This window comes from Actinomadura oligospora ATCC 43269 (assembly GCF_000518265.1).
Lineage (GTDB): Bacteria > Actinomycetota > Actinomycetes > Streptosporangiales > Streptosporangiaceae > Spirillospora > Spirillospora oligospora.
Window position 1 is genome coordinate 1 of the sequence record NZ_JADG01000017.1, and the last position, 57,671, is coordinate 57,671.

50 protein-coding genes and 1 pseudogene (1 of these 51 running past the window's edge) are annotated in these 57,671 nt (G+C 70.7%); 19 read left to right on the plus strand and 32 right to left on the minus strand.

The features are described 5' to 3' along the window. Window positions 1-634: 634 nt before the first annotated feature. The 10 genes and pseudogenes from P696_RS0125135 to P696_RS59400 all read right to left on the minus strand — a co-directional run bounded on the left by P696_RS0125135 (window position 635) and on the right by P696_RS59400 (window position 8,487). Entirely contained in the window at window positions 635-1,378 is a 744-nt protein-coding gene (locus P696_RS0125135) for an SDR family NAD(P)-dependent oxidoreductase (protein WP_026414491.1), read from the minus strand. A gap of 57 nt (window positions 1,379-1,435) precedes the next feature. Beyond that, complete coding sequence (locus P696_RS47970; protein ID WP_051468149.1) at window positions 1,436-2,947, minus strand: DHA2 family efflux MFS transporter permease subunit; 1,512 nt, start codon at window positions 2,945-2,947, stop codon at window positions 1,436-1,438. A 149-nt stretch (window positions 2,948-3,096) separates the two neighbouring features. Then, complete coding sequence (locus tag P696_RS0125145) at window positions 3,097-3,900, minus strand: Ada metal-binding domain-containing protein (protein ID WP_211245848.1); 804 nt, start codon at window positions 3,898-3,900, stop codon at window positions 3,097-3,099. Further along, window positions 3,897-4,481 carry an RNA polymerase sigma factor gene (locus tag P696_RS0125150; protein WP_026414493.1) on the minus strand — a complete coding sequence of 195 codons (585 nt, stop codon included), beginning with the start codon at window positions 4,479-4,481 and terminating at the stop codon, window positions 3,897-3,899. Before P696_RS0125150 ends, P696_RS0125145 begins: the two co-directional genes overlap by 4 nt. Before the next feature lie 94 nt (window positions 4,482-4,575). Then, window positions 4,576-5,250, minus strand: a complete 675-nt coding sequence (locus P696_RS0125155) for an alpha-ketoglutarate-dependent dioxygenase AlkB family protein (RefSeq protein WP_026414494.1) — start codon at window positions 5,248-5,250, stop codon at window positions 4,576-4,578. Then, window positions 5,247-5,753: a hypothetical protein gene (locus P696_RS0125160; RefSeq protein ID WP_026414495.1), complete on the minus strand. Its 507-nt coding sequence runs from the start codon at window positions 5,751-5,753 to the stop codon at window positions 5,247-5,249. Before P696_RS0125160 ends, P696_RS0125155 begins: the two co-directional genes overlap by 4 nt. Further along, window positions 5,750-6,043: an Ada metal-binding domain-containing protein gene (locus tag P696_RS0125165; protein WP_026414496.1), complete on the minus strand. Its 294-nt coding sequence runs from the start codon at window positions 6,041-6,043 to the stop codon at window positions 5,750-5,752. Before P696_RS0125165 ends, P696_RS0125160 begins: the two co-directional genes overlap by 4 nt. Further along, on the minus strand, window positions 6,040-6,771 hold the full coding sequence (locus P696_RS0125170; RefSeq protein ID WP_026414497.1) for a 2OG-Fe(II) oxygenase: 732 nt from the start codon (window positions 6,769-6,771) through the stop codon (window positions 6,040-6,042). The genes P696_RS0125165 and P696_RS0125170 overlap by 4 nt, the downstream gene beginning before the upstream one ends. A 59-nt stretch (window positions 6,772-6,830) precedes the next feature. Beyond that, window positions 6,831-7,337, minus strand: a complete 507-nt coding sequence (locus P696_RS0125175) for a methylated-DNA--[protein]-cysteine S-methyltransferase (protein ID WP_026414498.1) — start codon at window positions 7,335-7,337, stop codon at window positions 6,831-6,833. Between the two features lie 137 nt (window positions 7,338-7,474). Next, window positions 7,475-8,487, minus strand: a pseudogene (locus P696_RS59400) (2OG-Fe(II) oxygenase). 77 nt (window positions 8,488-8,564) lie between these two features. Here P696_RS59400 and P696_RS0125190 point away from each other — a divergent pair. Beyond that, window positions 8,565-10,637: an alpha-galactosidase gene (locus P696_RS0125190; RefSeq protein WP_026414499.1), complete on the plus strand. Its 2,073-nt coding sequence runs from the start codon at window positions 8,565-8,567 to the stop codon at window positions 10,635-10,637. Beyond that, window positions 10,634-11,896, plus strand: coding sequence for an MFS transporter (locus P696_RS0125195; RefSeq protein WP_026414500.1), 1,263 nt, complete (start codon window positions 10,634-10,636; stop codon window positions 11,894-11,896). Before P696_RS0125190 ends, P696_RS0125195 begins: the two co-directional genes overlap by 4 nt. Before the next feature lie 26 nt (window positions 11,897-11,922). Here the strand turns inward: P696_RS0125195 and P696_RS0125200 are convergent, their stop codons facing one another. Further along, on the minus strand, window positions 11,923-12,561 hold the full coding sequence (locus P696_RS0125200) for a TetR/AcrR family transcriptional regulator (protein WP_026414501.1): 639 nt from the start codon (window positions 12,559-12,561) through the stop codon (window positions 11,923-11,925). 62 nt (window positions 12,562-12,623) lie between these two features. Between P696_RS0125200 and P696_RS0125205 the strand changes: the two genes are divergently transcribed. Further along, on the plus strand, window positions 12,624-13,973 hold the full coding sequence (locus tag P696_RS0125205; RefSeq protein ID WP_026414502.1) for a GH1 family beta-glucosidase: 1,350 nt from the start codon (window positions 12,624-12,626) through the stop codon (window positions 13,971-13,973). A gap of 8 nt (window positions 13,974-13,981) precedes the next feature. Here the strand turns inward: P696_RS0125205 and P696_RS0125210 are convergent, their stop codons facing one another. The 4 genes from P696_RS0125210 to P696_RS54860 all read right to left on the minus strand — a co-directional run bounded on the left by P696_RS0125210 (window position 13,982) and on the right by P696_RS54860 (window position 19,482). Beyond that, window positions 13,982-15,157, minus strand: a complete 1,176-nt coding sequence (locus P696_RS0125210; RefSeq protein WP_026414503.1) for a cytochrome P450 — start codon at window positions 15,155-15,157, stop codon at window positions 13,982-13,984. Then, the gene (locus P696_RS0125215; RefSeq protein WP_026414504.1) at window positions 15,154-16,872 is read right to left on the minus strand and encodes an N-acyl-D-amino-acid deacylase family protein; all 1,719 of its coding nucleotides are present in this window, start codon (window positions 16,870-16,872) and stop codon (window positions 15,154-15,156) included. Before P696_RS0125215 ends, P696_RS0125210 begins: the two co-directional genes overlap by 4 nt. Then, window positions 16,869-17,663 carry an SDR family oxidoreductase gene (locus tag P696_RS0125220; RefSeq protein ID WP_245627807.1) on the minus strand — a complete coding sequence of 265 codons (795 nt, stop codon included), beginning with the start codon at window positions 17,661-17,663 and terminating at the stop codon, window positions 16,869-16,871. The genes P696_RS0125215 and P696_RS0125220 overlap by 4 nt, the downstream gene beginning before the upstream one ends. 157 nt (window positions 17,664-17,820) lie before the next feature. Beyond that, a complete protein-coding gene (locus P696_RS54860; protein ID WP_342669041.1) occupies window positions 17,821-19,482 on the minus strand; it encodes a carboxylesterase/lipase family protein in 1,662 nt (553 codons plus the stop codon). Between the two features lie 114 nt (window positions 19,483-19,596). Here P696_RS54860 and P696_RS0125225 point away from each other — a divergent pair, with 114 nt between their 5' ends. The 4 genes from P696_RS0125225 (at window position 19,597) to P696_RS0125240 (ending at window position 24,532) form a co-directional block, all read left to right on the plus strand. After that, entirely contained in the window at window positions 19,597-20,361 is a 765-nt protein-coding gene (locus P696_RS0125225) for a TetR/AcrR family transcriptional regulator (protein ID WP_026414506.1), read from the plus strand. 107 nt (window positions 20,362-20,468) lie between these two features. After that, window positions 20,469-21,314: an SDR family NAD(P)-dependent oxidoreductase gene (locus P696_RS47980; protein ID WP_051468151.1), complete on the plus strand. Its 846-nt coding sequence runs from the start codon at window positions 20,469-20,471 to the stop codon at window positions 21,312-21,314. Window positions 21,315-21,733: 419 nt separating this feature from the next. Next, on the plus strand, window positions 21,734-24,172 hold the full coding sequence (locus P696_RS52940; RefSeq protein WP_051468152.1) for a pentapeptide repeat-containing protein: 2,439 nt from the start codon (window positions 21,734-21,736) through the stop codon (window positions 24,170-24,172). Between the two features lie 84 nt (window positions 24,173-24,256). Further along, window positions 24,257-24,532, plus strand: coding sequence for a DUF6406 domain-containing protein (locus P696_RS0125240; protein WP_026414507.1), 276 nt, complete (start codon window positions 24,257-24,259; stop codon window positions 24,530-24,532). Between the two features lie 130 nt (window positions 24,533-24,662). On the opposite strand, the gene P696_RS47990 is transcribed toward P696_RS0125240, so the two are convergent. From P696_RS47990 to P696_RS52945, 4 genes are all read right to left on the minus strand, one after another. Beyond that, window positions 24,663-24,929, minus strand: coding sequence for a RibD family protein (locus tag P696_RS47990; RefSeq protein WP_051468153.1), 267 nt, complete (start codon window positions 24,927-24,929; stop codon window positions 24,663-24,665). Between the two features lie 386 nt (window positions 24,930-25,315). Further along, window positions 25,316-26,500 (minus strand): PucR family transcriptional regulator, encoded by a 1,185-nt coding sequence (locus P696_RS0125250; RefSeq protein ID WP_026414508.1) that lies wholly within the window; start codon window positions 26,498-26,500, stop codon window positions 25,316-25,318. A gap of 187 nt (window positions 26,501-26,687) precedes the next feature. Then, on the minus strand, window positions 26,688-27,437 hold the full coding sequence (locus P696_RS0125255; RefSeq protein ID WP_034486819.1) for a hypothetical protein: 750 nt from the start codon (window positions 27,435-27,437) through the stop codon (window positions 26,688-26,690). A 180-nt stretch (window positions 27,438-27,617) separates the two neighbouring features. Beyond that, complete coding sequence (locus P696_RS52945) at window positions 27,618-28,406, minus strand: M14 family zinc carboxypeptidase (RefSeq protein WP_084338120.1); 789 nt, start codon at window positions 28,404-28,406, stop codon at window positions 27,618-27,620. Between the two features lie 194 nt (window positions 28,407-28,600). On the opposite strand from P696_RS52945, the gene P696_RS0125265 reads away from it, so the two are divergent. The 11 genes from P696_RS0125265 (at window position 28,601) to P696_RS56210 (ending at window position 44,079) form a co-directional block, all read left to right on the plus strand. After that, window positions 28,601-29,605 (plus strand): hypothetical protein, encoded by a 1,005-nt coding sequence (locus tag P696_RS0125265; RefSeq protein ID WP_026414510.1) that lies wholly within the window; start codon window positions 28,601-28,603, stop codon window positions 29,603-29,605. Window positions 29,606-29,985: 380 nt separating this feature from the next. Next, window positions 29,986-32,223, plus strand: coding sequence for a sensor histidine kinase (locus P696_RS0125270; protein WP_157429904.1), 2,238 nt, complete (start codon window positions 29,986-29,988; stop codon window positions 32,221-32,223). Between the two features lie 49 nt (window positions 32,224-32,272). Next, a complete protein-coding gene (locus P696_RS0125275; RefSeq protein WP_026414512.1) occupies window positions 32,273-32,926 on the plus strand; it encodes a response regulator in 654 nt (217 codons plus the stop codon). Window positions 32,927-33,063: 137 nt separating this feature from the next. Then, window positions 33,064-34,341 carry an alpha/beta hydrolase gene (locus tag P696_RS52950; protein WP_157429905.1) on the plus strand — a complete coding sequence of 426 codons (1,278 nt, stop codon included), beginning with the start codon at window positions 33,064-33,066 and terminating at the stop codon, window positions 34,339-34,341. 254 nt (window positions 34,342-34,595) lie between these two features. Continuing rightward, window positions 34,596-35,513 (plus strand): ATP-binding cassette domain-containing protein, encoded by a 918-nt coding sequence (locus P696_RS0125285; protein WP_026414513.1) that lies wholly within the window; start codon window positions 34,596-34,598, stop codon window positions 35,511-35,513. Further along, window positions 35,510-36,340, plus strand: a complete 831-nt coding sequence (locus tag P696_RS0125290) for an ABC transporter permease (RefSeq protein WP_051468156.1) — start codon at window positions 35,510-35,512, stop codon at window positions 36,338-36,340. Before P696_RS0125285 ends, P696_RS0125290 begins: the two co-directional genes overlap by 4 nt. A gap of 205 nt (window positions 36,341-36,545) precedes the next feature. After that, a complete protein-coding gene (locus tag P696_RS0125295) occupies window positions 36,546-37,295 on the plus strand; it encodes a response regulator transcription factor (RefSeq protein WP_051468157.1) in 750 nt (249 codons plus the stop codon). Further along, a complete protein-coding gene (locus P696_RS0125300) occupies window positions 37,292-38,821 on the plus strand; it encodes a sensor histidine kinase (protein ID WP_051468158.1) in 1,530 nt (509 codons plus the stop codon). The genes P696_RS0125295 and P696_RS0125300 overlap by 4 nt, the downstream gene beginning before the upstream one ends. Before the next feature lie 385 nt (window positions 38,822-39,206). Then, the gene (locus P696_RS52955; RefSeq protein ID WP_051468159.1) at window positions 39,207-41,426 is read left to right on the plus strand and encodes a protein kinase domain-containing protein; all 2,220 of its coding nucleotides are present in this window, start codon (window positions 39,207-39,209) and stop codon (window positions 41,424-41,426) included. Between the two features lie 13 nt (window positions 41,427-41,439). Next, window positions 41,440-43,491, plus strand: coding sequence for a serine/threonine-protein kinase (locus P696_RS52960; RefSeq protein WP_051468160.1), 2,052 nt, complete (start codon window positions 41,440-41,442; stop codon window positions 43,489-43,491). A 168-nt stretch (window positions 43,492-43,659) separates the two neighbouring features. After that, window positions 43,660-44,079: a hypothetical protein gene (locus P696_RS56210; protein WP_157429907.1), complete on the plus strand. Its 420-nt coding sequence runs from the start codon at window positions 43,660-43,662 to the stop codon at window positions 44,077-44,079. Between the two features lie 243 nt (window positions 44,080-44,322). On the opposite strand, the gene P696_RS48020 is transcribed toward P696_RS56210, so the two are convergent. From P696_RS48020 to P696_RS0125350, 8 genes are all read right to left on the minus strand, one after another. Continuing rightward, complete coding sequence (locus P696_RS48020) at window positions 44,323-44,889, minus strand: pyridoxamine 5'-phosphate oxidase family protein (protein ID WP_051468161.1); 567 nt, start codon at window positions 44,887-44,889, stop codon at window positions 44,323-44,325. 2 nt (window positions 44,890-44,891) lie between these two features. Then, on the minus strand, window positions 44,892-45,248 hold the full coding sequence (locus P696_RS0125320; RefSeq protein ID WP_051468162.1) for a hypothetical protein: 357 nt from the start codon (window positions 45,246-45,248) through the stop codon (window positions 44,892-44,894). 14 nt (window positions 45,249-45,262) lie between these two features. Then, window positions 45,263-46,414 (minus strand): peptidogalycan biosysnthesis protein, encoded by a 1,152-nt coding sequence (locus tag P696_RS0125325; protein WP_026414518.1) that lies wholly within the window; start codon window positions 46,412-46,414, stop codon window positions 45,263-45,265. A 106-nt stretch (window positions 46,415-46,520) separates the two neighbouring features. After that, window positions 46,521-47,276, minus strand: coding sequence for a class I SAM-dependent methyltransferase (locus P696_RS0125330; protein ID WP_026414519.1), 756 nt, complete (start codon window positions 47,274-47,276; stop codon window positions 46,521-46,523). A gap of 254 nt (window positions 47,277-47,530) precedes the next feature. Beyond that, window positions 47,531-48,073: an EF-hand domain-containing protein gene (locus P696_RS0125335; protein ID WP_211245853.1), complete on the minus strand. Its 543-nt coding sequence runs from the start codon at window positions 48,071-48,073 to the stop codon at window positions 47,531-47,533. A 251-nt stretch (window positions 48,074-48,324) separates the two neighbouring features. Then, a complete protein-coding gene (locus P696_RS57010) occupies window positions 48,325-48,474 on the minus strand; it encodes a hypothetical protein (RefSeq protein WP_170026574.1) in 150 nt (49 codons plus the stop codon). 119 nt (window positions 48,475-48,593) lie between these two features. Next, window positions 48,594-49,211, minus strand: coding sequence for a TetR/AcrR family transcriptional regulator (locus P696_RS0125345; RefSeq protein WP_026414521.1), 618 nt, complete (start codon window positions 49,209-49,211; stop codon window positions 48,594-48,596). Continuing rightward, window positions 49,201-50,040 carry an oxidoreductase gene (locus P696_RS0125350; RefSeq protein ID WP_026414522.1) on the minus strand — a complete coding sequence of 280 codons (840 nt, stop codon included), beginning with the start codon at window positions 50,038-50,040 and terminating at the stop codon, window positions 49,201-49,203. The genes P696_RS0125345 and P696_RS0125350 overlap by 11 nt, the downstream gene beginning before the upstream one ends. 287 nt (window positions 50,041-50,327) lie before the next feature. On the opposite strand from P696_RS0125350, the gene P696_RS0125355 reads away from it, so the two are divergent. Then, a complete protein-coding gene (locus P696_RS0125355; RefSeq protein ID WP_026414523.1) occupies window positions 50,328-51,257 on the plus strand; it encodes an aldo/keto reductase in 930 nt (309 codons plus the stop codon). Window positions 51,258-51,267: 10 nt separating this feature from the next. Here P696_RS0125355 and P696_RS48025 read toward each other — a convergent pair whose 3' ends face one another. The 5 genes from P696_RS48025 to P696_RS52965 all read right to left on the minus strand — a co-directional run. Next, window positions 51,268-52,875, minus strand: a complete 1,608-nt coding sequence (locus P696_RS48025; protein ID WP_034486826.1) for an AMP-binding protein — start codon at window positions 52,873-52,875, stop codon at window positions 51,268-51,270. A 79-nt stretch (window positions 52,876-52,954) separates the two neighbouring features. Then, window positions 52,955-54,244: an argininosuccinate synthase-related protein gene (locus P696_RS0125365; protein WP_157429909.1), complete on the minus strand. Its 1,290-nt coding sequence runs from the start codon at window positions 54,242-54,244 to the stop codon at window positions 52,955-52,957. Between the two features lie 109 nt (window positions 54,245-54,353). After that, on the minus strand, window positions 54,354-55,898 hold the full coding sequence (locus P696_RS0125370; RefSeq protein ID WP_026414525.1) for an AMP-binding protein: 1,545 nt from the start codon (window positions 55,896-55,898) through the stop codon (window positions 54,354-54,356). Between the two features lie 32 nt (window positions 55,899-55,930). Beyond that, complete coding sequence (locus P696_RS48030) at window positions 55,931-57,322, minus strand: MFS transporter (RefSeq protein ID WP_084338125.1); 1,392 nt, start codon at window positions 57,320-57,322, stop codon at window positions 55,931-55,933. 139 nt (window positions 57,323-57,461) lie between these two features. Continuing rightward, window positions 57,462-57,671 carry the 3' portion of a serine/threonine protein kinase gene (locus tag P696_RS52965; protein ID WP_170026580.1) on the minus strand. 1,575 nt of this gene lie beyond the right edge of the window, so only the last 210 of its 1,785 coding nucleotides appear in the window; the start codon falls outside the window, past its right edge; its stop codon occupies window positions 57,462-57,464.

Sequence of the window (57,671 nt, forward strand, 5' to 3'; positions counted from 1 at the left end):
CGCGCCGCCCGTTCCCGAGGAGCCGTCCGGCCCCGCCGCGGACACGCCCGTGACGCTCGACCTGCCCGGCCTGCTCGCCGACCACCTGCGGGCCGTCGGCGACGACACCATCCGCCAGGCGCTCATCCGGGGGCGGATCATCCGCCGCGGCAAGGGCTACTCCATCCGTCTCACCGTGCCGCTCGAACTCCACCACGCCGCGCGGTCAGATCCCCCAGCCCTTCCAGGACGAGGTCGACGGACTCCGCCTCGTCCTGCGACAAAGCGTCGGGGGTCGCCGTCGATGTCACCTGCCGAGAGTTGGAACCGGCCGCGATGACAGGCGTGCTTCGACGAATCAAGCCGAGGCGTGACCACTTCGACCACATTCACCGCCACCACCGACGGAGCGGACTTGCGTTCGAACGCTTTTCGATGACCGCCGCTGATCGAACTCAGGGCATGAAGATCGCCGCACGGCGGTCGCCCGTTCCGAACGTAGCGCAGCACCACGCGCGATCCGTCGACGCACCGATCGTGTCGAGCGGTACCGCCCGGTCCGGGAGGCTCTTGCATGAGGACGCTCGGTGCGAGCCGGGCGTTGGACGGCGGCGGGCGCGGGTTGGGCGGGCCGCCGTCCAACGCGAGTAGGGGGTTAGGCGGCGCTGTAGCCGCCGTCCAGGGGGATGACGATGCCGGTGGTGAAGGCGGCGAGGGGGTCGGCGAGGGTGACGATCCAGAAGGCGATCTCTTCGGCGGTGCCTGCTCTGGCGAGCGGGAGCTGCTCTCGGAGCTTGTGCATGGCCGCCACCGAGTCCGGGTCGAAGTCGTTGTTCTCCAGGATCGGGGTGTCCACGGGTCCCGGGGCCACGGCCGCGACGCGGATGCCGCGTGGTGCGAGCTCGACCGCCCAGGTGCGCGTGAGGAAGTCGAGGCCGGTCTTCGTCGATCCGTACAGCGACATGTACGGCCAGCCGCGCTGGCCGACCGCGGCGCTGACGTTGACCACCGTGCCGGAGGACGCTTCCAGGTGGGGAAGCGCCGCCTGCGTCAGGAGCAGCGGTGCCCTCAGGTTGACGGCCATGAACCGGTCGAACTCCGTGGCCTCGATCTGCCCGAGCGGCGAGGGGCGGACGATCCCGGCGTTGTTGACGAGGACGTCGAGGCGCCCGAACCGCTCCATCGTGCCGGCCACGACGGCCGCGGGGCCGCCTTCGGCCGCGATGTCCGCCACCAGCGGGACGATGCGCGCCCGACCGGCGGCCGTCTCCCGCAGCGTCTCCAGCGTCCGGCCCACGGCGACGACGTTCGCGCCCCGGTCGGCGAACGCGTGGGCGGTGGCGCGGCCGATCCCGCTGCCTGCGCCGGTGATGACGACGGTTCTGTTCGTGGATTCCATTTCGTTCCTTTCGGTCGGTGGACAGCGTCGTCCGCATACGTGGGGGCGGCGCTGCGGTCAGGCCGTCGCGGATTCCTCGTCCCTGGCGGGGCCCGGGAGGAAGAAGGCGACCACGGCGCCGAGCAGGCACAGGCCTATGGCCACCCAGAACGCGGCGCCGAAGGCGTCGACGAGCGGGCCGGTGAGGTGCGGGGACGTCGCGGCCGAGGCCGTGGCACCCGACGCGCCGAGGCGCGTCCGCAACTGCTGTTGCAGGACGATCGCCAGCAGCGCCGTGCCGACCGAGCCGCCCAGCTGGATCGAGGCGATGAGCGCGCTGCTGGCCCGGCCCGTCTCCTCAGGCGTGATGCTGCCGAAGCCGGTGGACAGCGCCGGTGCGAGCGTGGTGCCCAGGCCGATGCCCCGGACAAGCAGGCACACCACCAGCAGAGCGGTGTCGTCGCGCGGGTCGAGCATCGTGTAGCCGACAGTGGCGACCGCGGACAGCAGCATGCCGCCGAGGACGACCGTCCGGGGGCCGAAGCGTGCCACGAGCCTGCCGACCAGCGGCAGGATCAGCACCGTGCCGACACCCTGTGGGGCCAGCAGGAGCCCCGAGGTCCAGTCGCCGAACCCGCCGGCCTGCTGGAAGAACAGCGGCAGCAGGAACATCGCGCCGTACACCGAGCCGCCGAACAGGAAGGCGCCCAGCGCCGCCGCCGCGAACCGGCCCCGGCGGAAGAGCCGCACGTCGATGAGCGGCACCCCGCTCGTGCGCAGCGCATGCCAGACGTAGAGGGCCGTCAGCACCGCGCCCGCGGCGAACGAGACGACGGCGACCGTGCCGTCGCCGCCACCCGACAACTGGGACAGGCCGAGCAGGAGCCCGGCGAGCGCGGCCGGCAGCAGCGCGACGCCGGTCAGGTCCAGGCGGGAGGACGGCCGTTGCGAGCGGGGCGGGTCGGCGGGCATGACGCGCTGCGCCAGGACCATGCACAGCAGGCCCAGGGGCACGTTGAACCAGAACAGCCAGCGCCAGTCGAGGTTGTCGAGCAGGACGCCGCCGACCATCGGGCCGAAGACCGGGGCCAGGGTGATCGGGATCTGGATGAGGCTCAGCACGGTCGTCGCCCGCTTCGGGCCCGCGGCCCGCGCCAGGACCGTGAGCATGATCGGCTCGAACATGGCCGCGCCGATCCCCTGGACGACCCGGGAGCCGATCAGCAGGCCCGGGGTGGTGGCGACCGCCGCCAGGACGCAGCCGAGGAGGTAGACCACCAGGGCGATCTGCCAGAGCGTCCGCTCCCCGAACCGGTCCATCGCCCAGCCGGCGACCGGGATGGCGACGGCGAGCGCCAGGAGGTAGGCGGTGCCGACCCACTGGACGGTGGACAGCGGCACGGAGAAGACGCTGGCGAGCGTCCCCATGCCGACCGACACGATCGTCGTGCTCAGCAGCGCCAGGACCGCTCCCAGCGCCAGCGTCGATCCGAGGGCGAACAGGCCCGGTCCCGGCGGGGTCCCTGGGGAGGGCGAGTCGGTGCGCGCGGAGCCGTCTCCCTGCGCGACCTTCGCCGCGGTGTCTTCCATCGCTTCCTTCCGTCCGTGGGTTCGCGCCGCGCGGCGGACTGTGCCGCGCGGGTCCGAAAGGAGAACACCGCCGGGGACAGACGGGTTGCGACCGGCCCCCCGGGTCACGGGGTCCTTCGCTCACCAGTGGACGGGCCGGGACCGGCTTCTCAGGCCGCGATGGGACGGCAGCTCTTGCAGGGGCGGTACCCCGCCGTGCGCGCCGCGTCCGCTGACACGAACGGCACGCGATGCGGCGGCGTGATCCGGCGCGCGTGCGCGCAGGTCGGATGGCAGTAGACACGCGTGGTGTCGCTGCCGAGGAAGACCAGGCCCGACCGTGGCAGCCAGGTCATCTCCTCGGTGATGCCCTCGGCCGTCCTCAACCGCGCGCCGGTCTCCGGACCGCAGGCCAGGTCGCACGCGCCGCCCTCGTCGTGGGTGACGCGATGGCACGGGATCAGCAGGGGCGCCGGGTTGAGCGCGAGGGCGGTCCGCACGGCGTCGGTGTCCGGGAGCGAAGCCTCCCTGACCACCCACGTCAGCGGTCGCAACTGGCCGCGCGGGATGCCGCGCACCGCGTCGAGGATCGCGCGCTCGACCGGGGTGAACTCGCGCCAGTCGATCGGCAGTCGCGCGGTGCGACCGGTGCGCAGGGCGGACGTCAGCCCGGGGAGCGCCCGGTTCGTGGGGATCGCCGTGCGTCCGGTGCGGGCGTGGTGCCGTTCCTCGAACATCCGCGGGCCGGACAGCGTCGATCCCGGCGCGGCGCCCGTCACCCCTTCCGGGCTCCAGGCGACGAACAGGCCGCCGGCGGGGGCCTCGAGCCACAGGTAGGTGTCGTAGCGGTCGGAGGGCACGCCCACCCGCCGCAGGACCCGCGCCGCGAAATCCTCCGGCGCCCGCGCGGCCAGTCCGGCCAGTTCCTCTTCCACCCGGGTCCGGCCTCCGAGCGTGTCGTCCTCGTGACTCACGTGCTCACCTCCCCCGCCGAAGCGTTGTCCGTCTCCAGTACGCCGCGAAGCGCGGCGATGCCCCGCGACGCCTGCGCCTTGACCGTCCCGACCGGGCAGTTCTGCACCTCGGCCACCTCCGCGTAACTCATGCCGATCACATGGCGGAGCACCACCGCCGCGCGCGTGCGCTCGGGTAACCGTCCCAGCGCCGCGACGAGCATGTCGCGGTCCGAGGCGTTGGCGGCCCGCTCATGCGGTCCCGGCCCGTCGTCGGCGTGGTCGCAGGAGCGCTCCGGGTCCGTGAGGACGACCGGATGGCGGACGGCCGACCGCACGTGGTTGCGCCAGACGTTCGCGGCGATCGTCAGGAGCCACGCGCGCGTCCGCAGCTCCAGCCGACGCTGCGTGGAGTACCCCTGAAGCGCCGTGTAGGCGCGCAGGAACGTCTCCTGGCCCAGGTCGTCCGCCTCGACCGCCGATCCCGTCACCCGCTGGAGGAACACGTGGACGTCCGTGGCGTGGACCCGGACGAGTTCGGTGAACCCGTCGTCGAGGTCCTTCGCCAGGCGTTCGCGGAGTCGCGCGGCCGTCGCGTCCATCACCAAGAAGAACACCGCCCGGCCGGATTCGGCTGCGTCACCACCGGCAGGAGGTCCTCGTCTGCGGCCCTGCGACAGCAGGCGGTCGCGGCGGTCATGGGGTGGGGTGGGTGTCGGTGAGGCCGGTTACTCGCATGGTGATGTTCAGGCGGCCTGAGGTGAGGCCGGTGGCGGGGTCGGCGGTGCCTTCCAGGATTCTGGGGACGCCGTGGTAGAGGAAGCGGGACGGGCCGCCGAAGACGAACAGGTCGCCGGAGGCCAGTTCGATGTCGGTGTAGGGGCGGTTGCGGGTCTCGGTGTTGCCGACGCGGAAGACGCAGGTGTCGCCGATGGACAGGGAGACGACCGGGGCGGACGACTTCTCGTCCTTGTCCTGGTGCATGCCGAGCTTGGCCTGGCCGTCGTAGTGGTTGATCAGCGCGGTGTCCGGGGCGTAGGCGGCCGCGGCGGCCTCGTCGCCGTAGGCGTCCAGCACGGCGCGGCGGCCGAGGCGGACCATCCAGTCGGGGAACGCGGCGACGCGTTGTCCGTTCACGTCCCCGGCGGTGCGGGTGTAGCGGTAGGGCTGCCAGTGCCAGCCGATGCACACGGTCCGGACGGACATCACGCCGCCGTTCGGCAGCCGGGTGTGGCGGATGGGCACGGGGCCGACGGCCCAGGCGCGGCAGGCGGCCACGAGTTCGCGCTGCTGGTCGAGTGTGAGCCAGCCCGGCACGTGCACCGCGCCCGGAGGCAGCGGTGCGGTGGGCAGTGGGAGGAGCGCGTTCATCGCGGCACTCCGGCGTCGATCTCCCAGGTGCCGCCGTTGGCCGTGGCGCCGCGCAGGCCGTCCAGGGTTCCCGGTCCGGCGAGTGCGGGGAGGCGTGGGTCCTGGAGGGAGGCGAACGCGAAGGTGCGGGACGGGTCCCAGTCGGTGGAGTGGTGCAGGCGGCGGGCGAGTTGCGCGAAGCCGAGCGGGGACGCGGCGATCACCCACGCGTCGGGCCGTGGCGTGGTCAGCCGTGTGGCGGGACGCAGCCAGGAGGCGGCCTGCTCCGGCCAGCTGACGACGGTGAGCACCCGGCAGCCCCGGGCCGTCCAGGCGTCGGCGACGGCGTGGGCGGCCTCGCGTGAGGGCTCGTCCCGGCTGTGTCCGATGGCGAGGATCTCGAACCGCGTCAGGAGGGAGAGGAGGGCGGCGAGTTCGGCGTCGGTGTGCGGTGCGGGCGGGGACAGGTCGGGGTGGACGGCCCTGAGCAGGGGTGATCCTCTCCGGCGGACGGGGGTGGTCATGGTGTGACGTCGTTTCCTCGGGTCGCTTTCCAGCGGGTGTAGCGGGCGGGCAGGCAGACGGCGCAGGGACGGTATCCGGCGGCGATCGCGGTGGCCTCGTCGGCGAAGAACACCCGGTGCTTCGCATAATGGCCGCGGGCGAGGGCGCGGAGCGCGGACGGGCAGTCGAGCCGTCCGTAGAGACGGGTGCGGCGGTGCCCGCCCAGCATTCCGGGGGCCGGGCTGCGGTAGGGCCGGGCGTCCGGGCCGAGCAGGAGGTAGGTGCGCCCCGTGGTCGGCGTCCCGGTCATGCCGCGTCGTGGAAGACGAGTCCGAGCGTGCGCCGCCGTCCGGTGCGGACGGTGCTCACCCCGTGCCGCATCGGCCCGTTCGACCAGCCCCGCTTCGAGGCCACCGGACGGTCCCGCGTGGTGAAGATCAGCCCGTGGCCCTGGGGAAGGGTGGTGGACGATCCCCTCGACTGCGCGCGGGGACGCTGCTCGGTCATGATGAACTCGCCGCCGGTGAAGTCCGTGCCGGGGACGTCGAGGCCGACGACGACCTGCAGCGGGAAGAGCATCTCGCCGAACACGTCGCGGTGCAGCGCGTTCCAGTCGCCGGGGCCGTAGCGCAGCAGGATCTGCGCGGACCTGGCCTGCCCCGCCTCGTGGCACATCTCGACCCAGGTCGCGAGGTCGTCGGGCCAGGGCGCCGGGCGGCCGAGCTTGGCGGCCCAGTCGCGGGCCACGGGCAGCAGCTTCGGGTAGAACGCCGCGCGCAGCTCGGCGATCACCTCGGGCAGGTCGTGGGTGAAGTAGCGGTACTGGCCGGAGCCGAAGCGGTGCCGGGCCATGTCGACGGTGGTGCGGAAGTGCTCCTCGAGGTCGTACAGGTCCGCGATCGCCCGGCACTCGCCGGGGGTGAGCAGCGGGCCGGTGAGCGCGTTGCCGTACTCGCCGAGTTCGTCGGCCAGGGCCGTCCAGTCCTGGCGTTCGACCTGCTCGGCCGGGCGGCCGGTCGGGGTGAGGGTGTCGTTCATGGCGGGATCCTCGACGCTGTCGTGGTCCCGTCCCGGCTCCGCGGAGGCCGGGACGGGGTTCAGGCGGGCTGGTGGACGGTCTCCAGGTCCAGGAGCTGCTGCTTGCGTTCGGGGCCTCCGGCGTAGCCGCTCAGCGAGCCGTCCGACCGGATGACGCGGTGGCAGGGCCGGACGACCAGGAGGGGGTTGGCGCCGATCGCCGAGGCGACGGCCCGCACCGCCGAGGCCGAGGCCCCGCACCGGACGGCGACCGCGCCGTAGCTGACGGTCGCGCCGAAGGGGATGTCGTCCAGCGCCGCCCACACGCGCCGCTGGAAGTCCGATCCGCCGGTGGTGTACTCGATGTCGAAGCGGGTCAGCTCACCCGCGAAGTAGGCGTCCAGCTGGGCGGCGATGTGGGTGAACGCCTCCGGCTTCCTGATCCATCCGTTCTGGATCACCGCGCCGTTCCGCTGCCCGGGCACCGACAGGGAGGTCAGCGCGGTGCCGTCCACGGCGGTGGGCGACTCCTCCCCCACCAGCAGCAGTTCGCCCAGCGGGCTGTCGATCGTCGTGTAGACCGTCATCGCTCCGTTCCTTTCCGAGACTTCACGTGGTGACCTCCGCCGGAGGGCTCCGCCGGTCGTCACGGTTTCGACTATGCGCTCTTCAGACCTGGGACGCTGGCAGAAATCGGACACGGCGTTCGTGGCCCGGGGCGAGGTCAGCGGGCGTTGTGGAAGATCAGGCCGAGGGTGTTGCGGCGGCCGGTCTCGACCGCGTTCGTGCCGTGGCGCATGGCGTGTCGGCGGAAGCCGTGCGCGCCGCGAACGGGACGGTGCCGCACGGGGAAGATCATTCCCTGGCCGAGCCGCGGCCTCACCACGACGGCCCGGGACTGGGAGCGGGGGCGTGTTCGACGAAGACGTTCTCGCCGCCGGTGAAGTCCTCGCCGGGCTGGTTGAGCATGACGGCGATCTGCAGGGGGAAGACGATGTCGCCGTAGACGTCCTGGTGCAGGCAGGCGTGGTCGCCCGGCCCGTAGCGCAGGATCAGCGGGGTGGGCCGGACCTGCCCGTTGCCGGCGCATTCGGCGGCCAGTTCGGAGAGCGTGCCGGGGAAGGTGCGTTCGCCCAGCTGCGCGGCCCACTGGTTCGCCATCCACGCCAGCGGCGGGTAGAGCCGCTCGCGCAGGGTCCCGATCAGGGGGATGGCGGCGGGGTCGGCGTAGTACTTGTAGGTGCCGCGTCCGAAGTCGTAGCGCTGCATCACCACGGTCGAGCGGAAGAGGCCGGGGTCGTCGAAGGTCGCGGTGACCTCCTCGCACTGCGCGCGGGACAGCAGCGGAGGGGTCAGCGCCACCCCTTGGTCGTTCAGCCGCTCGAACAGCCCGTCCCAGTCCAGCGTGCCGAGCTCCGGCAGCAGGTCGTCGTGCGGGACGCGGGGTGCCGCGCCGCCCGCCGTGGGAAGGCCGAAGAGCGGCTCGGCCGCGGGGACGGGCTGATTCATGGCGGATCCCTCAGGACGGCGGTCAAGGCGGAGGGCGCTGTGGCGGCGGCACGGCACGGCCTGCACAGGGGTCGCCCCCGGCCGATGATCGCTCAAGCGGCGCGCGAACGCTGGCGGTAATCCGACATCGCGGTCCCGGGTCCCCAGATCCCCGAGATGGCCCGGCCAAGGGGGTTGGCGTCGCGGGTCCGCTCGCCTACCATGAGCCCAAACATGAGCACTGCTCATATTTAGTCCGGTCCGGACACCGTCCTGTTCGCTCGCGCCCCCCCGCCCGCCGACCTCCCCGTCTGGATGGAGCCCGCGTGATCTTCCACCTCCCCGAAGCCCGGCTGTGGCTGCTGAGCACGCCGGGCACGTCCTATGCGTTCCGGCTGAACGCCGCCGACGTGCCGCAGCACGTCCACTGGGGGCGACGCCTGACGGTCGGGCAGGCCGCCGCGATCGCCGCCGACCTGCCCGAATCGGGACCGGCGTCGGAGGACCCGTCCGGCGAGACGGTCGGCGAGGAGTACGTCGTGGAGGGCGGGCTCCGGTTCGGCGCGCCGTCGCTGACCGTCCGGTTCGAGGACGGCGTCCGGGGGTTCGACTGGTCGTTCGTCTCCCAGGAGGTCCAGGGCGAGCACCTCACCCTGACCTTCACCGACAAGGTCCGCCTGCTCGACCTCGAACTGCACTACCGGGTCAGGGACGGCCACGACCAGATCGAGCGCTGGGCCGTCCTCGCCGCGGGCGAGCCGGTCCAGGTGCTGCGCCTGGACTCCGCCGCCTGGACGCTGCCCGCGCGCGGCGACTACCGGGTCAGCCACGTCGTCGGCGAGTGGGGCAGGGAGTTCCAGCTCCGCCGCGAACCGGTCCCGGTCGGCGAGACCGTCCTCACCAGCCGCCTCGGCATCACCGGGCCGAACGAGGGCCCCTGGCTGATGGTCGACGCGGGCGACGCCGCCGAGGAGCACGGCGAGGTCTGGAGCACCGCGCTGGCCTGGAGCGGCAGCCGCCGCATCACCCTGCGCCGCGACCAGCTCGACCGGACGTCCTGGACGGGCGGCTTCGGCCACGAGGGCCTGGTCTGGAGGCTCGCGCCCGGCGAGTCCCTGCGGACGCCCGTCTTCAGCGGCCTGTACGCCCCGGACGGCTTCGGCGGCACCAGCCGCCGCTGGCACTCCTACGTCGAGCGCGAGGTCCTCCCCGAGCGCGCCGCCGAACGGCCGTTGATCTACAACTCGTGGGAGGCGACCGAGTTCGACCTCTCCGAGGAGCAGCAGACCGAGCTGGCCGAGCGCGCGGCGGGCCTCGGCGTCGAGGTGTTCGTGGTGGACGACGCCTGGTTCAGCACCCGCACCGGCGACCACTCCGGTCTCGGGGACTGGTGGCCCAGCCCCGAGCGGTTCCCCAAGGGCCTGCGGCCGTTCGCCGACCGGGTCCGCGCGCTCGGCATGGGCTTCGGGCTCTGGGTCGAACCCGAGGCGGTCAACCCCGACAGCGACCTGTACCGCGCCCACCCGGACTGGATCCTTCACCAGGACGGACGTCCGCGCACCGAGATCCGCAACCAGTGCGTGCTCGACTTCGCCCTCCGGGACGTGCGCGAGTGGGCCGTGGAATGGCTGGTCCGCACGGTCACCGAACTGGACGTCGCCTTCCTCAAGTGGGACATGAACCGGCCGTTCACCGAGGCCGGGCAGCCCGGATCCGCCGACCCCGACCGGGTCTGGATCGAGCACACCCGCGGCGTGTACGAGGTGATCGACCAACTGCGCGCCGCCCGCCCGGACCTGTACGTGGAAGCCTGCGCGGGAGGCGGCGGACGGGCCGACCTCGGCATCCTCAGCCGCGCCGACCAGGTGTGGACCTCCGACAACACCGACGCCGCCGAGCGGGTCGCGATCCAGCACGGCTTCTCGCAGCTCCTGCCGGCCCGGACGATGGGCGCCTGGGTCACCGACAACCCCAACGCCATGACGGCCCGGCCGATCCCGCTGCGCTACCGCTTCCACGTCTCGATGACGGGCGCGATGGGCCTCGGCGGCGACCTGCGGGCCTGGAGCGAGGACGATCTGGCCTGGTCCCGGATGCTGGTCGAGCAGTACAAGCGGATCCGCCCGGTCGTGCACGGCGGCGCCCTGTACCGGCTCGGCGACAACGCCGTGCAGTACCTCACCGACGACGAGGTCGTCGTGTTCCAGTTCCGGCCGTCCGGGCTCGTCCGCTCCACCGCCCGCACCCGCCTGGCGGCCCTGGCCCCGCAGGCCCGGTACCGGAACGAGGCCACCGGGACCGTCCACGACGGCGCCGTCCTGATGACCCACGGCCTCCCGCCGCTGCCCGCCTTCGACTGGACGAGCGAACTCGTCCACCTCACGCGAGTGTCCCGGTGACCGTCGCTCCCCCGCACTCCGACGCGCTCGAGGAGCCGACCCGCGACGTCGGCCGCCGCTGGGTGGCCATGTTCGTCCTGGCCAACTTCGGGATCAACATCCCGATGCAGGCGCCGTCGACGTTCCTGATGCCGCAGCAGATCGCCGAGATCGACTCGGCCGGGAAGGTCGGCGCGTACGCCTGGGTCAGCGCGATGGGCGCCGTCTCCGGCATCGTCCTGGCGCCGCTGGCCGGCGCGCTCTGCGACCGGACCACCGGCCGGTTCGGCCGCCGCCGTCCCTGGATGGTCGGGGGCGCGTTCCTCTGTGTCGGCGCGCTGCTGTTCAGCGGCGCGCAGACCACGGTCGCCGGGGTCGCGTTCGGCTCGTTCCTGCTGTCGGCGAGCATGATGGTGATGGGCGCGGGCCTGAACGCGGTCGTGCCCGACCAGGTCCCCGCCCCGCAGCGCGGCGTCGTGCTGGGCTGGGCGACGGTCCCCATGGCGAGCGCGCTGATCCTCGGCGGGGCGCTGATCGGACTGGCCGGCGGTTTCAGGGCCGGATACCTGGTGGTGGCCGCGTTCCCGCTCGCCGTCGTGGTCTTCGGGTTCTGGCTCAGGGACACGCCGCTGCCCCGGACCGGCCGCGAGCCGTTCTCCCTGCGGGTCTTCCTGCGGGGCTACCGCGTCAGCCCGAAGGACCACCCCGACTTCGTCTGGGCGCTGGCGTCCCGCTTCGTCATGGCGCTCGGCTACGCGCTCGGCACCCTCTACCTGCCCTACTTCCTGGACGACGTCCTGCACTACGAACGGCTGTTCCCCGGTCAGTCGACCGAGGACGGGCTGCTCATCGTGATCGGCGTCAACTCGGTCTCGACCGTCGCCATGGTCGTCCTCAGCGGATGGCTGTCGGACAGGCTCGGCAGGCGTCGCCTGCCGGTGTTCCTCGGCGGGGCGACGATGGCCGTCGCGGCGATCCCGCTGGCCCTGTCCCCGACCTGGACGATGACGCTGGTGGCGGCCGTCGTCCTCGGCCTGGGCTACGGGGTGTACCTGTCGGTCGACACCGCGCTGGTCACCGAGGTGCTCCCCGCGTCGGAGAACCGGAGCAAGGACATGGCGCTGGGCAACCTGATGGGCTCGCTGCCCTACGTCGTGGCACCCCCGATCGCCTCGTTCGTGATCGGCGATGTGGGGGGCTACCCGGCGCTGTTCCTCACCTCGGCCGCGATGTCGGTGGGCGGCGCCGCGCTGGTGTGGAAGGTCAGGAGCGTCCGTTGACCAGGCCCGCTGAGCGCGGCGGGTCGTCAGCCTGCCCGCAGGGACCGGACGCGGTCGTTGAGATAGCTGGTGAGGACGCGTTTGCACTCGGCGATCAGCTGGGGGTCGCCCTGCAGGTCGGCACGGAAGGCCAGGTTCAGCACGCCGTCGGCGCATTCGAGCGCGACCCGGAGCGCGATCTCCAGTTCGGCGTCGTCCCGGACGCCGAACAGGGCCGTGGCCAGCTCCCGGAGCCGTCCGGCGACGGCGGTGTTGTTGTCCAGGGCCGGATCGAGGACGTGGTCCTGGCCCGCGGCGCCGAAGTCGACCACGCCGAAGCCGGTGATCGTCCGGCGCATGGTGACGAACTCGTCGACGGCCGCGTCCACGGCGTCCGGGATGTCCCCGGGCCGCTCGCGCTCCAGGCGGGCCGCGACCCGCGCGACGAAGAGCTCCAGGTTGCGGGCGGCCAGCGCGCCGATCAGCCCCTCCTTGTCGGAGAAGAACTGGTACAGGGTGCCGATGGGCACCTCGGCCCGGCGGGCGACCTCCTTGGTGGTCAGCGCGACCAGGCCGGCCTCCTCCAGCACTTCGGCGCAGGCGTCCAGCAGCCGCTCGAAGCGCTCGACGCTGCGTTTCTGGACGGGCCGGCGGCGCTGGGCCCCTGCGGTGCGCTCCTGGTTCACGCTTCTCATCATTCCATCGATCCACACAGCATGAGTAAGGCTCATGTTTTGGGAGGTCAGGCATGCCCCTGAACCATCTGCCCGCGGACTTCGTCTGGGGCGCCTCGACGGCGTCGTACCAGATCGAGGGCGCCACCAAGGAGGACGGCCGCGGCCCGTCGGTGTGGGACACCTTCACCGCCCGCCCCGGCGTGATCCGCGACGGGCACACCGGCGACGTCGCCTGCGACCATTACCACCGGTACGAGGAGGACCTCGCGCTGATGGCCGAGGCCGGGCTCACCGGCTACCGCTTCTCCATCGCCTGGCCCCGCGTCCAGGCGACCGGCAAGGGCGAGGTCAACCCCAAGGGCCTGGACTTCTACGACCGCCTGGTGGACGGCCTGCTCGCACGCGGCGTCGAGCCCTTCCCCACCCTGTTCCACTGGGACCTCCCCCAGGGCCTGGAGGACGACGGCGGCTGGCTGAACCGCGACACCGCGCACCGCTTCGCCGAGTACGCCGCGCTCATGGCCGCCCGGCTGGGCGACCGCGTCAAGCACTGGATCACGCTCAACGAGCCGTTCATCCACATGGTCTGGGGCTACGGCCTCGGCACCCACGCCCCGGGCCGCGCCCTGATGACCGACTGCCTGCCGGTCGCCCACCACCAGCTGCTGGGCCACGGGCTCGCGCTGCGGGAGCTGCGCGAACACGGCCTCCAGGTGATGATCGCCAACAACTGCACCCCGGTCTGGCCCGCCTCGCAGTCCCCCGCCGACCTAGCCGCCGCCGAGGCCTACGACAACCTGCACAACCGCCTGTTCACCGACCCCCTCTTCACCGGCGCCTACCCTGACCTCTCCGCCTACGGCGTCGACGCCACCCTCGGCGGCTCCGTCCGGGACGGCGACCTCGACCTGATCTCAGCGCCCCTGGACGCCCTCGGCGTCAACTACTACAACCCGACCCGCATCCAGGCCCCCACCGCCGAGGGCCTCCCCTTCGAAGAGGCCCCCATCGAGGGGTACCGGCGCACCGCCTTCGACTGGCCCGTCGTCCCCGACGGCCTTCGCGAGCTGCTCGTCCTACTGAAGGACCGCTACCCCGCGCTGCCCCCGGTCTACATCACCGAGAACGGCTGCTCGGTGAACGACGTCGTCACCGAGGACGGCACCGTCCCCGACCACGACCGCATCGACTACCTGGACACCCACCTGCGGGCCGTCGACGCCGCCGTGGCCCAGGGCGTGGACGTGCGCGGCTACTTCACCTGGACGCTGATGGACAACTTCGAATGGGCCGAGGGCTTCCACCAGCGCTTCGGCCTCGTCCACGTCGACCACGACACCCAGGTCCGCACGCCGAAGGACTCCTTCGCCTGGTACCGCGACCTCATCAAGGCCCACCGGGCCAAGGCGCAACGCACCTGAGGCCCGGGTCAGGTCCTCCGGAGCGTGATCGGGAACGCGGTGACACCGCGTACGAACGCGTTCCGGAGGATGCGCGGCCCCTCGGAGTCGGCCCACTCGGCCGCTCCCACCCGTGCGACGAACTCCTCGAAGAAGATCCGCAGCTCGAGCCGGGCCAGGGACGCGCCGAGGCAGAAGTGCGGGCCGAGCCCGAACGCGATGTGGTCGCCGGGCGCGCGCGTCACGTCCAGCACGTCCGGACGGTCGAACACCTCCTCGTCCCGGTTCGCCGACCCGTACATGAGCAGCACCTGCTCCCCCGCCGGGACGGTCACCCCCGCGATCTCGGCGTCCCGGTCGGCCGTCCGGCACATGTTGAGGAGCGGCGTCGTCCACCGGATGAACTCCCCGACCGCGCCCGGGATCAGGCCGGGATCGTCGCGCAGCAGCCGCCACTGGTCCGGGTGCCGGATCAGCGCGTCGATGGCCGTGGCGATGACCGTCCGGGTCGTCTCCGCGCCTCCGACGAGCAACAGCAGCGCCTCGTGCGCGAGGTGCTCGTCGTCATAGCGCGGCTCGCCGTCCGCGTTCGCCCAGATCGTGAGCAGGTCCGAGGTCGGGCGTTCGCGCCGGTCCCCGGCCATCTCCAGGACGGCCGTGGCGAACTCCCCGACGGCCACCGCCGCCTCGTGCGTGACGTACCGGCGTCCGCCGCCCGCGTACACGGCGGTCGCCGACCAGTGCGCGAGCTTCGGCCACGCCTCCTCCGGGAACCCCAGGAGCCATCCGATCACGCGCGCGGGGAGCGGCGCGGCCAGCGTCTCCACGGCGTCCGCCGTGCCCTGGTCGAGCGCGTTCTCGACGCAGTCCACGGCCGTCGCCCGGATCCGCTCCGCGTACCGCGTCACGCCGCGCGGCGTGAACCGGTCGTAGACCATCCGGCGGCGGTGCGCGTGCTCCGGGTCGTCCTGCCCGATCATGGACGGGTCGGACGGCAGCTGCGGCCGGTACCCGCCCGAGCTCCGCCACAGCTTCGGGTTCCGCTCGATGGCGAAGATGTCGGCGTGCCGGGACACGCCCCACAGCCCGTTCGCCTCGTCGTGGAAGACCGGGGCCTCGGCGCGCAGCCACCGGTAGACCGACCAGGGGTCGGTCGCGTACATCTCGCCGTCGAGCAGGTCGATCGGTGGGGCGACCCGGTTCACGACCGGCCCCCTCGTACGAGCCGTCCGGGCAGCTCCCCGGTGTGCTCACCGTCAGCGAAGGTCTGGACGCCGCGCACGAACGTGGCGAGGTAGCCGTCGGCGCGCTGGACGAAGCGCCTGCCCCCGGCGGGCAGGTCGTGCCGCATCTCCGGACGCCGCAACGCGACGTTCTCCAGGTCGACGAGGTTGAGGTCGGCGCGCATGCCGGGCGCGATGACGCCCCGGTCGGACAGTCCGTACAGCCGGGCGGTGTCACGGGTCATCATCTTCACGACATGCTCGACGGGCAGCTTCGCGCCGCGTTCGCGGTCCCGTGCCCAGTGGCCGAGCATCGTCGTGGGCAGGGACGCGTCGCAGATGAATCCGCAGTGCGCGCCTCCGTCGCCCAGGCCGAGCACCGCACGCGGATGCGTGAGCATCTCGCGCTGCGCGTCCAGGTTGTAGTTGGAGTAGTTGAGCAGCGGCATCAGCAGGACGTTGCGTCCGCCGTCCGCCAGCAGCTCGTCGTACAGCAGCTCCATCGGGTCGCGCCCGGACGCCGCCGCCCGCGCCGCCACCGACGTGTCGGGATGCGGCTCGTAGTCGGGGTTGCGTTCGGCCAGAGGGAACAACCGCTCGGGGAAGCCCCGGACCATCGCCGCCAGGACGTCCTCGGGGTCGGGCCGCTCGGCGAGGATCCGGGCCTTGACCTCGGGATCCCTCATCCGCGCGACGCGCTCGGCGCGCGGCAGCAGCGCCATCTCGACGTAGGTCGGATGGTCGCCGAACGCGTGCAGCGAGTCCAGGCTGATCAGCATCCCGAACGGACGTGACGCCACCTGCGGGAACAGGGGCGCGCCCGCGTCGGACGCCGACAGCTCCAGCAGCTCGCGCCACAGGTCGGGCACCGCGTCGATCTGGAGCAGCGCGAACGACACGGGCCGTCCGATCGCCTTCGCCAGCCGCAGCATCCAGGCGATCTCCTGCGCGGGCGCGTTCACGTCCTCGCCCGCCGCGCCCGCCGGGGCCAGCTCGTACACGCCGCGTCCCAGCTCGCGCAGCGCCTCGCCGATGCCGAACAGCTCGTCCTCGGCGGCGAACGTGCCCGGCACGTACTCGCCGTCGATCGCCTTGTGGGTCAGCGTCCGCGAGGTCGAGAAGCCGAGCGCGCCCGCCGCGAGCCCCTCCTTGACGATCGCCTTCATCGCGGCGATGTCGTCGGCGTCCGCGGGCTCGTTGCGCGCCCCGCGCTCGCCCATCACGTACGCGCGGACGGCCCCGTGCGGCACCTGCGTGCCGAGGTCCATCGTGAACGCGCGGCGGTCGAGCGCGTCGAGGAATCCGGGGAAGGACTCCCACTCCCAGGCGATGCCCTCGGCGAGCGCGCTGCCCGGGATGTCCTCCACGCCCTCCATCAGGCCGATCAGCCAGGCGTGCCGATCCGTCCGTGCGGGCGCGAACCCGACGCCGCAGTTGCCCATCACGGCCGTCGTCACGCCGTGCGGCGAGGACGGCGCGAGCACCGGATCCCAGGTCGCCTGCCCGTCGTAGTGCGTGTGGACGTCCACGAACCCGGGCGTCAGCGCCGCGCCGTCCGCGTCGACCGTCCGCCGGGCCGGGCCGACGTCGCGGCCGACCTCGGTGATCGTTCCGTTCCGGACCGCGACGTCCGCCGTCCGGGGCTCGGCGCCCGTCCCGTCGACGACGAGCGCGTCCCTGATGACCAGGTCGTTCATGGGGTCTCCCCTCGCAGCGCCTCGGCGCCGAAGACGGGCTCGAGGATCGTGCTGTAGTCGGGACCGCGCCGCAGATGGTGACCGCCGTCCACGTCGATGACCTGGCCGGTGATCCAGGACGACTCGGGCCCGGCCAGGAACCGCGCGGCCTCGGCGACGTCCTCCGGCTCGCCGACCCGGGAGATCGGCATGCAGGCGAGGTAGTCGTCCAGGACCGGTCCCTGGTCGGCGATGCCCGCGACCAGTTCGGTGCGGACGATCCCGGGCCGGATGCCGTTGACCCTGATGCGCACGCCGCCCAACTCGTCCGCCGCGAGCTGGACGAGGTGGTCGACGGCCGCCTTGGACGGCCCGTACGCCCCGAACCACCGGTGCGTGGTGGACGCCGCGATGGACGAGATCGCGACGAACGCGCCGCCGCCGCTGCGCGCCATGCTGCGGGCGGCGTGCTTGAGCGCCAGCATCGTCCCGGTCGCGTTGAGCTCGAACGTCTGCCGCCAGGCGTCCACGTCGAGACCCTGGATCGGGCCGATCGACGTCGAGCCGCCCGCGCTGTGCACCACGGCCCTCAGCGGCGCGCGCTCACCGGCCTTCTCGACCGCGTGCGCGATCTCGTCCTCGTCGGTGACATCCGCGACGACGTAGGCGAGCCCGGTCTCCTTCAGCTTCGCCTCGGTGCGTCCGCACACCGTGACGAGCGCGCCGTCCGCGGCCAGCCGCCGCGCGCAGGCCAGCCCGATCCCGCTGCCGCCCCCGGTGACCAGCGCGGACGTTCCCTCCAACGAACCCACCACGGCCTCCCGATATGAGACTGTGATCTAAACTAACGTCTCAAGCAAGCAGTTGCTAGGTCCGTTCCGCCCAGCGGAACGGAGCCGGGTGGGCGACGGGGACGATGACCCGGCGGGTGGGCCGCCGCCGGTCACCCGCACGGTTCGCATCACGTGATCAGTTGCCGATCGAGGCCCAGAAGGTGCACTGGTGTTCCTGGGCGAGATCCGCTGACCCGATTGCGCTCGGCGCCAGCGATTGGACGTATTCGCCTCCCTGGAATGGCGACCATTTCGGCACATCGTGACCATTCGGGTTTCCCGTATGTGCGAACTGGCTCCAATAACGCATCATCTGGTTCGAGAGCCTGCGTTGCGCGCTTGTTGCCGGGCCGGGAAGCTGCGCGTCGTCGAAGAGGTACTGAAGTTCGCCACCATGAAATGCGCCGGTGGGAAAATTCGGCTTCGGCAGGGTGGTGAACCATGGGGCGTTCTCATCGCTGAATTCATAAGCGTAGACGGGTACGTGTGCGGACAGTGCGCGGTTTCGATCAAGAACGGGGCAGGCCCATGCCCAGTCCGTCACGACGGCGGACAGCGCCTCACCAGCGGAGTGAAAACGATCGCTGGGGTATCGAGCCAGGATCCGCGCGGCGTCGGTCGCCCCGAAGAGTGTGTGGATTTCATCCTGGTAGCCGGCATCGGTCGTCTGCTTGCCCGTCGCGGCCTCGATGGCGGCGGTGAAGAGGCGGTGTTCATCGCGCGTGGTTCCTTCGATGAGCGGCACGCGATTGAAACGGCCTGTGGCGAATGCCTTTTGCGGGCTGAGGGGAAGCACGCAGCCACCCGTTGTAGGCCCGGATCCGAGGCCGTCGTCGGACCACCTGGCGAGTTCCTCCACTGGTTTGGCGCGCAGGCAGGCCGCGGCTGTACGGACATTGGGACAGCCGAGCTCGGAGGCGACGTCGAGTCCGTGCCGCTCACGCTCGGTGCGCGGTAGCGGGAACCAGGTCGGTGGACCCGGAGACCATTTTTCCCCGGTGCATTCCGCGCTCTGTATGATCGCCTTCTGGAAGAGCTCTGCCGAGCCTGGGGCCGCCGGATGGGAGCAGACGCTCGTACCTCCGGCTGACTCGCCAAAAATGGTGACATTTGCCCGATCGCCACCGAATGCCGAGGCGTTACGCTGAACCCATCGCAGCGCAGCCTGCTGGTCCTCGAGCCCGAAGTTGCCCGAAAGATGCCGGGCCGCACCGTGATCGAGGGCGGGATGTGCAAGGAATCCGAAGATGCCCAGGCGGTAATTGGGCGACACCACGATCACGTCGCCCGCGCTCGCCAGGCGCTGTGCGTCATAGAGGCTGCCGGCTCCGTTGATGAAGCCGTTGCCGTGGATCCACACCATCACCGGTAGTTTGCGAGCACTGCTGTGGCGGGGCGTTGTGACGTTGAGGTAGAGGCAGTCCTCAGTGTCACTGGCCTTGTCGATCAATCCCTCCGCTTGCGCGCACCGGTTGCCGGGCCTGGTCGCGTCCCTGATTCCCGACCATGATGCGGCACGCCGGGGGGAGGCCCAGCGCAGCGGCCCGGTCGGTGGGGCCGCGTACGGGATTCCCTGGAACAGCCGCGTGCTCGCGGTGAGCGCGCCACGTACGACGCCGGCATCGGTTGAGATCACCGTGGACTGATCGTGGCTTGTCCCGGCCTGGTTCGTGGACGTGGCACCGGCCGCTCCGGCGCATGCCGAGGCGCCGAAGAGCACCGCCGTGGCGAGGAGTGTCCGCAGGTGACCTGGCATGGTGGGCTGCGAGCGGTCGCGTCCTGTCGTTGAGCCCTGCATGAGCTGTCTCAAGTGTTCACACCCCGACCCTCTTCGTGTAAGGTATACACGAATAAAAGTGTAAGGGACTCACAAAGTCAAGCGTTCGGCGAGATTCGTAAGGGCGATCCACTGATGTCGACTGGCGTTGATCCGCAGGAGCTGCCACCGGGGTTGGCCCTCGCCTGGGGCCTGCCCACCAAGACGAGCAAGCTCGGGCGGCCGCCGTCTCAAACCGTCGAGCAGGTCGTCGAGGCGGCCATCGACCTGGCCGACACGGAAGGCTTCGCGGCGCTGTCGATGCCGAAGCTCGCCAAGAAACTCGGGCTCACGGCCAACGCGATCTACCGATATGTCAGATCCAGGGATGAGCTGCTGGTGCTGGTCGCCGAGACCGGGTGGGGCCCCGCACCGGATCTGGTGTCGGGCGCCGACCGCTGGCGAACCGCGGCGACAACCTGGACCCAGGCGGTGATCGACCGGTGCGATGTCCATCCCTGGCTGGTGGACCTGCCCGTCCGGGGTGCGCCGATGACGCCGAACCTGCTGCGCTGGACCGAGGTCATTCTGGAATCCTTCACCGGCGCCGGGCTCAGCCCCAAGGAGGCGATTCAGTGCGCGTTGCTGCTCGATATATATGCGCGCCGGATCGCCGCCATGCGCCGCGACCTCAAGCGGAGCGGCGCGGACTCCATGAAATCGACCGCCGTGCAGGATTTCCTGCTGCCCTTGCTGCACGAGCACGGATATCCCATTGTGGCGGCCCTGATGGTGGGAAATGATTATTCAGACGATATCGACGACACTGATGTGACTTTCGGTCTAACCCGGATTCTGGATGGCATCGACGGCCTCCTGCCGGGGAACAGAGGTCACCACACCGCCGACCCTGCCAGCTGATTTCACGAACGCCTCTCGCCATGAGACTGTGATCTAAACTAACGTCTCAAGCAAGCAGTTGCTAGGTAACCGTTCCGCCCAGCGGAACGACACCGGACGGGAGGGCCATGGAACGCCTCAGCGGACGCGTCGCCGTCGTCACCGGAGCGGGCAGCGGCATCGGCCGCGCCCTGGCCGAACGCTTCGCCGCCGAAGGCATGGGCGTCGCGATCGCCGACATCGAGGAGGAACCACTGGAGGACGTCCGGCGCGACCTCGCCGGACGCGGCGCCCCAGTCGTCGCCCAAGTCCTGGACGTCGGCGACGAGCGGGCCGTGCACACCTTCGCCGACCGCGTCTTCGACCACTTCGGAGCCGTCCACCTGCTGTGCAACAACGCCGGGGTCTTCAGTGGCGGCCAGATCTGGTCACGCCCCGCCCGCGACTTCGCCTGGACGCTCCAGGTCAACCTCTGGGGCGTGCTGCACGGAATCCAGGCGTTCGTCCCACGCATGATCGAAGGCGGCGACGAGGGCCACGTCGTGAACACCGCGTCCGTCGCGGGCCTGTTCGCCTCACCGTTCTCCGGCCCGTACTCGATCTCGAAGTTCGCCGCCTACGCCGCGACCGAATGCCTGGCCCACGAACTCGTCATCACCGGCTCGAAACTGCGCGCCTCAGCCCTGTGCCCCGGCGGCGTCGCCACCCGCATCCACCAGTCAGACCGCAACCGCCCCGCGACCACACCCACCGCACCGTCCGACGACCAGGCCTTCGTCGACCAGGTCATCGCCGACACCGTCGCAGGCGGCATCCCACCAGAGCAGGTCGCCGACCAGGTCGTGGACGCCGTCCGAACCCAGCGCTTCCTCATCCTCACCCACGACACCTACCGCCCAGGCCTCACCGCCCGCGCCACCGCCCTCACAGCCGACGCCCTCCCCGACCTCCCCACCTACGAACCCCACAACTAGGACCTCGGTTCGTTCTCGCCGAATCCCGGTAGTGATCGCTGTTTCATGGGCCATCGAGGAACGACGGGTATAAGATCGATCTTCGCGGAAGGCCGGTGTTTCGCAGCAAGGCGTCCCCGGCCAGGTTCTCTGCGGAAGCATTGGCATGCGCACTCCCCCAAACGGGAACCTGCTATTGCGCCATGCCCGCTCGCTCGACCGGTCACGTCCCAGACAGGCCCAACCTGCTCCGGCCCTGGTAAACGGCCGTGCCGAGTCCCTGCCCGAGCAGGGTTCCACCTGCACCGGCAAGCGGTATCGGCCCCTCAACCGGCTCATTGAGAAATCGCCTTGGAGAACGCCGAAGATCAAGTAAGCTCCCCCGAAACCGGAATTCGATCGGTCGAATTCGGCGTTCCTCCCGGAGGGCGATGGTGAATATGGAAGCGAACATGACTCCGGAGGTCCGGCGGCTCGGATCGCCCGGCCTGGTCAGGGAGTCGGACGAGCGGGCCGCGCTGGCCATGCTGGCCGCAGGCCCGGCCGGGCTCGTCATCACCGGGGAAGCGGGGGTGGGCAAGAGCGCCCTGGCTCGGCAGGTGCTCGGGCGGCTTCGAACCGACGGCTGGGAAGTGGCCGCCGTGGTGGGCAGATGGTCCCCGCAAACGCTCTTCCGAGGCGTCACGGAGGCCTTGTCGCGTTGGGGCGAGGAGCTCGCCCTGGAACACCCGCGCCTGATGGAGACCCTCGGTCTGGCTCCGTCGGACGACGTCCTGTTCGACATGACCTGCCGACTGTTGAAGAGCTTCCCCTTCGTGGTGCTCTTCGACGACCTGAGCCAGAACCACGACGGCACGGGCGCGCCGGATCCCGGCTTCAGCGAGGTGTTCGACCGACTCTGCCAGGCCGCCGACCGGGGCCGGGTGCTGGCGACCAGCCGGACACCGCTGCCGTCGGCCGCCGACGATCGGCTCGCTGTTCTGCGACTCGACCCCTGGGACCTCACCTCGGGCGCCGAGCTGGCGGCCAGGCTGCCCTTCCTGTCCACCGTGGATCCGGCCACCCGCGAACGAGTGGTCCGCGCGACCTCGACGCATCCACGGTCCCTGCGACTGGTGGACGCCTGGTTGTCGGCGAACCCCGATGGTGTGGGGGCGCGGCTCGCGGCCGTGACATCGGGGGCGGCTCCGCTCGACCTCATCATCGCCGAGCTGACAGGGCAGCAGCGAGAGACCCTGCTCCAGGCCGCGATCTCCACCGTCCCGGTCACCGCACACGACCTGGCCATCGCCTGCGACACCCGCAAACCGGATCAGAGGCAGCGCCCGACACCCAAGCGTGCGGCGCTCAAGAGCGTGCAGGCCACTGCGGCCCGGTTGGCCGAGCTCGGACTCCTCAACGCGTGGGAGGGGTGGGACGGGGACACCGTCTACTTCCCCGACCGCTGGATCGCCGAGACGCTGGCGCCGCTCCAGGGCCCCGCGATCGCCGACCGCCACGAACGCGCCATGAACATGCACTACAGCCGGACGCACAACGACGGCACATTCGACGATTACGTCGCGGTCTGCCGGCACCTGATAGCGGTCCAGGGAACGGGCGACCTGACACACTTCGCCCTGGCCGTCGTCGAAAGCCTGGAGGCGGACTTCGAATACGCGGTGATGGCGCTCCTGGGAGAGATCGCACCGCACGTGCCGGCGGGCAACGGCCACCACCGTCCCGTACGCGACCACCTGGTCGCCATGTTGATCCGGCACGGCTTTCCGCGCGCCGCACGCGAGGTGGCCGAACGATCGCTGCCCGCCGTCGGGGAGTGGGCCGCGGCCCACCCGCAGCGCGACGAGGCCAGGTTCAGCCTCGGCGCCGCCCACGACACCTGCGGCCGGGCCCGCTTCGCCGACGGCCGGCTGGCGGCGGCCGAGGCCGTGCTCACGGTCGCCGTGGACATCTACCACGAGCTCGCGGCCGAGCATCCGACCTTCATCGAAGCAGACCAGCGGCTCGCCGACTCGCTGCAGCACCTCGGCGAGGTCTACCGCGCGCTCGACCTGCCGCAGTACAAGGACAAGGAATACGAGACCTGGGCCGAGTGCTCTTCGATCCGCGCCCGGCTCTTCCAGGCGGACATGAGCCCGGAAACGGCCAAGCAAGCCGGCCTGGCCTTCCAGCACCTCGCCGACCTGGCCAGGCGTGACGGCGATCGGGACAACGCCCTGCAACTGCTGAGCACCCGGCTCGCGATGACCGAGGCGATGGCGGAGATGTATCCCTACGATGACGAACTCGTCGCCGAACTCGCCATCGTGAGGGAGGACGTCGCCACCCTCGAAGCGCACGTCGCTCACGGCCCTGAGCGGATGGGGCGCCTCGACGGGAAGGTCGGCGCGGCGACGACAAAGGGCCCGACGAATGTCATCGACATCCTGAGACAAGGGCCGTTCGCCTTCAACCAATGGCGCGCCGACAACGCGGACGAGGAGCTCGATCTCTCCGGTGCCGATCTGCGCGGATTGGACCTGGACAAGATGGTCCTCGCAGGCGCCGACCTCGCAGGCGCTGATCTGTCGCGGGTTTCCGCGCGCGGTGCCATCTTCTCCGGTGCCGACCTGACCGGCGCCAACCTTGCCGGCGCGGACCTGACCAGTGCGGGGTTCGGTTACAGCGAGATGGTCAACGCGACGCTCGCCTTCACTCGGCTGGGCGGGGCGATGATCCAGCCGGCGACCTTGACCGGCGCGGCCCTCACCAACGCGATCCTCGACCACACGTCGTTCCGTGAGTGTGACCTGACCGGTGTCGACCTGCGCGGATGTGACCTGACCACCGTGGACCTCAAGCGCTCCGGCCTGGACGGTGCGATCACCGACACGCCATAGCACCGCCTGGCGGCCGACGTCACGAACCCCCGCCTTCAGCACCGGAGGTGCAGCGACGAGTACACATCCTCGGAGGATGAGAAGGTGAGCAGCGCCGACACGATCGGTCTCTGGCACGGGATCCAGCGAAGCACCGAGCACGGGAGCTTCTCGGTGATGGACATCTACTCGGAATCCGACGCCTCGGTCAGGGTTCGGCTCGCAATCACCGTCGCCGGCCAGGAGTACCTTCACACGCTCCGCGTTGGCGAGACCTTCCCCGTGCGAGACGAGACGTGGCAACTCACCGACCTGACGGGCTGGCCAAGCGAAGACGACTGGCTCGTGCTGCTGCGCCGCGTCGCGCCCGCCCCGGCATGAGACCGTCACGCCCCGATCCTGCTGACGACAGCCATCACCGCCCGGCTCCTTGCCCTTACTCAGCAAGACGAACTTCACGGCCACCACCTTCGGCAGATCAGCAGACCGACCTCCAGGCCCGGCTTGATGCTCAGTGGCTCATCAGGTAACGCGCGAGGATGACATCGCCGATGGGGCGGGCTTCCGCCAGGGTCATCCGGTTGCCCGGGTGGTGTTGGAAGGTGCCTGCTCCGACGAAGCGTGGGGCGGTGGTGTCGCCGACGAAGAACGGGGCGATCACGAGCTGGAGTTCGTCGGCGAGGCCGGCGGTGAGGAACTGGGTGTGGACGGTTCCGCCGCCCTCGACCATGAGGCGCTTCACGCCGCGGGAGGCCAGATCGTGGGGAATCGTGGTCACCTGAGCAGGGTCGCCGGCGTCGACGACGGTGGCGACCTCGCCGCGTGCGGTGAAGGTGACCTTGATCGGGCTTTCCGGCAGACCGCGACCAGGTCCACGCCTGCCTCGCTCCCCTGGTCAAGGAACACATCGCGAACCTCTGCCAGCCCGCGCGAAGTACCCCCGCCATCGCAGACGCCAACTCGGCGGGCGCCACCACGTGCGGGGCCCTTGAACCAGCTGTCGCGAGAAGCCCGGCCAGCCCTCGCCGCTCGTCGTGCTCCCGTGAACCCGACACGCCTGACGACAACTGACGAGAGAGCCGAAAGCCCCGCACAGCCCCGGGTCGAAAGCCAGGTGCAACCAAAGTCGGCGGTGCTTCTTCGATCGGATCAGAGGAGCGTCGATCAACGCTGACGTGTTGCTCCGCGAGTCTGGTGGCGTTGCCAGTTGGCGATGTTCATGAGGTCGATGCTTGTTGCCGACGCGTCGATGTCGGTGTTGGTGAGCTCCCTGATGCGGCGGAGGCGGTAGCGGACGCTCTGGCTGTGGATCCGGAGGCGCTTGGCGGTCTCGGCCGCGTTGCCGCCGCATTCGAGGAAGGTCGTGAGGGTTTCCAGGAGCGGAGTGGCGCGAGTCGGGGGTTGCTGGAGGAGCGAGCCCAGGTGGCGTACGGCCGCGGGGGCCACGAGGTCTTCGGCGGCCGACATGGCCAGGAGCGAGACGTGGTCGATGCAGTAGGTGACCTGGCGTGACGGCAGGATGCCGTCGCCGATGAGGTCGATGGCCCGGACGGCCCATCGGAGTGAGTCGGCTCCCTGGGTGACGGCGACCGAGGGGCCGACGGCCGCGATCCGATGGGCGGTGAACTGGGCCAGGTTCCGGTCGGCGGCCGGGCCCTCGAGGTCAGGGACGATGAGGTACGGGACAGGGGCGTCCCAGTCCGCCAGGATCTCGGGGGGCAGGATGCTGGGGCGGAACCGTGACTCGGGGGAGAGAGCGACCACGCCGATCGACCGGGGCGGGCGCCACCCGGCGGAGCCGGCGTAACGGTTGACCAGTTCGGGGTCGGGGTGCGGGGTCGCGATCAGGATGTCGCGCAGCCGGGCGCGATAGTGGTCGCGGTTGGCGCTGATACGGCCTTCCTGGCGGGCGTACCCCTGGGCGGCGGCGTCCGCGGCCGTGGCCACCAGACTGAACAGGATGTCGGTCAGGGAGGCGAGGGTCTCGTGGGACCAGCCGAAGCGGTAGGCGTCCTTGATGAACCGGCGGCAGGTGACCTGGCTGCCGACCCGCAGCGCGGTCTGCGCGAGTTCGAGGCCGTGGCCGCGGACGGCGTCCTCGGCTCCGAGATCGGTGTAGAGGGCGCTCAGCCTCGTCCAGTCGGGCCGTTCCTGCCCCAGGGAGTCGATGAAGCAGGCGGCGGTCCCGGTGATCGTGCGCTGGAGGATCTGCCGGTAGTCGCCGTTGTCCATCGCCTGGGCGTACTCCAGCACGTGCGTCCGGACCTCGTGTTCGATCTCGCGGACCGCGTCGGCGACGTGAGGCCGCAGCGAGTCCTTCAGTGAGCCGTCGAGCAGCGGCGCGGACACGGTTCCCCCAATGCGTGGAGCCCGGCCTCACGGCGAGGACCGGGATGACCGAGGATCAACCGATCGTCAGAGCTCAGGGAGGCGACGCCCTCACGAGGCCGCGGTGCGTGTGAGCGATCGGCTGCTGTGGGAATGAGGTCCGGCGGACCCAGCGGAGATGGTCCTTGCGCCCGCCGGACGAGGGAGGCTAGGCCAGCTTCGCCGCTTCACGGGCGGTGATGTTGCCGAGCTGGTAGTTCTTGATCTGAAGGTAGGTGTCGAAGGCGACGGAGTTGTTGCCGCTTCCGCTCGGGATACCCGCGTACGAGTTCACGACGGGGTTCATCATTCCCCACAGGCCGCAGCCTGAGGCCCCCGGCACGGAGAAGGTCGAGTCGGAGACCGTCGCGTGGATGACGGGCCGACCACTGATCACCTGCAGCCCGAGGCCGGAGACGACGGGGCGGATGACGATCGGGTCGCCGTCGGTGCCGATGTAGCAGCCACCGCCGAGCATCCAGTTGGAGACGTGCACCTTCACCGGGATCGCGCTCGGCAGCAACCCCTTCATCTGGATCGGGCCGGCGCCCTCGATCTGGGTGGAGAACGTGAAGACGCCGCCGGACCGGACGACGGAGTGATCGGCGATCGCGCTGCTGGCGCCGAAGGGACCGGTGATGGTGACGATCTTGCCGTCCAGGACACCGACGGCGATGTCGATCGTGATCGACCCGGGGTCCTGGCTGACGCTGCCGAACTTGACCTTGCCGCCGTCCAGGGTGATCGCCACGCAGTTCCACAGCAGCTTCACGGCGCCCGAGGGAAGAGCGGGGCAGTGGGCGAAGTCGTTCGGACTCGGAGTGAACGAGGAGGCGTCGGCGTTGGCGGCCGACGGTGTGACGAGCACGGCGCTCGCGGTGGCGACGACGGCGAGTCCGGCACGACGGAAGATCTTCATGGGGGCGTTCCTCCGGCTGGGGGGCCACCTCCTGCCCGGCGTTCCGGGGGAGATCGCGCCAGGCTAACGAGCGCGTGCCCGTGTCAGACAGCCCACGAAGCCACAGGTTGACCCATCGCTCTGTCATAGATGTGACAATTCTTCACATTCTTGGTCTGGAGTGGGTGTGAGGTCAGGCCCTTACGGGTCGGCGATATGGCGGACGGCATCGGCGTACCGTCGGACGGACCGCGCCGAGAGCGCCCCATCCGGAAGCTCGACCACGAACGCGCTGCCGGGCACGAGCGTGTTCTCCCAGCCCGTGATGCTCCCCGGATAGTCGGTCAGGGCGCGCAGCGGAAGCCCCACATCGCGGGCGAAACGCTGTTCGACGTCCCTCGGCCCTTCCGAGTCGTCGACCACGGCCATGTTCTGGTGGAACCAGATGCCCACAGTGGGACGGATCCGCCGGATGAGATCGACCGCCGACCTGGACTCCGGCTCCGACAGCGGCCCCGGCCCGGAGTACTCGACGGAACCGAGCGCGTCCAAGGGACGCCACCCGGCGGGGAAATTGCGGTTGAGGTCGACGCCGCGCGCATTGCCCCGCGTTCGCGCCGCCATCCCGTCCGGGTTGAGCACCGGGACCACCCACAGGTCCGCGCGCGCCGGCCCCGGCCCCGCGGCCAGAGCCTCCGCCACCGGCGCCCCGGCCGGCTCGTCCCCGTGGACGCACCCCACGACCAGCACCCGCTGCGCCGCACTCGGATTCCCCACCTCGACCGCCGAGATCGGACGCCCCCGCACCGACCGGCCCAACGTAACCACTCGGCGCACCGTCGCCTCACCCGGCGTCGCCCCCGGACGGACCCGGTCTCGCACCGATGACCAGTCCCCTTCACCGGACACGCCACAGGCCGCCAAGGAGATCGCACCAGCGGCAAGGAGCAGCCCAGGCCCGCACCGGACCACCGCCTGCCCACCCAGCATGATCCACCCCCAGGCACACTTTCGAGCAATCTGGGGGAATTAACTCCTAACTACCCAAGTCACACACAGTGACACATCAAGCTCATGGCGTGTCCGGGGAGCATCTCCAGCAGCGGACCGTGCGCGGTGTGATGCCCGATCCTGGCCAGGGATTGAGGGTTCTGGCGGAGGTCATCGCCCGCCACACTGCCTCCATGAGGCTTCTGCCCCTGAAGGCTCTGTGGGTGTTCGCGGCGGTCGAGTACCTGTACGGCATCTGGCAACTGCTGCTTTTCACCCTCATCGGGCTCCCCTGGATCGAGAATCCTCCGTATGGGATCTGGCAGCAGTTCCAGGAGCCGCTGTTCGGGTTCGAGCGTGTCCTGACCGATCCGGTCGCCAACGTGCTTCCCGACAAGTGGTCCCAAGCCGCGTGGCTGGCTCCCGGCCTCGCCGCTGTGGGAGTCGCGCTGGTCGTCCACCGGCTCGCGGCCGGCGGTCTGCCGGTCGTGCGCCGCCCCGTCGTGCGAACGATCCAGGTCGTTCTCGCGGCCCTGGCCGTGCTGTTCTGCTACGCGGTCTTCCAGATGAGCTACGACCCCGCCACCCTGGTCGAGCGTTCTCCGTTCACCCCGGCCCTTGTCAGCGTCGCGACCATCGTCCTCATCATGGTCGTCGGCAACATGTTCGTCCGTCGCCCAGTGCGTCTGGGCACGGGTGCCAGCATCAGCTATCCGGTGCTGGCCTGCCTGCCGTTCCTGAGGTTCGTTCTGGCGCTCGTCCCGCTCGCTCTGTGGGTGCACTGGGTGCGGAACACCTCGTCCTGGGACACCAGCTTCGCCAAGATCCTGCTCTGGCTCTTCCTCGCCTCGTTCGCGGGTGGTCTCCTGGGCAACGTCGGCCGCGTCGCCGTCCGCCAACTGCGTCTGACGTGGTTGAACCACTACGGCGCCGTCGCGCCCGTCACCGTCGAGGGCCACAGCTGGGGCACCGAATCGCGCGGCGGCATGATCTTCTGGGGCACCGGCTGGTACATGTGGCGCGTCCACAGCCCCGTCTGCCACGTCACCGTCACCGGCGTCCACCCGCAGAACGATCGGCGCTTCGCCACCGTGATCACCTTCCAGCCGGCCGCCGTCCCCCGCCTCGGCACGACCTTCCTCCTCCGCTTCCACCCCGCCGACCCCGGCTTCAACGACGTCTCCGTCGCCCACCGGTGACCGTGACCAGAACCGCCCCGTGGACTGCCCGGGGACGGTGCGCAAGATCGACCACGAAACTCATGGGGCCCTCCCCGCTTCCATCAGCGTGCACTGCCTCATGAGCTTCGGCCCGCTCCTCGTCCTGGCCTGGCGCGCGGTCCGAAGGGACGAACATTCCAGGTGACCCGAACGGTCGGTCGCCGCCCTGCCAGGCGCAGGCCCACGTTGTCGCCTTCGGGACCGGCGAGCACCTGGAACACCGGAGCCTCCGCGTCGCATTTGGCGGCGGAAGTAGGGTTCGGGGCGTGACGAGGTGGCGGCGGAGCTCTGGTGTCGGCGCGCTCGCTCACACTTTGCGGCCGCGGCGGCGGGACGTGCTTTCGGCGGTGGCTGTTGGCTTGGCGCAGTTGGTCGTGTGGGCCGTCCCTGGGGTGGTGTCGGCGCTCGGGCTGGCCCTTGACCTTGGGGTTGCGGGCTTTGCCGACGGGGGCGCGAAGGGCGTGGTCGCGGGGCTCGGTACGGGTGTCGCCGCTGGAGCGCTCGGTGTGCGGAGGGTCGCGCCTGTGTGGGCTCTTGGGGGCGCACAGGCCGCAGCGTTTCTGGGCGTCAGCGCTGGTGGTGCCGCCGTGGTGTGGCCGTTCGTCCTGGTGGTCGTGCTGTACTCGCTGGCCGTGCACCGCACGGCTGGGCTCGCTGCCGTCGGGGCCGTCGCGACGTCGCTTCTGGCGGTCGTGGCCGCCGTCGTTGCGGGAGCGGCGCCCCGAACCGCGGCGGGGGTGGGGCTGCTGACGGCAGGCGGGACGGCGATCCTCTGGGTTCTGGGGAGGTCGCGGCGGCGCAGGCGGGCAGACAGGGCAGCGCTCGCTGCCTACCGTGCCGGGACTTCTGTGGTGCCGCGGTTCGCTGCCGAGGCCGAACGCGAGCGGCTGATGGCCGAGTTGCACGACGTGGCGGCGCACCGGCTCACGGGAATCGTGGTGTCGGCGGCCGCAGCATCCCGCCTCGCCGATGGAGAGTTGGCGGCGGAGGCCACTCGTCATGCCGCGAGCGCGGCGCGGCAGGCGGTGGCGGAGCTGGACCGCCTCATCGAGGCGGCTGGAACGGTCACTCTCGACGACATCGACGCGCTGGTCGCCGAACACACGGGCGTCGACTACCAGCGGACGGTCGCCGACGCGCCGCCGGACGTCGTCGCCGTGGCCCATAGGGTGGTACGCGAGGCACTGACGAACGCGGTCAGATATGCCTCCGGCGCTCGACGCGCCAGGGTCGAGGCAAGCGCCACGACGCTCAGCGTCACGGTCAGCGATACGGGCGGTCCTCCTGCAGCGCCCGGCCTCGGCACGGGGCATGGTCTTGACGGGCTCCGCTCTGCCACACGTGCCCTCGGCGGTTCGTTCGCCGCAGGTCCCGACGGTGTCGGCTGGACGGTGCACGCCGAGTTTCCGCTTGCCGCCGCGCCCGCATCTGAAGGCGTTCGGGAGCACGACGCGCTCTCGGCTTCCTCGCAGCGCGGGACGGGGCGGTCGCGTGTTGGCGCCCTTGTGGCCTTCCTGAACGGGCCCGTTGGGTGGCGGGGTCCGGGTGCGCTGGACGCGGTGCTGGTCGTGCTGGCGGTCGCGCTGTCGCTCGGTGCCACTCTGCCGCCGGGGGATGATCCGGATTCCTTCTCCTCGCCTCGTCTCGGTGTTCCGCTGGCGTTGCTGTTCACCGCGCACGCGTTTCCGCTCTGGTGGCGGAGGCATGCGCCGCGCGGCGCGCTGACGATCGCGCTCGCGACGCTTCTGGTGTGGTTGGGGCTCGACTTGGCCGACTGGCCGGGTCCGCCTCTCAGCGACGTGTTCCTCTGGTACTGGTGGGTCGAACTGGCGCTGGTCTACGCGGTCGCCGCCTTCCAGCCAGGCCATCGGACCTGGTCAGCGCCCCTGGTCGTCGCGGCCGTGGGCGGGGCGGCCCTCGCCAGTGGCGACGGCATCACCGGGAACCGTGCGGGTGCCGGGGCGATCATCGCCACGGCGCTCGCGATCCCCTGTCTGGCGGTCTGGGCACTCGGCGTCCACACGGCCGCACGCCGGAAGCGGCAGGACGCAGCCACCGCCCGGGACCGCGATCGGCTCGAGCGGGAGATTTCCGCGGCAGCCGCGGCCGAGCGCCTTCGGGTCGCTGACGGATTGCGTCGGACGGCACGACGGCACACGCAGAACGTGGCCGACGAAGCCGACGCCGGACGTCTCGGCGCGGTTCTCGCCGAGGCCAAAGCAGGACTGGCCGCACTTCGGAAACTGCTCGCCGACCTGCGGACACAAGACGACGGCAGTGATCCGCCGCCCACCGTCGACGGCATCGCCGCCCTGGCGGCCCGGCGTGGCACCGCCATCCGGTTCGTCGGCGAGCGCAGGCCACTGCCACCGGCCCTGGAGGTCGCGACGTACCAGCTGGCCCGAGAGCTGCTCGCCGAAGGCGACGGTGTCACGGTCACGTTCTCCGGACGAGGTGTCGCGGTGTCCGGACGGGCGCCCGACGGCCCCGCCGCCGAGCGACGTCTGCGCGCGCTGACGGACGCCTGCGGCGGTACGCTGACGATCGCCGACGACCGCGCGGCACGGGGATGGCTGCCGGAGGTGTCCCGCCCTTGACCGAGACGACCGGTGCCGACTTCCCGGCCGTGACCGTCGTGGTGGTGTCGTGATCCGGGTGGTGGTCGCTGACGACCAGGCCGTCGTCCGTGCGGGAATCGCCGCGATGGTCGGCGCCGAACCCGACATGACCGTGGTCGGGCAGGCGGGCGACAGCGAGACGGCCGTGGCCCTCGCCGCCTCGCTCCGTCCGGACGTGGCGCTCATGGACATCCGCATGCCCGGCGCGGGCGGGCTCGCCGCGACCACCAGGATCACCGCCGAGGTCCCCTCGACCCGCGTGGTCGTCCTGACGACGTTCGACCTGGACGAGTACGTGTTCGCCGCCCTGCGCGCGGGCGCGGCGGGGTTCCTGCTGAAGGACGCCGATCCGGAACGGGTGATCGACGCGGTCCGGCTCGCGGCGCGCGGCGACGCGCTGCTCGATCCGGCCGTGACCGGACGGCTGATCGGCCGGTTCGCGGGCGGCCCCGGCCCGGCCGAGGCCGAACGGCTCGCGTCGCTCACCCCCCGCGAGACGGAGGTGCTCCGCCGGGTGGCGCGCGGCCTGACGAACGTGGAGGTGGCCGCCGAGCTCGGCATCAGCGCGTCGACGGTGAAGGACCACGTCGCGGCGGTGCTGGGGAAGCTCGCCGTCCGCGACCGGGTCCAGGCGACGATCTTCGCCTACGAGAGCGGCCTCATCCGTCCCGGCATCCGCTGACGCGCACCGGCACCGGTGACGGGTCGCGCATCCGCCGGACGGCGGGGTGACACCCCCCGTGCCGCGGGGATCCGGGCTCCTGGAGTTGGGTCCGAGGTATCGGGATCGGGGCGTTTCTCGCTCCTAGCGTGATCCGCATGTCACGTACCACCCTGCACCGGTTGTCCGGCGCTCTCCTTCTCCTCGTGGCCGCCGTGCTGGCTCCGCTCGCGGGCATCGCCGGTTTCGTCGGTCTCGCGGCCGTCACCGCCGACATTCCGCTCCTCTGCGTCATCGGCCTGCTGGTCGTGGCGGGGGCGGGTCTGCTGCTCGGTCTCCCGGCGTTCTCCCTGCTCGGGGTGCGCCGAAAGCGAGGAGCCGCGCTGCTTCTCGGTGGCGGTCTCGCCGCCGCCGTGGCCGCGGTCGCTTCGTTCACCGTCTTCCGGTCCGGCCCCGTCCCGGCTCTCGCCGCCCCTCCCCCGGACGTCCGGTTCTGGAACCTGCCGACCGGCTCCCGGATCGCCTACGTCCACGCGCCCGCCACCGGCAAGCCCAAGCCGACGCCCGTGGTGTTCCTCCATGGAGGCCCCGGCACTCCCGGCGAGGGGATACCAGTGGCGGGGGCCGCGCTCGCCGCCGACGGTTTCGACGTCTACGCCTACGACCAGCTCGGCGCCGGACGGTCCACGCGGCTGTCCGACGTCACCGGGTACACGGTGGCGCGGCACGTCGCCGATCTGGACGCGATCCGCGCCGCCATCGGCGCCGACAAGATCATCATCGTCGGGCAGTCCTGGGGCGGATCCCTCGCCGCGCAGTACCTCGCGGCCCATCCCGACCACGTCGCCAAGGTGGCCTTCACCGCGCCCGGCGCCCTGTGGCTGCCCGCCCTTCCGGACGGCGACGGCGACCCCTGGACACGGCTCACGCCGTCCCAGAAGAAACGCTACGACCAGCTGACGTCCTCGCCTCGGCTGCTCGCCGCCTTCCTCCTCATGGGCGTCAACCCCAACACCGCTCACGCGATGGTCGGCGACCGGGAGGCGGACGAACGCTTCCACGAGCTGGCCCTCGTGGGGAAGGACACCACCTCGTGCCCCGGCACGCCGCCGAGGACGCCGCATGAGAACCGGCAGGGCTTCTACGTCAACCAGGTCACCAGCAAGGACTTCCACAAAGTGCCGGACCCGCGTCCCGCGCTACGACGCGTCCGGACACCGGCACTGATCATGCGCGGCGAGTGCGACTTCATCAAGTGGGAGGCGACCCGCGACTACCGCCAGACCCTCCCCAACTCGACACTCGTCATGGTCAAGGGCGCCGGGCACGCCATCGCGGGCGACCAACCGGCCGCGTACACCGACCTCCTCCGGGCGTTCCTCCTCGGCCGCCGCCTTCCACTGCCCGCCTACACCTCGCCGGACGCACCTCGCTAGAACCCGCGACGAGCGAGCGGGGCTTCCTGGAGAACACCTGAGGTTTGCTGGGAGGTTTCTGGGAGCTTGGCCTGGTTTGCCCAGGGCCAGCGACTGTTTCCCCTGGTTCCGGGTGGGCGGAGTGGCGGGCCGGAGGACGGCCGTCCACCGGGCTCCCAGAAAGCGCACAGGAGCGCGCGACCTCGGGTCGGCACGGTGTGGCGTGTGAGGACATCGTGGGCCGCGGCGAACGGCCGTCACCAGGGGGCATGTAGATGATCAAGGTGGATCGGCTGACCAAGCGGTACGGGGACAAGGTCGCCGTGGACGGCCTGACCTTCACGGTGAAGCCGGGTGTCGTCACCGGCTTCCTGGGGCCCAACGGGGCGGGGAAGACGACGACGATGCGAATGATCCTCGGCATCGACACGCCCACGTCCGGAGAGGCGACCGTCGCGGGCGGGCCCTACGCGCGACTTCCCCGCCCGATGCGGACGCTCGGCGCGCTGCTGGACGCCCGGGCGGTGCACCCGAGCCGCACGGCCCGCGGGCACCTGCTGTGCCTGGCCGCCAGCAACGGCCTGCGAGGAAGCCGCGTGGACGAGGTGCTGGAGCAGGTGGGCCTCCAGGACGTGGCGGGCAGGCGCGCCGGAACGTTCTCGCTGGGCATGAGCCAGCGCCTCGGCATCGCCGCCGCCCTGCTGGGCGATCCCGGGACGCTGATGTTCGACGAGCCGGTGAACGGCCTCGACCCCGAGGGCATCCGCTGGATCCGGCGGCTGATGCGGCGCCTGGCCGCCGAGGGACGGACGGTGCTGGTCTCGAGCCATCTAATGAGCGAGATGGCGCTCACCGCCGACCATCTCATCGTGATCGGCCGTGGCAGGCTGGTCGCCGACATCGGCCTGGACGCGTTCGTGGAGGCCGCCTCCGAGCGGTCGGTGCTGGTGCGCACCCCCTCCCCGGTGCGGTTCGCCGACACGCTCCGCACGGGTGGAGCGGACGTGCGTCCCGACGAGGACGGAGCGCTCGTCGTGTCCGGGATGAACGGCCTGGAGATCGGCAGGCTGGCCGCGGCGAGCGGCGTCCCCCTGGCCGAGCTGACCCCTCGGCGCACCTCGCTGGAGGAGGCGTTCATGCGGCTCACGCACGACGCCGTCGAATACGACGTCACCGAGGAGGCATCCCGATGAGCACCGGCACGAAGGCCGGGCGTCCGGCCGACGCGGGCTCCCTCCGCCCTTACCGGGTGACCGACGCGCTGCGCTCGGAGTGGCTGAAGATCCGCACGCTGCGTTCCACCGCCTACACCCTGCTCGTCACGGTCGGGCTGGGCGTCGGGCTCGGGCTGCTGTTCACCGCGGCCGGGGCGGCGGGCTACGAGACGGGCGGCGCGGACGACCACGCGTCGTTCGACCCGACGGCCACCAGCCTCAAGAGCCACATCCTGGCCCAGCTCGCCCTGGGCCAGCTCGGTGTCCTGGTCGTCACCTCCGAGTACGCGACGGGGATGATCCGCACGAGCCTGACATCGGTACCGCGGCGGACGCGGCTGCTGGCTTCCAAGGCCGCCGCCTTCTCCGCCGTGGCGCTGGCGACCGGGCAACTCGTGGGGTTCACGACGTTCCTGGCGGGTCAGCCCGTCCTGGCGGCGCGTCACGTTCCGCACGCCGGACTCGGCGATCCGCACGTGTTCCGCGCGGTGTTCGGCTGCGGCCTGTATCTGGCGGTCATCGGACTGCTGGGCGTGGCGCTCGGCGCCCTGATCCGGAGCACCGCCGGGGCGCTGGCCGCGCTGGTCACGGCCACGCTGCTCATCCCGGTGATCTCGACCGCCCTTCCCACGAGGTGGGCGGACGTCGCCCACAGGTGGTGGCCGTCGGACGCGGGCGGCCAGATCATGGCGGTGCGCCAGGATCCGGAGGCGCTCGGCCCCTGGGCGGGGTTCGGCGTGCTGTGCCTGGCCGTCGGCATGGTCCTCGCGCTGGCCGTCGCCGTCTTCCGCGAACGCGACGCCTAGGCACGGACGCGACGCCTGGGCAGGCACAAACGCGACGTCCAGGCACGGTTGCTATGTCAAGGCACGGTTGCGACGCGACCTCGATGTCGGCGAACACGGCATCGAGGGGCGCGTCGCCGCGTCCTCGATCGAGGCGCGGCGTGGTGCGGCGCCTGACCGTACTCTCACAGAGAACGGCGAGCGACGAAGCGGGAGTCATCCGGCAATGGCATCTGAACGGCACGCCGATCGCGATCGGGCCCGGTCGTCGCAGGGCGTCCTGCTCGTGGTGGAGGACGAGCCGACGCTGCGCGAGCTGCTGTCGGCGAGCCTGCGTTTCTCCGGCTTCCAGGTGGAGTCCGCGGCCACCGCCGGGGAGGCTCTCGGCATCGCCCTCCGGGAACGGCCCGACCTGGTGGTCCTCGACGTCATGCTGCCCGACATGGACGGCTTCGAGTTGCTGCGGCGGCTGCGGCGGCAGTCGTCCGGGCCCGCGGAGTACGGTTCGCGCGACGTCCCCGTGTTGTTCCTCACCGCCCGGGACGCTCCGGAGGACAAGGTGAACGGCCTGTCCATCGGTGGCGACGACTACGTGACCAAGCCCTTCCGGCTGGAGGAGCTGATCGCCAGGATCCGGGCGATCCTGCGCCGGGTCCAGGGCCGTCCGGAAGGGACCACGCTGTCGGTCGCCGACCTGGAGATCGACGTCGGCGCCCATCTGGTGACCCGCGCCGGACGGCCGGTGGAGCTGTCGCCGACGGAGTTCCGGCTGCTGAGATACCTGGCCGAGCACGTGGACCAGGTGCTGGAGAAGAGCAGGATCCTCAACGACGTGTGGCGCTTCGACTTCGGCGGCGACGCGGGCATCGTCGAGTCCTACATCAGCTACCTGCGCCGCAAGGTGGACCACGTGGACCCCAAGTTGATCCATACCGTCCGCGGCGTCGGCTACGTCCTGCGCGGCCCGCGCGCATGACCGGCGCCATCAGCGCCGACCGCGCCAGAGCCGTCCGCGCGCCGTGGCGGTTGGCGCGACGCCTCGCCCGCAGGTCGCTGCGGGCCAGGATCCTGCTGCTGACCGTGTCCCTGCTGGCCGTGGGCCTGCTCGTCAGCAACGCCGTCGTCCTGGCGTTCCTGCGCGTCCCGCTCGTCGACCGGGTGGACGGCCAACTGCGTTCCACGGGACAGCTCATGGCGAGGGTTCCGCCCGGGGTGCTGCGGGCGCTCCGGCCGGGACAGGCCGGGGGCCTCTCGGTCGACCTGGTCAGCGATCTCTACGTCGCGTACGTCTCCCCCGGCGGCGAGGTCACCGGTTCGGTGCGGGCAGGGGCGCACCGGCAGGGCCCGGCGCCCGTGCTTCCCCGGCTCGACTCCGCGTCCGTCGCGGCCAGGGCGAACCGTCCGTTCGAGACGCCTTCGCGCGGCGGCCACGGCTGGCGGGCGCTCGTCCTGCCCACCACGATGGGCGACGGGTCCAGGGTGGTCGTCGCCGCGTCACTGGCGGAGGTCGACGCGACCCTGGACCGCGTGCGCAGGAACTGCCTGGCCGTCGCCGCGGTGACGCTGGCCCTGCTCACCCTGCTCGGCCGTTTCGCGGTCGCGGCCGGGCTCCGGCCGCTGCGCCGCATCGAGGAGACGTCCGCCGCCATCGCCGACGGCGACCTCTCCCGCCGGGTGCCGGACTTCGCCGCGCCCGGCACCGAGATCGGACGCCTGAGCACCGCCCTGAACGGCATGCTGGCGCGGATCGAGACCGCGGTGGCGGCGCAGGCCGCGTCGGAGGCCAGGATGCGGCGTTTCGTCGCCGACGCCGGCCACGAACTCCGCACCCCGCTGGCGGGCATCACGGGGTTCACCGATCTGTACCGCATGGGCGCGCTCGACGGACGGGCCGACGTGGACCACACCATGGACCGCATCGAACGCGAGGCGGTGCGCCTGTCCCGGCTGGTCGAGGACCTGCTGCTCCTCGCCCACCTCGACGAGCACGCCGGGACGGACCGCCTCGGACTCCGGCCCGCGCCGCTGGACCTGAGGGCGCTGGCCGCCGACGCCCTCCACGACCTGCGGGCGCTCGCCCCCACCCGCGAGGTCCGCGTCACCGGCCCCGGCGGCGGACCCGCGGGGCCCGCGCCCGCGCTCGGCGACGAACGGCGGCTGCGGCAGATCGTGGTCAACCTGATCGGCAACGCCGTGGCGCACACGCCCGAGGGCACGCCGGTGCGCATCGGGGTCGGCACCGAGGCGGGGCGCGCCGTCCTCGAAGTCGAGGACAAGGGGCCCGGACTGTCGCCGGAGCAGACCGGCCACGTCTTCGAACGCTTCTACCGCGCGGACGGCTCGCGCAGCCGCGCCGCCGGCGGTGGCTCCGGGCTCGGCCTCGCCATCGCCCAGTCCCTGGCCCACGCGCACGACGGAACGCTCGAAGTACGGTCCAGTCCGGGCGAGGGCGCGCTGTTCCGCCTCACCCTCCCCTTGCACACCCCGACCCCCGTCACCTGACACCGCTCCCACTCGCCGGCGGAGCCGATCGCGTCCAGGCCCCCTTGTTGTGGGTGAGCGCCAATAGACGTCGAGTAGCCGACGACGCCCGACCAGGCACCTTCGGAGCGGCCCTCTTCGGAAAAGGGGGCCCCGTCGTGCCGGTCGGTGCCCTCGTCCGTACCAGCCGATCCCCTAACGCAGCCTGAGATGATCACTTCGTGGAGGGACGTGCCGGTCGCGACGAGAACGTCCATTCGGTGGAAGCCCACGTACGCGGTTTCCGTCCTGCGCCGTGCAGGTACAGGCAGGTCGGTTGAGCGGTTGAGCGGTATGTGGTGGTTGTCCGGATATGCCTGCGGTAGTTGATGTTGAATGTCTCCGTCGTCGGGCGGAGGGAGCGGGTGTGCGGCCGTTGGCGCGGGACGATCCGGACCGGATCGGGTCCTACGTGCTCCTGCGCCTGCTCGGGGCCGGGGGGATGGGGCGGGTGTACCTCGCGTCGTCGCCGGGCGGAAGGCTGACGGCGGTCAAGGTCGTACGGGCGGAGCTGGCCGAGGACCCGGCGTTCCGGGCTCGGTTCCGGCGTGAGGTCCGGGCCTGCCAGGCGGTGAGCGGAGCGTTCACGACCTCGGTGGTGGACGCCGACCCGGAGGCGGCGACCCCGTGGCTGGCCACCACGTACGTGCCCGGGCCGTCGCTGCACGAGGCCGTCGCCGGGCACGGACCACTGGACGAGGGCACCGGACGTGCGCTCGCGGCGGGGCTGGCCGAGGCGCTGGTGGCGATCCACCAGGCTGGCCTGGTCCACCGGGATCTGAAACCGGCCAACGTGCTGCTGGCCGAGGACGGCCCGCGCGTCATCGACTTCGGCATCAGCCGCGCCATGGACGGCACGACCCTGACCGGCACCGGCGTCGTCATGGGCTCGGCCGGGTACATGGCGCCGGAGCAGGTCGCCTCGACGCGGGACGTCGGCCCGGCGGGCGATGTCTTCGCGTTCGGCGCCACCCTGGTCTTCGCGTTGACCGGCGAGGGACCGTTCGGGTCCGGTCCGCCCGCCGGGACGCTCTACCGCGTCGTCAACGGCGCGCCTCGCCTGGACGGCGTCCCGGCGGTGCTGTTGCCACTGGTCACCGCGTGCCTGGCGAAGGACCCCGCGCGGCGGCCGACTCCCGCCGACCTCGTCCGCGCGCTCGGCGGCGGCGGGAAGGCATGGCCGCCGGTCGTCCTCCAGGACGAGTTCCAGCGGCGGACGCGGGAGGCCGCGGCGCTGGCCGCCCTGCCGCGACCGGACGCGCTTCCGCCGGGCCCCCGAGTCGATCCGGTGACTCCGATCAGGTCGCTGGGACGCCGCCGTGTACTCGGTCTGACCGCCGGGATCGTCGGCGGACTCGCAGGTGCCGCCGCCACGGGTGGCGTGGTGGCCTGGGCGACCGGCGACAGCGGTACCGCTTCTCCCAAGGAGATCGGCCATAGCGGGCAGACCGGTCAGGGCGGGACGGCTCCGCGCGCTTCGAACGCGGCGCACGGTCTCGGCGCACCGGGAGGTCCGCTGCCGCTCTGGACGTTCGCGGTGCCCGGACTCGCCACGCATCCGACGATGCTGACGATCGGCGACCTGCTCGTCGTCGTTACCCACAGCGACGGGGTGTACGGAGTGGACACGAAGACGGGGACCAGACGGTGGTTCCTCCCGCCCCGAACGAGATGGGGGTCGTCCGAGGTCACGTCCAGTCCCGTCCACTTCTTCGCTGGCCACGGGCAGCTCTACTGCACGCTGGACGTGGGCGGTCGCTACGGCACCGCGCTCTGGATCGTCGATCAGCGAAGCGGGCGCCTGCGTCCCGTGGGGATCATCGCGCCGAGGACCGAGGCGATCGGCCCCATCATGGCGATGTCCGGATCGGTGGTCCTGTTCCACCTGACCGAGACGGCTCCGCCCGGCGACCACTACGTGGCCTACGACGTGCGGGCCAAGCGGCGACTGTGGAAACGGCCGCTCGGCCGCAGCACGTCCACCTTCAGCGCCGTCGCCGACGAGTTCGGCTTCTACTTCGTGCAAGGCGAACTCCTCGCGGAGAAACTCGTCGCGGTGGACGTCCGATCCGGCAAGGACCGCTGGACGGCTCCGCTCGGCACGACTCCCGGCACCCAGCTTCTGGCCAACGTCGCCGGAACCGTGGTCGCGACCTCCCCCAACCCGACGACACCGGGGCTGACCGGGTACTCGGCGACCGACGGCGCCCGCCGGTGGCAGGTCCCCACGACCTATCCCGCCCAGGTCGGCGTCAACGCCACCGGGATCTACGTGGTCGGCAAGGGCTTCCCGCTGCGGGCCCTCGACCCCGGCACCGGCGCTGCCCGCTGGACGGCCAAGGGCATCGAGGACGCCTACGCCGAGGGCGGATACGTGCTGGTCGGCGCCTCCGACACGTTGGTGGCAGCGTCCTTCGGGTCGCCGCGTTCGTCCAGCGTGAGGATCTTCGACCCGGCCGGCGGGTCAAGCCCCTGGACCTACACGCTGCCGGCCGTCCCCACGGCGCCGATGAACTTCGCCGTCGCGGGCGACATCGTCTGCCTGCTGAACGGCACCTCAACCGGCATCAGCGGCTTCGCCCGATAGGAGCCCTCACCCGATGCTGCCCCTGGACCCCGCCGACCCCGCCGTCATGGGGCCGTACACCCTCGTCGCCCGGATCGGCGCGGGAGGCATGGGACGGGTCTACCTCGGCCGGTCACCAGGCGGACGACCCGTCGCGGTCAAGGTCATCCGGCCCGACCTCGCCGACGAACCAGGGTTCCGCGCCCGGTTCCAGCGCGAGGTCACGGCCGCCCGCCAGGTGAGCGGGGCGTACACGGCACCCGTCCTCGACGCCGATCCGGAGGCCGCCACCCCGTGGATGGCCACCGCCTACATCGCCGGACCGTCGTTGCAGCAGGCCATAGACACCCACGGCCCGCTCAGCCCGACGCAGGCGCGCACCCTCGGCGCCGCACTGGCCGAGGCGATGGCGGCCATCCATGACCTCGGACAGATCCACCGGGACCTCAAACCGGCCAACATCCTGCTCGCCGCCGACGGACCGCGGGTCATCGACTTCGGCATCGCCCGAGCGCTCGAGGACACCACGCTCACGGCGACCGGCCTCGCCGTCGGTTCCGCGGGCTACCAAGCACCGGAACAAGCCGAGGGACGACAGGTCGATCCGGCGGCGGACGTGTTCGCACTCGGTGCGGTGCTGGCCTTCGCCTGCACGGGCAGTCCGCCTTTCGGCGCGGGGCCTCCCCACGTGCTGATGTACAGGGCCGCGCACGAGCCCGCCGACCTGGCAGGCATACCGGACGACCTGGCCGAGACCATCGCGGCCTGCCTGAGCAAGCTTGCAGCAGACCGGCCCACCGCCCGCGACCTCATCGGCATGCTGCGTCCGACGGTGGTCGCGGGTGGGCGGGCCTGGCCGCCGGAACCGGTCGTCCGGGACATCGCCGATCGTGAGGCCGCCCTCGTCCACACCTTCGTCGTCACGCGCGTCCTGCCGAAGCGTCGCGCCCTGCCGAGCCGCCGCCGACTCCTGATAGGCGGCCTGACCACCGCCGGGCTCGCCGCCGCGGCCAGCGGTGGCGCGGCCCTCTTGCGCGCCGGGAAGGGCCACGCGTCCACGCCGAACGGACGCCCAATCCGGGGCAACGTCCAAACACCACGGACATTCAACAAACCGCGGTTCGTGTGGAGGGCGGGCGGCAGCGGCGCACTCCGCACTCCGGTCGTCGCCGGAACAACATTGCTCTGCGCCAACCAGACCATCGACGCGTCAATGTGGGCAACCGATATCCGGACCGGCGAACACCTCTGGAACTCCCCCTTCACCACCCGACTGCCCTTGTGGGGCAAAGTCGCAGCCGTCGCCGACGGATCCCGCGTCTACGGAATCGGAAACGGACTTCGATACACCGCGAACGCCGCTACAGGAAAGCGGCTGTGGTCCGCGCCCAGCGACGGCCTGATTCCGCAGTTCGTCATCGGCAGGACGCTCATCTGCGTCGACGCGTCAGGCCACGCGATAGCCCTCGACACGATCAGCCACCGAATGCGCTGGCGCCGCAAACTCTACGCGGCACCGTCCGGCGCCCCTCCGGTCACCGCCGTGGCCTCGGCCGAGGCGAACCTGCTCCTTCTGGGCGAACCCACCGGTGTCGTCCGGGCCTTCGACGCGACATCCGGAACCAAGCGATGGGAGCGCGCAGGGGTGGCCGGGCCCACGACCCTGCTCGCTGGCGGCGTCCTCTACATCGGAGGCCCGAACCACCCCCTGACCGCCCTGGACGTCCGAACCGGCGTCGTCCGATGGACCGTCGCCCGCCGGGCCTACTCCCTTGCCCTCTCCGGTGGTCGGCTCTTCGTCGGAGGCGACGGCATCGCCGCACTCAACCCCGCGACCGGCGCCCCGCAGTGGACACGCAACGGTCAGCAAGACCAGGTGGGCCTGGACAACGGCATCGCAGGCTTCGCCGGCGGAGTCGTCGTCTACGTCAGATCGCAACTGCTGAAGGGAGTGGACCCGGCAGCGGGCACGATCGTCTGGAGCCTCCCCCTCCCCGGCTTCATCGGCCTGAACAACTTCACCGTCACCAGCGGAAACCATCTGTTCGTCGGCAACGAAAACGCCGTCCTCGCCCTCGCATTCTGAAGCAGCCCGAAAATGGAAGGTCAAGAACGCATGGGAGACAGAGAACCCAGGCAACCGGGGCCGAACCATGCGGCCGATCAAGTGAGACTTACCGCACTCCTACTCGTTGGCTGCCTCGTCACGAGCTGCGGCACCGCGACGCTGTTCAGCCCGACGACCATGCGCGACGTGACCTTCCAGAAGATCCTCGGGATCGATGAAGACCTATCAAGGCCCACGCGCGCGTTCATCGTCGGCTTCATCGGGAATGTGCGACAGGGCGACAAAGATTCAACCCTGAAGAAGCTGGAGCCGACCCAGCGCTATCAAACCCCAGCCCTAAGGGCACTGGCAGCATGGCTGACCGGCCCAGCCAGAAGGGACTTCACGGGACGGATCAACGTCAGCGGACATCCGGCGATCAATCCCAATGACAGCCTCATCTGCCTCACCTTCGGGGAGACCAGGCAGCCGCGCAAAAGACTCGGCTTCAACGTCAGCCACCGAGGGAGCACGTGGTGGTTCGCCGGCCCACTCGGACCACCGGCTCCAGGCAAGGGAGACCCCTACCCTCCGGTCACGCAGTGCGCATGCCACGGCTGCGAGTAACCCGTAACGCCAAGGCCGCACTCCCCCAAGCCCACGCGATCGGCAACACGGTCAGACGTGCCAGCTCGTCGCCTTGGGATTGCCCAGGCGCCCCCTGCGGCCCGCCGGCGACCGAGGGGGTGGCCTGAGGGAGGAACGGGCCCTCTGGGCCGACCGCGACCGGCGGCGCTCCGACGCTGCGGCGAAGGCGGCACCGGTCCCGTCGCAGGTTGAGTCCCCGTGCGGCAAGCGGACTGCGAGCGGCTACTTGCTCGACAGCGTCCGTCCGGACGACGCGCTGGACGCGCTGCTCGTGTCGTCCGTCAGGAGGTGCAGGTCTTGGACGGGGACCTCGATGCGTTGGTCGTGTTTGTCGGTGAGCCAGCGGTCGATGTCCAGGAGCCACCAGTTGCGGACCTGAACCATGGAGAACCTTCGCGGGCCCGTGCCGTGGAATTCGGACTGCGGCAGGAGCCATTCGCGCCGGGTGTCCTCGTCGGGGAAGTTGATTTCGTAGTAGGTGCGGTGGACTTCCGCCAGCTGGTCGGGGCCCACGGCGTGGCAGTGTCCGGTGAACTGGGCCCCGTCCAGGCCGAACCCGGGAAGGCCGGTCATGTAGATCGAGCCGGACACGATGGGGGTTTTCTCCACGTTGAGGGAGTGGCGGGCGGCGCGCAGGGAGTAGTAGAGGAGCCTGAGGGGCTGGTGCAGGGCGACGAAGTTGACGGTCGAGGCCCAGGGTTCGTTGCCGTCGGTGGTGGCCAGGGTCATGAAGCGGGCGTTGGCCAGCAGGTAGTGGCTGCGTTCGGCGAGTTCCTTGCGCTCGGCCACGCTCACTCCCCAGCGGTGTGGTCAAAGCCCAGGGCGACCGGGGGGTCGCCGTGCAGGGCGGCGTCGAGGATCTGCCACCAGGTTCCCTGTTCCGTGCGGCGTTCCTCCCAGGCGGGGTCGCGGCTTCGCTCGGCCACCTGGCGGCGGTAGCGGCCCCAAGCGGCTTCGTCGGCGAAGGTGACGGTGTGCTCGAGCGTGTGGACGTCCGTCCCGACGGTGCGCACCGTCCACCTTGTGGCTAGGACGGTGTCGAGGCCCTGGTAGAACCACTTCTCGCGTTCCTGTGCCCAGTTCCAGAACGCGCGCGGGTCGGCCTCGGCGGCGGGGGTGGGCTTGATGCGGTAGACGAGGTAGAGCACAGGGGTCCTCCTGTTCAGGATGCGGAAGGCGGTTGAGCGGCCCAGTCATCCCACCCGCGGCCGACGGCGTGGGGCCGGCCGGCCAGCCGGTCCTGCCACTTCCGGGCCATTTGGTGGTTGAAGGCGGCGGCGCGCTGGGGGCTGCACACCTCGTGGCCGAAGGCGATGACGACGGCGGCGAGCGGGGAGAACATCGCGCCCCGGCGGGCCTTGACGTCCCAGGCCGACACCGCCAGCCGGTAGCGGCGCAGGTTGTGGACGGCGGCGTAGTCCAGGGGCGCGCAGTAGGTCAGGACGAAGTACTCGCAGGCCGGTTCGGCATTGCGGTAGTCGAAGCCGTAGTAGCGCGCGTAGAGACGGTCGTGGTGGGTGTAGCAGACGGTGACGGCCACCGGCCGCCCGTCGCGGATCCCGAAGTGGCCGACGGCCTGGTCGAGGACACCGCAGCGGCGCTGGGCCGCGAAGGAGCGACGCATCCAGCCGGGGTCCGCGGTACCGCCGTGGCGGGCCCGGTTCTGGGTGATCAGGTCCGCCGCCAGCCGGGACGTTTCTCCGGTCAGCGCCAGCCATTCGACACTGGTACCGGCCCGCTCGAAAGCGCGCAGTTCCGCACGACGTCGGGCGCGGTCACCCTGCGGCATCCCCGCGAGGTGCTCCGCGAACCCGCCCGCGGGCAGGTCCATGGTGGCGTCCGCGTCGTGCAGCAGGACCGTGGCGCGGGGATGGGCCCGGGCCAGATCTCTGGCGTCCGCCGCGGCCAGGTAGGGCATGATCACCCCGGCCGCGCCCCTGGACCTGGCCACCGTCTGCGCGCCGTGGACGAGCGCGGCGAGCGCGCGGTCGCGCAGCGGACCGCGAACACACAGGAGTTCGTTGTACACCGAGCGCCTGGCGCCCAGCCACAGCCAGTCGTCGGGCCAGGTGCCGGCCAGGCACGGGAACAGGTCCGGCGGGCAGAACAGGCCCGGTGCGCCGGCTTCGCCGGGCCACGTGGGCATGGCTCCGAGCAGTACGCCGTCCCCGGTTGTCGTGGTCACGACGGTGTCGCTGCCATGGGCGAGTTCGAGGGCGTGCAGCCAGCGGTGGCTGTTGTAGAAGTTGTCGGGCCCCACGAGTGCGTCCCAGTCCTCGCGCGCGATGGCGCCGACACCGGCGGTGGTGTGCACGCTGATGCGCCCGGGCGGTGAATACCGTCGGCGGGCAATGCCGGCCGAGGCGGGTGTCGAGTCGCGTCGGTGTCCGCCGGTGGGACCGCTGATGGTGTTGCGGGTCTCACGGTTCATGCGCGGCACCGATCGCTTTTCGGCAGTCGATGATCACGGTGTGGGGTTGGGCGAGGTAGTCGTTCCAGTACGCGGCGCCGTGTTCGGCGACGCCCTCCTCGCTCACCACCGGGTCGCTGAACCGCGGGGAGGTGAAGCCGGCCTCCCGCAGGGCGTCCTCCAGGGCGGCCTTGCTCCAGTAGCGGGCGGTGATGTCGTGGTCGCGGCCGTGGAACCGCAGGTTCAAGGAGACCGGCGAGCCGTCGGCCAGCGGCTCCCCAGCGGTCAGCCGGAAGCCGTAGGGCGCGTAGGAGACGGCACCGGACCGGAAACAGGGATGGATGGGCAGCGTCACGAAGCGCCCGCCCGGACGCAGCGCCCGCGCGGCGGTGGCGCACAGTTGACCGAGTTCGGCACGGGTCGTCGCGTACGGCAGCACATACACCCCCAGCACCAGGTCGAAGGTCCCCGCGAGGCGGTCGGGGAGGTCGCCGAGGAAGTAGTCGACACCCAGGGGCTGAGCGGCCTCCAGGGCACGGGCGTGGGCGATCATGCCCTCGGAGACGTCCATGCCGCTCACGCGGGCGGCTCCGCGCTGCCTGACGAGCCGGGTGTAGGCGCCCGATCCGCAGCCCAGGTCGAGCACCGCCGCGCCGCGGACGTCGCCGAGGACGCTGAGCACGCTGGGGATCTCCAGGAAGACACGGAACGGGGTGGTGGTGAAGTCGTCGTAGGTGTCAGTGAGCGTGTCGAACTGACTGGCCATCCGGATCCCTCCGGGAAAGCCCCGGGTGCGAGAACGAGGGGGACGGATACTTCTGGGGGAAGAACAGCAGACTGTGGTCCGCCTCGACGGCGGACCGCAGTCCAGTGCCATTCGGAAATGAAGTGCGGGCGGCGTCAGGCCGGGCGTCGGCGTCAGATGAATTCGGCCAATGGGGGCCACCCCTTCACGCTGCTGGAATCAGCGGGAATTCGCGGACTCCGGCAGTGCGTTCACTCGTGGATCCGTCCGGCCGCTCAGGCGTCGGCCTTGATCGGGCCGATGAGCCAGCTTCCCGGAGCGTCCAGGTCGTCGCTCAGGTAGAACTCGGTGATCGCCGTCCGGAACTCTTCGTGGCTGATCGACCCGCTGCCGTCCCGGTCGAGTCGCCGGAAGGCGTCCCTGGAGTGCTTCGGCGGGACGCCGAGTTCGCTGTACATACGGACGTACTCGTCGTGGCTCAGCACGCCGTCGCCGCTGGTGTCGAGCGCCCGCATCAGGGCGTCCGCGATGGCCAGCACCGCCTCCCCGAAGTGCTCCGGGCTGGTGACGTTGGCCTGCATGACGGCCAGGAACTCCGGGCGGGTGATCTTGCCGTCGCCGTCGGTGTCGCCGTGGGCCAGCAGCACCTGCCACCACTTCTCGAACGCGTCGCGCATCGCGGAGGCGCTCGCCTGGTCATCGCTCGTGTCCAGGCCGGCGAAAAGGTCGCCCATAGCCTGGAAGTCGTCGTGTGTGAGGAGGCCGTCACCTCCCTGGTCGAACCAGTTGAACAGCATGTTGAACTTTTGATTCTTCACGGGGGTCGACACTTTTTCTTCCTCTCCGTGTTTGACTGGAGCTTGCCGGCTCCACTCGGGTCGTTAAAACGCTAGCATGGAGATCAGTGCCGGGTGAGGTGGATAATTCCTCGCTATTTCCGATGAAAGTGCGATATGGGTGCGCCGGGGGTGCGCTTTCTGTGGTCACTGGAGCTAGAGAAAGGTGACCGACGCGGCGCCGCGTGGAATCCACGGAGAAATGATCGGCCACTGGACGACCTCATCCCGCTTCACAGCTGGTCGAGCATCGCGGCAAGCTCGCGGACCGGCGAGCAGGACAACCGCCGGTGGAGGTACCACCGGTCGGCGCACGCCTGGGCCTCCGGTGCTCCCAGCCGGGCCCCTTCGGCGTATCCGCTGACGCGATCCCTGCACACCACCCGCTCTCCCGGGTGCGTCTCCCCACGCCAGACCTTGGTCGAGGCCGCTGACGAGTACGAGCTCGCGCGTCCCCTGGCGACCTGGTTCACTCTCGTGTCGCGATATCCCGCACCCGGGGCTACTGCTGAGGGCCGGTCCGATCCGGGTCGCTGGGCGGGTGGGTGAGGAGGCCGGTCAGGGCGGCGTCCGCGATGGCCTCCGCTTCGGTGGGCGTGAGGGGGGCGTGGCCGCTGACGAGGCGGAAGATGATGGAACCGAACAGGACGTCCTGGGCGACCTCCACGTCTATGTCGGTGCGCAGTTCACCTCGTTCCACTCCGTCTCGCCACATCTGGCGGATCAGTTCGCGGCGCTCCTCCAGGAAGCGTTGCCTGAGGCGTTCGGCGGCCTCTGGGTCGGTGACGGTGGCGGCCAGCAGCTGGGCGTAGACCTGGCCGACCGGGCCGGCGTAGAACGCGGCGACGTTCCGCACCTGCCGGGTCAGGTCCTCACGCGCCGAGCCTGTGTCGGGCACCGGCGTCGCCTCGGCCATGTGCACGGCGAACGCGTCGATGGCGACGCAGATGCGGTTGGACCAGTGCTTGTAGATGGTCGCCTTGCTCACGCCGGAGCGGGCGCTGACGGCGTCGACCGTCGCCGCCGGCAGCCCGCCCTCGGCCAGCAGCTCGGTGGCTGCGCGCAGCACCGCCTCGCGCACCCGGCGGCTGCGGGGGGTGAGACCTCTGTCAGCCGGCATCGTCGTAGGCCGTCGCCAGGGCGACCTCGCGCCACTCGTCGAGCTCGGTCTTGACCTGCTGGAGTTTGGCCTCGACGCGGGCGACGCAGTCGGCGCCCAGCTGAAGCCGGACCGGCGGATCGTCGACCCCCGCGATGGAGACGATCGCGGCGGCCGCCTTCACCGGATCACCGGCTTGGGCGTGGTTGTTCTCGGTCCGCCAGACCCGGGTCTGGCCGGAGGTCCGCGCGTAGTCCTCGATCACCTGCTCGGCCGTGTGCAGTGAGGAGTCGTCGAGGAAGTCGGTCCGGAAGACGCCGGGCTCGATGATGATCACCTTGATGCCCAGCGGAGCGAGCTCGGCGCGCATCGCCTCGCTCACGCCCTCCACCGCGAACTTCGTCGACCCGTAGAGACCCCACCCCTGGCCGGTGGTGAACCCGCCCACCGAGGTGATGTTCAAGACGCGCCCGGACCGCTGACGGCGCATCACCGGCAGGACGGCCCGGGTCACCGCCAGCAGCCCGAACACGTTGACGTCGTACACCGCCCGGACCTCGGCGTCGGACGCCTCCTCCACCGCTCCCAGCAATCCTCGACCGGCATTGTTGACCAGCACGTCGATACGGCCGAACGCCTCCACCCCGGCGGCCACGGCCCCTTGGACGGCGGCCTCGTCCGTGACGTCCAAGTTCACCGCCAGCAGCCGATCACCGGCGTCCGCAAGTTCGGCCTTGACCTGTCCGGCATCGCGCGCGGTGGCGATCACCGCATCACCTTCGGCCAGGGCCTTGCGCGCGATCTCCAGACCGAAACCACGCGAGGCACCCGTGATGAACCAGACCCTCATGAACACCCTCCAATAAGTGAACTGAACGTTCAGTTTACTTCATGAAGATCATCCCCGCCAGGACCATCTCGGCCTCGCCGTGGTGGCCGTCGCCGTCGGCATCCCGTTCTCGGGCTCGAGGTCGGCCTGACGAGGACTCGGTGCCTGTCCGAGATGGCCGCGGTTCATCCTGGAGCAGACGAGCCGAGTGGATGCGCACTGGACGGATTGCTTGGTTTGGGTGGGTGTGCGGTACTGGGGTGTGCGGAATCGGAACTGAAGGTTTCTGTGACCGGAGGTCGAGTGCTGTGCAGGAGCGTGCGCTTGGGAGTCAGGGGCTGGTGGCCTCGGCGATCGGGTATGGCGCGATGGGGACTGCCGTTGGTTATGGGCCGTCCGACGATGCCGAGTCGGTCGCGGCGATTCGGCGGGCGCATGAGCTTGGGGTGACTCACTTCGACACTGCCGAGCTGTACGGGTGGGGTGACGGGGAGAAGCTCCTTGGGCGGGCGCTGGCTCCGGTTCGGGACGAGGTGACCATCGCGACCAAGTTCGGGTTCGTTCGGGGCGGCGGTCAGGACTCGCGTCCCGGGCATGTGCGCGAGGTCGTCGATGCCAGCCTGCGCCATCTCGGTGTCGAGACCATCGATGTGCTCTACCAGCACATTCCTGATCCGAGCGTGCCCATTGAGGACGTCGTCGGGGTCATGAAGGAGTGTGTCGAGGCCGGGAAGGTCCGGTACCTGGGGCTGTCCAACACCGGTGAAGACGCCCTTCGGCGCGCTCATGCCGTCCACCCGATCTCTGTGCTGCAGCACGAGTACTCGATCTTCGCGCTGGAGTCCGAGTCGCTGTTCCCCGTTCTGGAGGAGCTGGGTATCGGGTTCGTCGCCTACTCGCCGTTGGCTCATGGGTTCCTCAGCGGTGCCGTGAGGTCGCGGGACCATTACGACGCTGACGACTTTCGTCAGGGGTTCGCCTGGTGGGAGCCCGAGAACTTCGACGCCAACGTCGCCATCGTGGCTGAGTTGACCAAGGTCGCGGAGGCCAAGGGCGCGACTCTCGCCCAGCTTGCTCTGGCTTGGCTGCTCACCCGGAGGCCCTACGTCGTGCCGATCCCTGGGTCGCGTAACCCCGTTCGTGTTGCTCAGAACGTCGCTGCCGTCGGCCTCAGCCTGACCGGGGACGACCTTGCTCGCATCGCTGAGATCGCCCCTGGTGGCGGGCGGACGGCCTGAAAAGGCGCGGTTAGGCGAAGCGTTCTTGGAGTTCGACCTTGCGTACCTTTCCGGTGGCGGCCGCTCTTGGGAGGGTGTCGACGAGTTCGAGGCGTTCCGGCCAGAAGAACGCCGTCATTCCGGCGTCGCGGAGCAGCGTCCGGGCCTCTTCCAGGGTGATTCCGTCGCCGTGCGCGGTGGGACGGATGACGGCGCAGATCATCTGGTCGGCGCCGTCGAGTACCGGCAGGCCGATCACCGCAGCCTCCTGGACGGCGGGGTGCCGGGTGAGGATCTCCTCCATCTCGGTGGTCGGCACGAAGAAGCCGTTCCGGAAGACGGTGTCCTTGGCGCGTCCGGCGATGCGGATGCCGCCGCGGCCGTCGTGGCGGGCCAGGTCGCCGGTGTCGAACCAGCCGTCCTCGTCGCAGAACGAGGCGTACAGCTCGTCCCGCCGCAGGTAGCCCAGGCATTGGGTGGGGCCGCGGACCCACAGGACGCCGGTGTCCTCGCGTTGCCCCGGGTGCGGGTCGATGCGGAACTCCATGTCGGCGATCGGGCTGCCGTCGCTGTGCGCCGCCCAGTCCACAGGGTCGTCAGGACGGCTGATGGTGACCGCGCCGTTCTCGGACATGCCCCACAGGGAGAACAGGCGCCGTCCGAAAACCTCCTCGACGTCCTGGACGAGTTGGGTCGGGATCGGGGCAGAGCCGCCGACGACCCAGCGCAGGGCGGTGAGGTCGCGTGGCTCGGCGCGTTGGGCGTCCACCAGCGGACGCAGGAAGTGGGGCGGGGCGTACATGTAGGTGACCTTGTGTTCCGCCAGGAGGTCCGCCATGGCCGCGCCGTCCGTGGTGTCCTGGAAGACGGCGGTTCCGCCGAGCGCGAGGGGCATCAGCATGCCGCGCACGAATCCGGTGTAGTGGGTGTACGCGGCGACCATGGCAATCACGTCTGTGGCGCCGAGGTCGAAGACCTCGGCCTCGCCTCGGATCGGCGCGTACAGGGTGTTCTGGCTGTGCAGCACGCCTTTCGGTTCGCCGGTGGTGCCGGAGGTGAAGAGGGTCAGGTACGGGTCGTCCGGGCCGAGTTCCGCGCGGCCGTCGAGGTCGGCGGTCTTCTCCCAGGGGGTTTCGAAGAAGAACTCGTGCAGGTCGTGGACGCCTTCGGAGGTCGTCTCGCCCGCGACCACGACGTGTTCCAGGGACGGCAGGTCGGCGGCGAGTCGCAGGCCGAGCCGGGCCCGGTCCTCGCCGCCGAACTCGGCGGGCGTGACGAAGACCCGGGACTCGGTCAGGCCCAGGTAGGCGGCCAGTTCCCGCTCCCGGTACACCGGGAGGAGCGGGCAGATCTGCGCCCCGGCGCGCAGGCAGCCGAGCGCGAGGACGGTCAGCTCCCAGCCGTTGGTGAGCTGGACGGCGACGGTGTCGCCGGGGCGCACGCCCAGCTCGGCCAGGGCTCCGGCGCAGCGGTCGGTCAGCAGGCCGAGCTCGGCGTAGTCGAGCGTGCGGGTGTCGCCCGAGCCGATCCGGCGGGCGATGACGGCGGCCTTGCCGGGGTGTTCTCGTGTGTGCCGTCGCAGGTCGTCGAGAAAGGTCTCGTCCCGCCACCAGCCGCGCCGCCGGTACTCCTCGGACATCCCGCACCTCCGCTTGCCTCGTCGAACGCTTGCCTCGTCGAACGTCCGGATCGATGGCTCACCGGTGAGCCGCGGCCTCTCAGGCCGTGGAGAAGTGGACGGCCGACCGGGCCGTGTCACGTTCCCACGCGTCGCGGTCGCGGATGTAGAGGGCGTCGCGGGCCTCCACCGACAGCACCGTCATCCCGGTCCGGTCGAGCCGGTAGGTGATCCGCCCCGTCACCCGCTCGGCGACGCTGGTGACGAACGCCTGGGCGGCCGTCCGCAGGGAGCCGAACCAGCGTCCTTCCAGCGCCTCCCTGGTCCACGCCTGCTCCAGGGGCAGCTTCTCCCGGATGGTCTCGGCGGGCACGGTCGCGCTCTCCAGGTGCCGGTAGGCGTGGAGCAGCAGGCAGGCGGCGGGCATCTCCCGCACCTCCAGGACCTTCTCGCCGCTGTCGATGTGCTCCAGGCCCGAGTAGCGGCCGAGGCCGTAGCGTCCGGCCCGGACGTTGAGGGCCACGATCACCTCGCGCAGGGGCGCGGGCTCCCCGTCCAGGGCCACCGGACGGCCGCCCTCGAAGTCGATCACGACCTTGTCCGGCCGCTCGGGCGGCACGGCGGCCGTCCAGGAGTAGAGGTCCTCGGGGACCGGGAACCACTCGGGGTCGTCCAGCAGGCCGGACTCGAACTCCCGACACCACAGATTGGAATCGCCGCTGTGCGAACGGTTGACGAAATCCGGAAAACCGGCCTTCTTCAACGCGTTCTGTTTGTCGTCGCGGCTGATCGCGTCGAGTTCGTACGGGCTGCCGAAGTGCCCGTCGAACCCGAGTGCGGCAATCGAGGTATTCAACCGGCGCAGGCTGTTCTGCGACCTGTTCGCAGTGTGCAGGACCAATTGCGCGCCGACGTCCTCGGCGAGTTCCACCGCCGCGCGCGCGAGCAGCGGGCGGCTCAGCGAGGAACTGACCGGATGCATTCCGAGATAAACCGCCTGCGCGGCGATCGCGGGCGCCACGAACTCGTCGGCGAACACCGTCGCGCGGTCGGCCAGGACGTGCCGGGCCCCGAGCCGCGCCACCCCGCCGGTGCTGTCGTCGTACTCGGCGTCGCCGCCCAGGGCCACCGACAGGGCGTACACCTCCAGGTCGGGGTACCGGCTGAGCCGCCACAGCAGATAGAAACTGTCCAGCCCGCCGCTGAAGAGCGTCACGACCCGGCCGCCGTTCCGGGCCGCCTCCTCAATGTGATCGAATTCCCGAACGCATTTCTTGGTCCACATGAGAAACCTCCGACACGAGGCAGGCCGACACCATTCCGGGGAACATGATCTTGAAGATACGGTTCGCGGACGCGCATCCAGAGAGGCGGACGCATTCGTTATCATCCTGAGACAACGACAAAGCGTGACCCCTTTGGAACAGGAACCGGCCAAGGCGGCGAACACATTGGAGAACGTCGCCTCGTGCCCGAGAGGGAACGGCGCGTGAGCATGGTCAGTTGACCCGGCGGTCCATTCCCTCCCAGTACGGTTCACGCAACCGGCGCTTGAGGACCTTCCCGGTGGTCGACAGGGGCAGGGCGTCGACGAACTCGTAGCTGGTGGGGGTCTTCCAGGCGATCAACGGCTCGCAGTGCCGCCGGATGTCCCGCTCATCGGCGGTGCGGCCGTGCTTGAGCACGATGACCGCGTGCACCCGCTCCCCCGGCTTGTCGTCGGGGATGCCGATCACCGCGACCGCGGCCACGTCCGGATGGCCCGCGATCGCCTGCTCCACCTCGGTGGAGTAGACGTTCCAGCCGTCGACGTTGATGACGTCCTTGAACCGGTCGACGATGAACAGGTAGCCGTCCTCGTCCAGGTATCCGCCGTCGCCGGTGTGGAGCCACCCGTTCCGGATCGTCCGCGCCGTCTCCTCCGGCTTGTTCAGGTAGCCGAGCATCATCGCGCCGGTCCGGACGACGATCTCCCCGACCTCGCCGCGCGGCGCCTCCACGCCGTCCTGGTCGACGATCCGCACCTCGGCCCCGAGCGCGGGACGTCCGGCCGAACGCAGTTTCCGTCCCGCGCGGTGGTCCTCCGGCGGCAGCAGCGTCGCGAGGCCGAACTCGTTCATCCCGTACCACTGGTGGAACGCGGCGTTGGGGAACGCCTTCATCACCCTCGTCAGGAGCGCCTCGGTGATGGGCGCCGCGCCGTAGGCGATGCTCCGCATGCTGGACAGGTCGCGCGCGGCGATGTCCGGATGGTCGACGATCTGCTGCATGGTGCCGGGCGCGAACGGCGCGTGCGTGACCTGGTGGCGTTCGATGGCGTCGACGAGCCCGTCCACGTCGGTCGTGAGCGGGATGACGGTGAGCCCGCCCCAGATCCCCTGGATCAGCCAGGTCACCAGCATGGAGATGGACGAGAAGTTCGAGGTGATCAGGATGCGTCCGCCGGGGACGCCGTGGGCCGGGACCCGCGCGGGCAGGATCAGCGCCTGGTGGACCAGGCAGGCGTGGCTGACCACGACGCCCTTGGCGCGCCCGGTCGTCCCGGTGGTGTAGACGATGCCCGCGGGGGCCTCGCCGTTCCGGCGGGCGTCCTCGACCGGCTCCGTCCTCGCGATCAGCTCCTCGAACCCGGCCATGCCGTCCGGCGGCGGCCCGTCGCCCACGTGGACGATCTCGCGCAGATCGGGGCACGCCTCCCTGATCTCCTCCAGACGGTCCAGGAAGGCGTCGTCGACGAAGAGGATCTCGGTCCGGGACTCGACCAACGCGTAGATCATCTCTGGTGTGCTCCAGGCCGGGTTGACCGGGTGGAACACCCCGTTCGCCCACGCCACCGCCAGGAAGAACTCCAGGTAACGGTCCGAGCCGAGGGCAAGCATCCCGACGTGCTCGCCGTCGCCCACGCCGTACTCCCGCAGGGCCCCGGCGAGACGCGCCACCCGGTCGGCCTGCTCGCGCGCCGTGCGGGTCCGGTCGCCGTAGACCGTGACCGGCTCGTCCGGAGCCAGTTGCAGAGCCCGATGGACGATGTGGGTGATGTGCATGATCTCCTCCGGGGGGGGCGCGTGACGCGTGATCAGCTCGTTCTCGCGGACCCGGCCGCTCGGACGGCGGGTGCGCGGCGGAAGACGGTCAGGGCTGTCGCGAGCATGAACAGGGACAGGACGAGGGCGCCGGTGAACGCCCCGGCGAGCGACTGGACGCGCGTCCCGTCCACCTGCTCGTAGACGGCGACGAGGACGGCGACCCCCAGCGGCCCGCCGACCTGCATGGTCTGGATGAGGCCGGACGCGCTGCCGTGCTCCCCCTCGGGCAGGTCGGTCATGGCCACCGCCGTCGCCGCGACCGACACCAGCCCGTGGCCCGCGCCGAACAGCAGCACCGGGCCGAGGATCACCGACACGAAGGTGCTGGTCGCCGAGATCTGCGTCAGCCACACCATGCCGACGATGGTGAGCACCGACCCGGCCACCATGACCCTCATCGGCCCGACGCGCTGCAGCAGCCACGGCACGGCCCGGTTCGCGGCGATCACGGTGACCGTGGTGGGCAGGAAGGCCAGCCCGGTCTCCAGCGCGCCGTAACCGAGGACCCCCTGCACGTAGAGGGTGAGGAAGAACATCATGCCGCTCATCGCGGCGGTGAGGAGCAGCCGCATGAGGCAGGCCCCCGCGCGGTTGCGGTCCCGCAGCAGCCCCAGCGACATGATCGGCTGCGGGGCCCGCGCCTCCACGGCGACGAACAGGGCCAGCAGGACCAGCGCGGTGGTGAGCGCGCCGACGACCAGACCGTCCGCCCAGCCGGATTCGGCGGCGCGCACCACCCCGAAGACCAGAAGCGTCATCCCTGCGGTCGCGGTGAACGCCCCGGCCGCGTCGAAGCGGCCCCCGACCCGCGGCGACTCGTGGAGGCACCAGCGGGAGAGCGCCACCACGGCCAGCCCGACGGGCACGTTCATGAAGAACGTCCACCGCCACGTCGTCCACTCGATCAGCAGCCCGCCGGCCACCATCCCGACCATCATGCCGAGGCTGCCCGCGCTCGTCGTGAACGCGTAGGCCCGGTTCCTGGCGCGCCCGTCGGGGAACCCGGTCGCGATCAGCGCCAGCGAGCCGGGCCCGGCGAGCGCGGCGCCGGCCCCCTGCGCGGCGCGCGCGACGAGGAGCACCTCGGTGTTGAACGCGAGCCCGCCGACGAGCGAGGCGACGGTGAACAGCGCGATCCCCGCGGTGAACACCCGCCGGTGGCCGAGGATGTCGCCCGCCCGTCCCCCGAGCAGCAGAAGGCCGCTGAACACCAGCGTGTAGGCGTTGACGACCCAGGACAGCTCCGCCGCGGACGCGTGCAGATCCCGCTGGATGCTGGGAAGCGCGATGTTGACGATCGTGACGTCCAGCAGCAGGATCACCTGACTCGCGGCCAGGATGCCGAGGGTCAAACTGCCGCGAGACGGTGCAAATGTCGCCATCGCCGGGAAGCGTACATCCCCCCTTCCCGATCAAGGAAGACGTCCCGAGCCCCCTGCGGCAGCCGTTACTGAAACGCCCCTACGACCTGCGGCACGGTCACCGGAAGGCGCGCGAGGGTCCTGCCGCCGGGTTTCCCGTTCACGACGGGAACCTGACGGGCGGAGCCATGCCCCACTGGTGGTAGGTGGTGGTGAAGCCGGCGTCCAAGCGGTCACCGCCATCGACGGGGATGGTGAAATGGAACTCGACCTGCCGGGGAAGGTAGTCGGCCCCCAGTTCGATCCGGAAGACGACCGAGCGCGCACTGCCGTAGGCCGAGAACAAGGGCGCCCCCGGGTTTCCAGCCGT

Coding starts and splice junctions, on each gene's coding strand:
- P696_RS0125135 (WP_026414491.1), bottom strand. CDS start 1,378: ATGGAATCCACGAACAGAACCGTCGTCATCACCGGCGCAGGCAGCGGG.
- P696_RS47970 (WP_051468149.1), bottom strand. CDS start 2,947: ATGGAAGACACCGCGGCGAAGGTCGCGCAGGGAGACGGCTCCGCGCGC.
- P696_RS0125150 (WP_026414493.1), bottom strand. CDS start 4,481: ATGGACGCGACGGCCGCGCGACTCCGCGAACGCCTGGCGAAGGACCTC.
- P696_RS0125155 (WP_026414494.1), bottom strand. CDS start 5,250: ATGAACGCGCTCCTCCCACTGCCCACCGCACCGCTGCCTCCGGGCGCG.
- P696_RS0125160 (WP_026414495.1), bottom strand. CDS start 5,753: ATGACCACCCCCGTCCGCCGGAGAGGATCACCCCTGCTCAGGGCCGTC.
- P696_RS0125165 (WP_026414496.1), bottom strand. CDS start 6,043: ATGACCGGGACGCCGACCACGGGGCGCACCTACCTCCTGCTCGGCCCG.
- P696_RS0125170 (WP_026414497.1), bottom strand. CDS start 6,771: ATGAACGACACCCTCACCCCGACCGGCCGCCCGGCCGAGCAGGTCGAA.
- P696_RS0125175 (WP_026414498.1), bottom strand. CDS start 7,337: ATGACGGTCTACACGACGATCGACAGCCCGCTGGGCGAACTGCTGCTG.
- P696_RS0125205 (WP_026414502.1), top strand. CDS start 12,624: ATGCCCCTGAACCATCTGCCCGCGGACTTCGTCTGGGGCGCCTCGACG.
- P696_RS0125215 (WP_026414504.1), bottom strand. CDS start 16,872: ATGAACGACCTGGTCATCAGGGACGCGCTCGTCGTCGACGGGACGGGC.
- P696_RS54860 (WP_342669041.1), bottom strand. CDS start 19,482: ATGCAGGGCTCAACGACAGGACGCGACCGCTCGCAGCCCACCATGCCA.
- P696_RS0125225 (WP_026414506.1), top strand. CDS start 19,597: ATGTCGACTGGCGTTGATCCGCAGGAGCTGCCACCGGGGTTGGCCCTC.
- P696_RS47980 (WP_051468151.1), top strand. CDS start 20,469: ATGGAACGCCTCAGCGGACGCGTCGCCGTCGTCACCGGAGCGGGCAGC.
- P696_RS52940 (WP_051468152.1), top strand. CDS start 21,734: ATGGAAGCGAACATGACTCCGGAGGTCCGGCGGCTCGGATCGCCCGGC.
- P696_RS0125255 (WP_034486819.1), bottom strand. CDS start 27,437: ATGAAGATCTTCCGTCGTGCCGGACTCGCCGTCGTCGCCACCGCGAGC.
- P696_RS52945 (WP_084338120.1), bottom strand. CDS start 28,406: ATGCTGGGTGGGCAGGCGGTGGTCCGGTGCGGGCCTGGGCTGCTCCTT.
- P696_RS0125265 (WP_026414510.1), top strand. CDS start 28,601: ATGAGGCTTCTGCCCCTGAAGGCTCTGTGGGTGTTCGCGGCGGTCGAG.
- P696_RS52950 (WP_157429905.1), top strand. CDS start 33,064: ATGTCACGTACCACCCTGCACCGGTTGTCCGGCGCTCTCCTTCTCCTC.
- P696_RS0125285 (WP_026414513.1), top strand. CDS start 34,596: ATGATCAAGGTGGATCGGCTGACCAAGCGGTACGGGGACAAGGTCGCC.
- P696_RS0125290 (WP_051468156.1), top strand. CDS start 35,510: ATGAGCACCGGCACGAAGGCCGGGCGTCCGGCCGACGCGGGCTCCCTC.
- P696_RS0125295 (WP_051468157.1), top strand. CDS start 36,546: ATGGCATCTGAACGGCACGCCGATCGCGATCGGGCCCGGTCGTCGCAG.
- P696_RS0125300 (WP_051468158.1), top strand. CDS start 37,292: ATGACCGGCGCCATCAGCGCCGACCGCGCCAGAGCCGTCCGCGCGCCG.
- P696_RS52960 (WP_051468160.1), top strand. CDS start 41,440: ATGCTGCCCCTGGACCCCGCCGACCCCGCCGTCATGGGGCCGTACACC.
- P696_RS0125330 (WP_026414519.1), bottom strand. CDS start 47,276: ATGGCCAGTCAGTTCGACACGCTCACTGACACCTACGACGACTTCACC.
- P696_RS0125345 (WP_026414521.1), bottom strand. CDS start 49,211: ATGCCGGCTGACAGAGGTCTCACCCCCCGCAGCCGCCGGGTGCGCGAG.
- P696_RS0125350 (WP_026414522.1), bottom strand. CDS start 50,040: ATGAGGGTCTGGTTCATCACGGGTGCCTCGCGTGGTTTCGGTCTGGAG.
- P696_RS48025 (WP_034486826.1), bottom strand. CDS start 52,875: ATGTCCGAGGAGTACCGGCGGCGCGGCTGGTGGCGGGACGAGACCTTT.
- P696_RS0125365 (WP_157429909.1), bottom strand. CDS start 54,244: ATGATAACGAATGCGTCCGCCTCTCTGGATGCGCGTCCGCGAACCGTA.
- P696_RS0125370 (WP_026414525.1), bottom strand. CDS start 55,898: ATGCACATCACCCACATCGTCCATCGGGCTCTGCAACTGGCTCCGGAC.
- P696_RS48030 (WP_084338125.1), bottom strand. CDS start 57,322: ATGGCGACATTTGCACCGTCTCGCGGCAGTTTGACCCTCGGCATCCTG.